The organism is Brucella tritici (assembly GCF_008932285.1).
Lineage (GTDB): Bacteria > Pseudomonadota > Alphaproteobacteria > Rhizobiales > Rhizobiaceae > Brucella > Brucella tritici.
In genome coordinates this window covers 910368-952031 of sequence record NZ_WBVY01000004.1, presented here as the reverse complement: position 1 = coordinate 952031, position 41664 = coordinate 910368, and the positions used below count along the sequence as shown (strand labels likewise).

The window sequence follows — 41664 nt, the reverse complement described above, 5'->3', positions numbered from 1 at the left end:
CCATAACGCGGGGTGGAGCAGCCCGGTAGCTCGTCAGGCTCATAACCTGAAGGCCGCAGGTTCAAATCCTGCCCCCGCAACCAAACATTCAAACCCCGTAGAAAAACTGCGGGGTTTTGGCGTTTAAAAGGGGATTCTGGCGTTCGAGGCAGCCTCGAATGGCCGCGCTGCAATTAACAAAGACTTCGTGCTGGGTTGATGCGTTGCCTAGGTGGATGGGCCAATGAGCTCATTCAGCTCCGTGTCCCACGCTGACGATGGAAATGCCTGCTGTTACTTCCCTTTCCAAACAGGATCACGCTTCTCAGCGAAAGCTTTGGCGCCTTCCAGATTATCTTCGGATTCATAGAGAATATCGACCGTAGCCAGTTTGCGTCGCATAATGAGATTCATCATGGTTTGGAAGTCTTCGCTTTCAGCGCGACGAACTGTCTCCTTGATCGCGGCATAAACCAAGGGCGGTCCGGAGGCGAGCAAGCGGGCAATTTCCCACACGCGTTCCTCAAGCTTTTCTTTAGACAGGACTTCATTGACGAAACCCCAGCGATGGGCTTCCTGGGCGTCGATCCAGCGACCTGTTAATAACAGTTCCATGGCGATGTGATATGGGATGCGTTTCGGGAGCCGGATGCTTGCGGCATCGGCAATGGTTCCCGAACGGATTTCTGGCAGGGAAAAAGACGAGTGGTCCGAGGCGTAGATCAGATCGCAAGACAGTGCCAGTTCAAAACCACCGCCAGCGGCCATGCCGCTGACACAGGCGATGACAGGTTTGTTCAGGTCCCGCAATTCCTGGATGCCACCAAAACCACCAATCCCGTAGTCGCCGTCGATGGGGGCACCGTCGGCCGCGGCTTTCAAATCCCAACCTGCGGAAAAGAACCGGTCGCCTGCTGTCTTGAGAATGGCTACGCGCAGTTCGGGATCGTCGCGAAAGGCTGCAAAGGTTTGTCCCATGATGCGCGAGGTTGGAAGATCGATGGCGTTGGCCTTGGGGCGATCCAGTGTAACTTCCAGAATAGCGCCTTCCCGGCGGGTTGTTATGGCGGCTTCGGCATGAGTGTTCACTTTATCGGCCTTTCCATACGGGATCGCGTTTTTCGACTGCTGCGCGCGGTCCTTCCAGCGCGTCTTCGCTTTCGATCAGCAATTTGAACAGTGGAAAAGTACCGGCTCGCATAGCGGCATAGCTCCCGGCCAGGCTCATATGCTCGGCCATGCGTGTCGTCTGCTTGGCTGCCGCAACCGAAAGCGGTGCAGAACGCAGGATACGTGCCGCGAGTGTTCTGGCCGTATTCAACAACTCGGCCTGTGGCACCACATCATTGACCAGACCCCAGCGGAGACAGTCCTGCGCGTTGAAACGACGCCCACCGTAAAGCACTTCGTTTGCGATGACCTTGGGTAGAAGTTTGGGGAGAACAAATGAGCCGATATCCGGCAGGACGCCGAGCGATGTCTCGGGTAACCAGAATTGGGCATGGTCGGCTGCAATAATGAAGTCGGCGGTCAGAAGTATTTCGAAGCCAGCGCCAATGGCGTAACCATTGACCGCACAGATGACCGGCTTTTCCAATCCGGGCAGTTCTGAAAAGCCATAGATGCCACCCTGGCCATAGTCGGCAATATAACCGTCTCCGCCGGTGGTCGCGGCTTCGTTTAAATCCCATCCAGCGGAAAAAAACTTTTCACCACCACCCGTGAAAATCGCAACGCGCAGGTCCGGGTCGTCGCGAAAGATGGCGAAGGCATCACCAAGCATTCGACTGGTCGGTTGATCTATCGCATTAGCCTTGGGTCGGTCGAGCGTGATCTCCAAAATCTGACCGTTGCGGACAACTTTGACCTCTTCACTCATCATGCTCTCCTGTTGTGTATTAGGGCGTCGACGGCGACGGCATTATCAGCTGTGACGATGAGCGGATTGATGTCGAGCTCTTCGAGGGTTCCTGCCTGCGTGAGTGCGTAATTGCTAATGCGCCACGCGGCTTCCACGGCAGATTCGATGTCTGCTTCCTGCCTGCCGCGAAAGCCGGTCAGGAGAGGTGCAGAGCGTAGCGAGAGAAACGCGGTTCGAATGTCATCACGGCTTGCGGGCAGAAGAAGCGCTCGCGTATCGTTCCATAGTTCGACCATCACACCGCCTGCGCCAACGGTTAGATACAGACCGAATTGCGGATCGCGAGCGATGCCTACAATCAGTTCAGCTACGCCGTCCTGAACCATCTTCTCGACAAGAAAATCGCATTCAAGGTGAGTAAGCGAATGCGCGGCACCGCGCACGGCTTCGGCATCGGCCAAGTTGAGGTGAACCGCGGCCATTTCTGTCTTGTGGAGCAGCTTATCTCCGACGCCCTTCAGGACGACAGGATAGCCCAGCTTTTCGGCAAGCGTGACGGCGTCGTCAACGCTGGATGCAATGCCGCCCTGTGGGGTAACAATACCGATTTCACGCAAGATCGACTTGGACGTCCATTCGTCCATTGCTGTGGCGGCAGATTCTAACACCTGCGCTTGTGCAGTCAGTGCTGAAGTTTGCGGACGCGACCACATCTCGCCAATCCATGCAGCGTTAGCAGCTGCGATCAATGCCGTAGCAAGACCCATCATTGGCGCTATGCCGGAAGCCAATAGACGCTCGGCATGGGGTTCAGTCATGTTTTCGGGCAGGCTGGCGACCAGTGCAAAACGCCCACCGCCTGCTTTGTGCGCTTCTATCGCTGCCTCAAGTGATATTTCGCAACCGTTATCGACACACCGATCGCTGCGAGGAAAGTCGAGCACCAATATGGTCAGTCCGAAATTCCCATCCAGCATGGCGCGATAGGTTGACGTAAGCGATGACCCGTTACCCCATGTAAAGGTGTGATAGTCGAGAGGGTTCGAGATGGTGACCATTTCCGGCAAGGTGGCACGGAGCTTTTCCATTTCGTCAGATGCAAGCGGCCGCAGGTCAAGACCGGCAGCGCTTGCAAGGTCGCCAACGAGCGATGCTTCGCCGCCGGAACAACTCATTGAACCGAGGCTTTTGTCAGGCGAAGGACCAAGCACATGAAGCAGCTTCAAGGTTTCGACGAATTCGTCGAGCGTCCGTGTGCGAACGACGCTGCATCGAGCGAAAAATGCGTCCGCGAGCGTGTCGGCTCCGGCCAGCGAGGCGGTGTGCGAAAGGGTCATCGCCTGTGCTGCAGCGGAGGTTCCGACCTTGATCGCGACGACGGGTTTTCTCATCTCGCGCGCCTTGGCGAATACACGTTCCAGCCGCGCGATGTTATCGAAGCCTTCAATGTGCAGGCCAAGAACGGTAACGCGTGGATCATCGAGGGCGGCTTCAGCCAATTCGGAGAGACCGGTTTGCGCCTGATTTCCAGCAGTCAGCACATAGGCGATGGGCAGGCCACGCCGCTGCATGGTGAGATTGATGGCGATATTGGAAGACTGCACGACAATGGCAGCCCCGCTTTCCACCCTCTTGCCGCCATGCTGGTCGGGCCAGAGCAGAGCGCCGTCGAGATAATTGATGAAGCCATAGCAATTGGGGCCAAGGATCGGCATATCACCAGCTGCCGCCAGCAAAGCCCGGTTGCGCTCGGCACCATCGGATACTTCATTGAAACCTGATGCGAAGCACACTGCACCGCCACTTCCACGGACTGACAGTTCGCGAACAATGTCGATCGTTCCGTCGCGGTTGACGCCGATGAAACTGACATCAGGCGCGCCAGGAAGGTCTGCGACGGATCGATAGCAAGGAATATCGTCAATGGTATCGCGGGTGGGGTGGACTGGCCAAAGCGCGCCTTCAAAGCCCATTTTACGGCATTGCCTGAGCACTGCCGTAGACCATCCTCCACCAAAGATCGCGATTGAACGAGGACGTAGAACACGAGACAGGTTCTTTTTGTTCACGGTCAAGCTCCAAGCGGACGGAGGAGATCGCGGGCAATGATGTGGCGCTGGATCTCGCTCGTGCCATCCCAAATTCGCTCGACACGCGCGTCGCGCCAGAATCGTTCCAACGGCAGATCGTCCATCAGCCCCATGCCGCCGTGAACCTGAATAGCGCGATCAGTGACGCGAGCCAGCATCTCTGACGCATAGACCTTAGCAGACGCAATTTCGCGGTTTGCAGGTAAGCCCTGATCGAGACGCCAGGCGGCTGCCAGCGTCAACCAGTCAGCGGCATCGATTTCGGTGACGGAATCGGCGAGCTGGAATCCGATACCCTGGAAGCGGCCAATGGGCTGACCAAATTGCTTACGCTGTGCGGCATAGTCCACCATCATGTCGAATACGCGGCGCGCACGGCCAACCGCCATCGTCGCTACCGTGATGCGGGTGGCGTATAGCCATTCATTCATAACAGCAAAGCCCCCGTCCACCTCTCCGAGGACCTGAGCATCCGGAATGCGACAATCATCGAATTCGAGGATCATATTCTTGTAACCGCGATGGCTGACGGATCGATATCCATCGCGGATCGTGAAGCCCGGCGTGCCGCGATCCACCAGAAAGGTCGTGATTTTCTTCTTTGTTCCGGCGGAAGATTGTTCTTCACCGGTCGCCATGAAGACAATGACGAAATCGGCGTGTTCCGCGCCAGAGATGAAATGCTTGGTGCCGTTCAGCACCCAGTCTCCACCGTCGCGGCGCGCATTGGCTTTCATTCCGCGAATATCTGAGCCAGCATCCGGCTCGGTCATGGCGAGCGCATCCATCCTTTCGCCGCGCACGGCTGGCAGGAGGTATCGCTCGATCTGTTCGCCCTGACAGGCCATGAGAATGTTTTGCGGACGACCGAAGAAATGCGTGAGCGCCATCGATCCGCGCCCGAGTTCTCGCTCTACCAGCGCGAATTCAAGATGGGACAGACCCGGGCCACCAGCGGATTCGGGAAAATTACTGGCGTAAAAGCCAAGTTCGATTGTCTTGCGCTTGATTTCCTCGCCGATCTCGTGTGGCACATGGCCGAGCCGTTCGACGGTCGTTTCATGCGGATAAATCTCGTTCTCGACAAAGCTTCGAACTGTCGCGACGATCATTTCCTGTTCTTCAGTCAGTCCGAAATGCATTGCGATCCTCCCATTCGCCATGCCAGGCTCTCTCTGCCTATGGCGTCGTTATTTCTATAAGTGCGGGTCCTTCAACCGTCCGAGCACGACGCAGCGCTTCGGCAAGCAGCACAAGATCGAGTGCTCCTGGATGAAGCGCATCCTGATTTTCACCATTTGTCAGCCGAATATGTTCGCCGGGTATGCCATAGGCCTGTGCGAGCTTGACGAAGTCGGGCGCAGTCGGACGCACGCCAACCGGTTCGATGCCCCGAGAAAGCATGTAATCTTCGATTTCCTGATAACCCTGATTATTCCAAACCACGAAAATCACCGGCGTTTTCTCATCCACGGCAGTGCCAAGGGTGCCGAGACAAAACTGGAAGCCGCCATCGCCCACCAGGCAGACGACCGGCGTGCCGCTTTGCGCAACGCTAGCGCCGACTGCGGCTGGAGGGCCAAATCCCAAGGCACCATAGCCGGTTGAAGCATTGAACCAGCTCCGCGCGACATCGGATTCGAAGAACAGATTGCCAGCATAAGCAAGCTGAGTGGAATCTCCGACAATCGTGCCGCCGGGGAGGGTGTCCCGAATGGTGTCCAGAACTTCGATCATCGCTTGCATTTTGGGCGAAAGGCAACGGTAGGCAGCATCAGTTGCGACAGATGCGCGTTCCTTCCCGTCGTCGCGCTCAACATGGGGCAGATGACGGAGGGACCAGGCCAACTCTGTCGTTATCTGATCCGCATCGCCTATCAGGGTGATCGTGGCTGGATAGCTGGTGGCAGCAGCATTGGGATCAATATCGATGCGGATCATTCTGGCGGGCGGCTCAAACCCACCATCCACATACATATCGTAGTCGGTCGGCCCGAACTGTGTGCCTATAGCGATGACGAGATCGGCCTGCGCGATCAGTTGGCGGATAGGTGGCAGGCTCGGACTTGCCTGAACTACAAGGACATGACGGCCAAGCAACCCACGGGCATTTGTTGTGGTGACCACTGGCGCGTCGAGCATTTCCGCAAGTGTTGAAACTGCATCACGCGCCCGGTTGGCCCCTCCGCCAGCGAGGATCAAAGGACGGCGGGCTTTCGCGCATAATGCTGCTGCGGCACTGATTTGACTGGCATCGAATGCGGCGGCGGTCTTTTTCAAAGATTTCAGTGGAACGCCTTCAAACGGCGCTTCCATGAGGTCGGTTGGAATTTCGATATGGACGGGACCCGGGCGTCCTGATTTCATCCGGGCGAAAGCGCGATCGAGCAGTTCCACAAGGTCGCCGGGCTGTTCCAGTCGCTCTGACGACAGGGCGATTGTTCGCATCGTTGCGGACTGATCGGGCAGTTCGTGCAGATGTCCACGATAATGTCCGAGCGTATGGCGCGCATTGACTCCTGAAATGACCAGCATCGGTATGGAATCTGCCCGTGCCTGTGCCATTGGCGTGATCGCGTTGGTCAGTCCCGGACCGGTAATCAGCAGGCAAACACCTGGCTTGCCGGAAACCCGCGCATAACCATCCGCCATGAAGCCTGCATCCTGCTCGTCCCGCGGAGTTACATGCCGGATATTCGATCCGGCCAAACCGCGATAAAGTTCGGCTGTATGTACGCCCGGAATGCCGAATACGGTATCGACGTCGTACACTTCCAGAAGATGGATCAGCGCTTGCCCGACCGTGGTTTTGTTCATGAAACCAGACTTTCTGCGCTGTGATTGAGGCTGCGGGCGAACCGTGCGATGCGGTCGCAAGCTTCGATAATCCTGTCTTCAGGAACAGTGACGCTCATGCGCACCAGATCCTTCGCAACCTGACCGAAAGACGTACCGGGCATCATCGAAACATAGTGCTCTTCGAGCAGGCGGCTGGCGAATTCTTCGCCATTCAGGCCGGTGCCACTGACATCAAGCAGCACGAACATACCTGCCTCCGGCATTAGCGGCTTGATCCCCGCTACGCCGCGCAACCGTTCGACGATCAGTTCAGACCGGGCCTTGTATTGCGCGCGCATGACGGATGAGGTCGACAGATCGTGTGTCAGTGCATAGGCCGCCATATCAGCGATGAAAGGCTGTCCGCCGAAGAGCATGGATTCTGAAAAGGGCAGCAGTCTTTGGCAAAACTCCTCCGACCCGACAGCCCAGCCCGAGCGAAATCCGGGCGCGGCATGAGATTTGGATATGGACGAGACCACGATGGCGCGATCGGCCATTTCAGGGATGTCGAGCGGTGAGGCAAATGCAGCGCCGAAAGTAAGCTCTTCATAGACCTCATCGCAGATGATCCAGAGATTGTGCTTACGGCAGACTTCGCTGATGGCAGCAATTTCGGGTTTTGTGAGTACCGCTCCGGTTGGATTATGCGGATTGTTGAGGAGCAATGCGCGGCAGTCGGGCGTAACAGCGGCTTCGAGTATTTCAGCGCGAAGATGAAAGCCATCCTCGGCTCGCAACGGTACCGGTACGATCTCGGCTCCCGGAGCACGCACGACGCCCTCATAGGTCGCATAATAGGGATCGGGAACGAGAACCTTGTCGCCACTCTCGACCAGTCCGGTCAGGACAGCATAGAGCGCAGTCTGTGTGCCCGGAAAATAGAGGACGTTATCGGTGGTGATGGTGCGGCCAGTGCGCTTTGAGTATTTGGCCGCCAGCGCCGCCAGCACCGCCGGTTCGCCGCGGCCGCTTGAATAGCGGGTGCGACCGGCGCGCATGGCATTGTTGCACACCTCCAGCAGCATGGGGTCTGGCGCGACGTCGGGTTCGCCAATCGTGAATTCGATAACCGGATGACCGAGCGCACGCAATTGCCTGCCACGCGCATGAACCCGCCATTTGTCCGACCCTAATCCTGATAGTCTTTCGGTGATGGAAGCGTAATGCATGTCAATTTCTCGGAAGTGGTGGCACAGCGGGAAGCTCGATGCCAAGAAGGGCGCCAATTGAGCTTAATCCGATGCCAATTTGCAAAGTGTCGTCTATTTCATCTGCGCTGAGACAGCCTTCAATCCAGAGACCATCGATCAGTGCATTGACCGCTATGGCAAGACGTCGGCATATCTCCGGCGCTGGCTCCCGGCCTTCCGCTGCCAAGACCTCCGCAATCAGGGTCTCTGTGGCCCGGCGGAAGGCGAGATAGCCTTCGCGATGTTCGTGCTCCAGATCGGGGTCGAGATGCACCTGGCTGACGAAAGTCGCCCAGAGCGAAAGCATGCGCGGGTCTGCCACCGATCCGCCAAGGCTGGCTGCGATAAACCGTGTCAGCCGATCGTGCGGCGTGCCACCATCCGATTCCAGAATGCTCAGCGCCGGAACGGTCATCATTTCGATCATGCGCCGGTAGGCAGCAGCGATGAGATTGGCCTTCGATGTGAAGTGATGCCGGATAAGGCCGTTGCTGACACCTGCACGCGCAGCAACGGCACGAACCGTCGTCGCCTGAAGCCCGAGATCGGCAATGCAATCGAGCGTAGCCTCTATCATGTCTGTGCGACGGTCGAAGTCTGGCGCACGTCGAAACGATGCGGTCATCCTCTCCTCCCTTGATGCGTGACTATGCACTTGCATAACACTTATTCAAGTGTATAGTCAGCGTCAAGGGAACCGTTGGCCACTGATTGAGAAGTCGAACAAGAACTTCGAAGTGGCTGATAATAAAGTAATATCCAGATGGTTTTCGGTGAACCGAAAGGTAGCCGGGCCAAGGGAGGTTCGTGCCGTATGAGCCAGGGCGAAGAGGCGATCTCTGTCGTCGACCTTCACAAGCGTTTCGGTGATCTCGAGGTGCTTAAAGGCGTTTCACTCAAAGCGCGCGAAGGCGACGTTATCGCAATTATCGGCGGCTCGGGCTCCGGAAAATCGACATTTCTTCGCTGCATCAACATGCTGGAACTGCCCACATCGGGAGCTGTCACTATCCACGGTGAAACCATTGCCATGAAGAACACCGGCAATGGTAGCCAGATTCCCACTGACCGAAAACAGATCGAACGCATTCGCACACGGCTTGGAATGGTCTTCCAGAGCTTCAATCTCTGGCAGCATATGACTGTTCTGGAGAACGTGATCGAAGCGCCCGTGCATGTGCTGGGTGTGCCGAAAAACGAGGCAATAGATCGTGCCGAGATACTTTTGAAGCGCGTCGGACTGTATGAGAAGCGCGATGTCTATCCCGCATTTATGTCCGGCGGCCAGCAGCAGCGTGCAGCGATTGCGCGTGCGCTCGCGATAGAACCTCTGGTCATGCTTTTCGACGAGCCGACATCGGCACTTGATCCCGAACTTGTCGGCGAGGTTCTCACTGTCATCGGCGATCTGGCCAAGGAAAAACGCACGATGATCCTCGTAACGCACGAGATGAAATTTGCGCGCAAGGTCGCCAATCACATCGTCTTTCTGCATGATGGCAGGATCGAGGAGGAGGGGTCTCCTGAAGAAGTTTTCGGAGCACCCAAGTCCGAGCGGTTAAAAAAATTCATCAGTTCAACGCACTGAAATGGGAATGGGAGGAGTACCAATGAAGTGTCTTTTTGCTAGTCTGTGCATCGGTGTAACATTCGCTGTCGCGGGTGTTGCCGGGGCAAATGCCGAGCAGGTGAAGGTCGGTATAGCAGCCGAACCTTATCCACCCTTTACATCGCCTGATGCGTCAGGGAAGTGGCAGGGGTGGGAAATCGATTTTGCCGATGCCGTCTGTAAAGAGGCCAAGCTCGATTGCGTGATAACGCCCGTCGCCTGGGATGGCATCATTCCCGCCCTGACCACCAGCAAGATAGACATGATTGTCGGCTCGATGTCGATGACGCCTGAACGTCTCAAGACGATCGATTTTTCGGACAAATATTATAATACGCCGACGATCGTGATCGGTACGAAGGATCTCAAATTCGATGCGACGCCGGAGGGGTTGAAGGACAAGACCATTGGCGTGCAGGTCTCGACCATCCACCAAGCTTACGCGATGAAGCACTTTGCGCCTGCTGGTGCAACGATCAAGGAATATCAGACGCAGGACGAAGCCAACAACGATCTCACCGCCGGGCGTGTTGACGCCGTGCAGGCGGATTCTCTGGCGCTGCGGGCGTTCCTTGCTACAGATAGCGGCAAGGCATGCTGTGAGGAAAAGGGTACAGTCGCGCAGGACGTTGAGGTTCTGGGACCGGGCGTAGGGATCGGATTGCGCAAGGGTGATACGGAACTCAAAGACAAGCTGAACGCTGCAATCAAGGCAATCCGTGCCAACGGGACCTACGACACCTTTACGAAAAAATATTTCGACTTCGACATTTACGGCCAGTGAACGTGATGGCCAGTCGGTATTCTGTCGGCTGGCCTGTTTGATTTAAGCATGAACGGAACCGGCCATGGATGCACCATTGATCAACTGGAGCCTGCTTGCTCTCAATCCGCCCGGATGGGGAGGCGTGCTTCTGCAGGGCTTCTGGCACACGCTGCAAATTGCGGTTGGCGGCTATTCGCTCGGTCTGTTGATCGGCATGTTCGGTGCATTGGGCAAGCTCTATGGCGGACCGATCATTCGCGACCTGCTGGAAGTCTATACAACAGTGGTGCGTGCCGTGCCGGAACTGGTGCTGATCCTCATCCTGTATTACGCAGGCACCGACCTGCTGAACCAGATGCTAGCGGTGTTCGGCTATGGCAAAGTGGATATTAGTGGGCTCGCTGCTGGTATTTTTGTTATCGGGGTGGTGCAGGGCGCTTACTCGACGGAAGTGCTGCGCGGTGCCATCAAAGCGATTGCGCCCGGCCAGATCGAGGCAGCGCGCGCTTTCGGGATGCCTCCATCCAAGATGCTTCGACGCATCACGATACCGGCTATGCTGCCCTTTGCCATACCGGGCCTGGCCAATCTGTGGCTTATCTCAACCAAAGACACTGCCCTTCTGGCGGTTGTCGGGTTCAGCGAACTGACGCTTGTAACAAGACAGGCAGCGGGGACAACCAAGCATTATCTGCTGTTTTTCATGACGGCGGGCGTGCTTTACCTTGCCCTCACGCTGATTTCGAATGTCTTTATCGGCATTATTGAGCGGCGTGCGCGCCGTGGTTTTGCACGGATTGACTGAGATGAGTACATCCTCCGCCATATATGAAAGCCGAACGTCTACCAGAATCTGGCTTGAACCGCACCGCATTGTGTTGATCGTCATCGCAATCGCGCTGTTTGCTTCGGCGGTGATATTGGGCCGCTGGGACTGGCTGCCGCAATACCTGCCTCGTCTGGGGTCCGGCATTCTGGTCACCTTGTTCATGCTGTTCGGGTCCGCCATTTTGGGGTTCATGCTGGCGCTCCCGCTTGGATTGCTGCAGGTGACGGGGCCTTGGTGGTTGAGCTGGCCAGCCAAGACTTTCTGCACCGTCATCCGGGGAACGCCGTTGCTGTTGCAGCTCTGGCTGCTCTATTACGGTCTTGGTTCTTTGTTCCCGTCCATTCCCGGCATTCGCAGTTCCTTTATCTGGCCTTATCTGCGCGAAGCATGGCCGTATGGCCTTGCCGCGCTGACGATTTCATTCGCCGCCTATGAAGGCGAGGTCATGCGCGGCGCTTTCGCTGGTGTACCGTCCGGCGAGTTGCAGGCCGGTCGCGCTTTCGGCATGTCGCCATGGAAAGTGTTTCGCCGCATCTGGCTGCCGCGTGCCATCCATCGCGCCTTGCCCACGCTGAACGGCGAAACGGTTCTGCAATTGAAGTCGACCCCTCTCGTAGCAACAATCACCGTGGTCGATGTTTACGGCGTCGTCTCTCGCGTGCGGCAGGACACCTACCTTACCTATGAGCCGCTTCTGCTGCTGGCGTTGATCTACATGATATTGACCGCAGGCTTGGTCTGGGTCTTCCGGCGTCTTGAGAACCGAATTCCGACAAGAGGTGCTTGAATGCGCGATTTTTCGACTGCTATTCGCAACAACCTGCCCGAGCTGACGGCACTGCGCCGTGACCTTCATGCCCATCCTGAACTCGGTCTTGAGGAGAAGCGGACCTCGGAGATTGTTGCGCGGGAGCTTGAGGCTTTGGGGTACAAAGTTACACGCGGGCTTGCAAAAACCGGTGTGATTGGCACGTTGACGAACGGGTCGAGCCGAAAATCGGTCGGCATTCGTGCTGATATCGATGCGCTACCCATTCATGAGCAGACAAATCTACCCTATTCCAGTAAATCGCCGGGGCTAATGCATGCCTGCGGGCATGACGGTCATACGACCATGTTGCTGGGTGCCGCCAAGGCTCTGGCCGAACGTCGCAATTTCGACGGCACCATTCATCTGATCTTTCAACCGGCTGAAGAGAATTTCGGCGGTGCGAAGATCATGATCGAAGAAGGCTTGTTCGATCGTTTTCCCTGTGATGCCGTGTTTGCTCTCCATAACGATCCGGGGATACCTCTTGGCAAGTTTGCCTTTCGCGATGGGCCGATCATGGCTGCGGTCGATGAGGCGTTTATCAGGGTGAACGGTTACGGCGGTCACGGATCGGAGCCGGAAAAGACCGCCGATCCCATAACGGCAGGCGCTTCAATTGTGATGGCGCTGCAGACCATCAAGTCGCGCAATGTGCCCGCGCTGGACCCGGCGGTTGTGACTGTCGCTGCCTTTCATGGCGGTTCGGCAAGCAATATTATCCCGTCGTCGGCGGAAATCGTTGTCGGTATTCGCACCTTTTCTCCCGTCATTCGCGACCAGATTGAAGAGCGGATCAAACGTATCGCGGCCCTTCAGGCAGAGAGCTTCGGACTGATTGCGGAAGTGGACTATCTGCGCAGTTATGACGCGACGATCAATCATACCGCTGAAACAGATTTTGCGCGCGCACTGGCGGTGAAGTCGTTTGGTGCAGCCAACGTGACAGAACTGGAGCGCCCGTTCATGGGCAGCGAAGACTTCGCCTACATGCTTGTCGAGCGGCCCGGCACCTATTTCTTTCTCGGTGGCGGCAAGGGAGAAAATGACTTCCAGCTCCACCATCCATCTTATGATTTCAATGATGATCTGATCCCCATCGGCGCGGCCTTCTGGACCGAGCTTGCTGAAGCCTATCTTAAACCCGAGTGAGCCCATGACCGCCGTTTATGAATTCAATTCCGCCATCGTCCGGACACCGGGACGATCCGTTATCAATGGTTTGCGCGCCGATGACAGGGGCAACCCGACCTATGAGGGCGTAAAGCAAGAACACGAAGCCTATGTTCAGGCCTTGCGACAGGCGGGCGTCGAGGTAACGGTGCTTCCGCCCATGGAGGAGTTTCCGGATTCGATATTCGTGGAAGACCCGGCACTGGTGTTTCACGAAGGCGCTGTTCTGTTGCGTCCCGGTGCTCCATCGCGCATGGGTGAGACGGCTGAAATCGAACCGGTTTTGCGTTCGCTCTTTGAGAAGGTCGTGCCGCTTCCTTCACCGGGCTTTGCCGATGGCGGTGACGTTCTGGTCACACCGACGGCGGTGATGATTGGACTGTCAGCGCGTACAGACAAAAGTGGCGCCGAGGGACTTTGTGCAGCGCTTGCCACGCTCGGTCATGCCGCAGAGATTGTCGAGACGCCGAAGGGTGTACTTCATTTCAAGACCGACTGTTCGCTTCTGGACGAGGAGACCGTGCTTGCCACGCACAGGCTGGCGGGTTCGGGCTTTTTCAGAGGCTTGCGTGAAATCGTGACGCCGGAAGGTGAGGAGGCCGCCGCCAATGCACTGAGGGTCAACGATGTTGTCTTTGTCGGGTCGGATTACCCCCGTACAATCGATCTGCTTGATAAGAAGGGCTACAAGGTGGTTGCCCTGAAGACCGGGGAAATCGGTCGGATCGACGCGGGCCTATCGTGCATGTCGCTGAGATGGCGGCGATAGTCAGGACGCACTCCAGACAATAGATCGGCGCTGGTATCCAGCGCCGATTTTTATTGAATAATATGCGGACGGGCCTCAGCGATCCGGGTCTATCGATAAACCTCCATATTTTCTTCGGCTGGTGCGCCAAAACTGCGCGCATAAGAATGGCCGCTATAGACTGCTGCCGCGATGATGGAAGGCGCGTGACAGTCACCAATTGAGGTGACTGATTTTATACCGGCGTCTTCCCATTCACTTCGGCGCGCTTCCAGTGCAGCCGACAGGCTTTTGTCGGGATGGCGGCTGGTTACCGGCACCAGTGTGCCACACGGAATTTCGGTTTCCCTGCCGGAATAGACACATGCGACGGACAGGCTGTCGGCGGTTTGTTTGGCGAGCTTGTGCAGCGGGATTATCCCGACGCCCAGTTCTATCAATCTCGTTTGAATCTTCGACTGTTCGAGTGTGTGTTCACTCCAGGGAGCCACAATCGGCGCTGGTGTTACCAATGTCGTATGAATGCCGCGGCTCACGGCCAACTCGGCCAGTACAGAGCCGAGGTAGTAACGATCATCATCAAATATCACCAGAGGTCCGCGACAATCATCGAGGGATATCTTGTCTTTCAGGATAGCGTTGACACTCAGTGTGTGCCCTTCAAGTGTTCCCAGCGGTTGCCTATGGGAGCGGCCGACCGCATCCGTGCGCCAGCGCGCACCGGTGGCCAGCACCACGTTCGCAATTCCGTAGGTTAGAATCTCATCGGCATCCAGATGGCTGTCGAGATACATCTCCACATTGGTCGCACGCTGCAATTGCGTCATGCGCCAATCGCGAACACGCGCCCAACTTGCCAGACCGGGTAGGGCTGCCTCCTCCGTCACACGCCCACCCCAATGGGTGCTCTTTTCAGCAATAATGACGTCTGCGCCGCGCTCAGCCATGGCGCGAGCCGCTTCCAGACCTGCTGGTCCTCCGCCGACGACCAGAATTTTCTCTGCTGTCCTTAGTTTGCCGATTTTCTCTGGGTGCCAGCCCTTGCGTGCTTCTTCGCCAATTGTCGGGTTTTGTGTGCATCGCAATGGCGCAACGATGTTGTCGCTGGCCGTGCATATATTGCAGCCAATGCATTCACGAATATCATCGGCGCGACCGCTCCGAATTTTCTCGGGCAGAAATGGGTCGGCAATCGATGGGCGCGCAGCGCCGATGAGGTCCAGAACGCCGGAGCGGATGGCCTGTACCATCGTGTCCGGCGAGGTATAACGACCGACGCCAACGACCGGTTTGCTGGTGAGCGATTTCACAAAGGAGATATAGGGCTCCTGAAAGCCCTCCTGCGAAAAGCGGGATGTCTGGCTGTCGTTGGACCAGCCAGACAGATTTACGTCCCATAGATCAGGTTCATCGGCGAGAGCCGCAATGACATCCCGTCCTTCACCATTGTGCTGGATGCCCTGGTCTCCCAGAAATTCCTCTACTGCAAAGCGTACTGCAATCGCACATTTGTCGCCGACGGCGTCGCGCGTATCCGCCAGCACTTCGCGAAACAAACGCAAGCGATTTTCGAACGATCCGCCATATTCATCCGTGCGGGTATTGTAGCGTTGCAGCAGAAAATGCTGCAGCAAGGTCATGTCGTGACCTGCATAGACATAGATAATATCGAAACCGGCCCGTTTGGCGCGAAGTGCGGCATCGCGATGCCATTTGCGGAACCGGGCGATGTCGGCCTTGTCCATGGCCCTTGCCTGAACCGGATCTTCCACATCGACAATCATGTCCATGGGGCCGAGAGGCGCCAGTCTGGTCAAACGGTTGGAGACGTGGATACCGTTATGCACGAGCTGGATTGCGGCGAGACTGCCATGCTGATGGACGGCGTCGGTCAGCTTCCGGAGGCGGTCGGCGTCCTTCTCGTCCCATATGCGTCCTTGATTGGATGGCGTGATATCGGACGTGGGATGGATTTCGGTCTCCTGTGTGGAAACGACACCCCAGCCACCCTCTGCCTTCATCTCACGCAGCCGCAGGTCGTGCTCGGGATAACGATGTCCCATGCCACTACAATGCGGAACCTGATAGAAGCGGTTCTTCGTCGTGACGGGGCCAATCTTGATCGGCTCGAACAGAATTTCGTGACGCTTGTCCATGGTCGCTCTGCTTGTCATTGTCCAGAATGTCATCCCTTGCGGGCGACTGCATGAAAAGTGGGTTTCCATTGCGCTTAACGCGCAATGGAACGCTTGAAGCGAGCTTCGAGTTTGGCCTGTCCATATTCCAGAACGATGGACAGTGCCCAATAGATCATCGAAGCGGTGATGAGCATTTCGATATGCCGGAACTCGGTCTGGCCCTGCGTACGGGCAAGATACATGAGTTCCCAAACGCCGATGACGGAGACCAGCGACGAGTCCTTGAGCATCGCGATGAACTGGTTGCCGGTTGGCGGAATGATGATGCGCATTGCTTGGGGAAGGGTGACCAGCCACATGGTCTGCGAAGGCCCAAGGCCCAACGCATATGCGCCTTCCTGTTGCCCACGCGGAATGCTCTCGATGCCCGCACGGAAGATCTCGGTCATATAGGCGCCGTAGCATAAGGACAGCGCCAGAATGCCGGCAGGGATAGGTCCGATGACATAGCCCACCTGCGGCAGTCCAAGGTAGATGATGTAGATCTGCATCAGCAATGGCAGGCCGCGGAAGAGCGAGGTGTAGAACGTCGCCAGACCGTAGACGAGGCCATTCTTTGAAAGTTTGGCCACCGCACCAATCAGCGCCAGAATGGTTGCGAAGAATATCGAGGCTGCGGAAATATAAAGCGTCGTGACGACACCCTGGCTGATCAGAAATCCGATCTTTCTTGCGATGAATTCAAATGAGAGATCGAAAGAATAGAAGAAGATCATCAGCAGCAGGAACAGTTCCAGCCATATTGCCGTGATCTGTGCCCAGCGTGGGAAAAGCCTCAGGAAACTCCAATTGGCGAAGATGATAGCGCTAAGCAGTATCGAGGAGATCAGCGTCGCTTTGGTGAAACCGGCTTTCGCGACTTTCGGGTCAATGCCAAGCCAGTTCGTTATGCCGGAAAACCGGATATTCATGAAACAGAAGAGCGCTGTCAGGATAACAAAAAACGCTATCTGGACAGTGCGCTTGGCGGCCTCGGGCCGCGTCAGAAAAAACCTCCCGAGCATGTTCTCTCCCCTGTCAGCTTGCTTTTCGCTCTGCAAGCCAATCCTGCATCTGCAATTTCCAATAGGTTAGCTGAGCAGCTGCAAGACCCGCAGCGCCTCCGGCCCAGACCAGCCCGAATTTTTCAAAGAGCTTGTAGCGGTCACTTTGTCCGCAAATGGCTTCGGCGACGACTTTACCGCCGATGGCAGTTGTGTTCAGCCCATGGCCCCCGAAGGCGGTGCAGTACCATGTGGCTCGGTCCAACTGACCGATCTGCGGCATTAGGTGTCTGGCGTAGGACATCAGGCCCGACCATGCCAACTCTGTTTTCAGTGAAGCAAGCTGAGGATAAGTTCCCACCATTTCGTTACGCAACTCGCGCACCACGCCGGGCGTGTCGGCTGCTCGTGTCGTGATGCGTCCACCCCACAAAAGCCTGCGACCACCGTCGATCACGCGGTAGTAGTCGCCAGCACGACGATTATCACCAATTGCTGACGTGGTGCGGATGGCCGATGCGATCAGTTCGGGAGCTTCTTCACTCACCATCACATAGGTGGCGATGGGCAGATAGGCTCGCCTGATCTGGCTGACCAGTCCATCGGTATAGCCACCGGTGGTAATCAGCACTGCACCTGCTTTAATTTGTCCGCGGGCTGTTTTTATAAGCTTGCCATCATTGTGGTCGAGCAACTGGACTACGCGGCTGTGCTCGAAAATCCGCCCGCCGAGCCGCTCGATCTCGCGTCCGAGCGCCCGTAAATAGTTCAGCGGATGGATATGAAACGCATTGGGATCGTAGACCGATTGGAAATAGCGCTTGGAATTCAGAATATTGCGCGTTTCAGCCGTTGGGTGAAAATCGATTCTGTAGCCATAATCGCGCTGAAGCGCCTCGGCATAATGTTTCAGACTCTCACCGTCGTCATACCGGCGTACGTTCAGAATGCCAGGAATGAGTTGTGCTTCTTCAATCTTCAGCGCGTCGATGTTCTGTCGAACGAACTCGACACCTTCAATCGACAATTCATGAAGTGATCGGGCGACGGTCTTGCCAGCGCGGGCGGCAATGTCATCCCCGCCGGATGCAAAGCCAGGACTGACAAATCCTCCATTGCGCCCGGATGCACCGAAACCGATGCTCTCAGCTTCTAGGACAACGACTTTCTTGCCCGCTCGCGACATCTGCAATGCGGCCGACAAGCCTGCAAGCCCGCCGCCAATCACTGCGACATCTGCTGTTGTTTCGCGTTCAAGCGTTGGACGCGCGAAATCGTCCGCCTTTGTTTGGCTGTAATAAGTGGCCGGATAAGTCATCGCAACACCAGGAAAAGCATATCGGATGAGCCATCGTCACGATGGCTCATTACAACATTGACGTAAGGGTAATATCAGTCGGCGCTGTAGTCTTTGCCGTACCACTTTGCAGTGAGCGTCGCCAAAGTGCCGTCAGACTTCATCTGCTGGATGATTTCGCCAATCTTGGCAGTCCATTCCGGGTCGTTCTTTTCGGCGATGACGACGAGCGGCTCGCGGAAGGCATATTCGCCCTCAAGAATCTTGACGGGATAGCCGTTCTTGATGGCGTTCTGTGCCGTCTGTTCCGGAGCGATGATCGCATCAATGCGAACGCCATCTCCAAGCCTCAGATCGTCAAATGGCAGCATGGAATCTGCAAAAGTGCGAATTTCACCGGGTTCCAGCTTGTACTCGATCGGGGGAAGGCCGGGCGCGTCGATTTCCAACTGCCGACGGGCGAAATCTTCTGAAGTCGTGGCCGTTTCAACGCCAATGACTTTGCCTTTGAGATCGGCGACCGATTTCGCCTCGCTATCCTTGTGCACGACATAGACATAGGGGCTGTAATAGTAGACCCCGGCAAAATCGATGACCTTGGCGCGCGCCTTGGTCGGGGTCACCGACCCAACGCCAACGTCGTAACGGCCCTGCCAGCGCCCACCGGTCAATGTCGCCCAGTCCGGCGTCTCGAAGGAAACGGTGACGCCAAGACGTTTGCCAATCTCGTTGGCCACATCCACGTCGAAGCCTACGAGCTTGTTGGAATCATCCAGAAAGCTTTGGGGTGGCCAGCCTGCATTGGTCGCGACGACCATGGCCTTTTTTTCCATGACGCGATCCAGCGTTTCGCCTGCAAAAGCAGAGAAACCAGTCGCCAGAATAGCGCCTGCGATACCCATTATCGTTATGATTTTTTTCATTTTATCGAACCCCTCCTCAGGTCTGATGCCATGAGCATTGCATAAACCCGGAAGTGGCGGCTAGGCAGTCCGAAGAAGTAGATTATGAAATTAGCGTATGATGATATGCAATTCTTGCAGGATATAAGGTCAGCCGAATGTAGGGCCGGGGCCGCCCGAATGAGAAGCCCCGCGATGGCGTACGCAATCGGCTGATCACTCGTGGCGTAAATTATTGATTTCGCACGGCCATTGCCGTTACTTCGACCCGCATCTCAGGGGTGGCAAGGCCTGCGACGCCAACTGCACAACGAACCGGAAACGGCTTTTTGAAAAAGCGCAGATAAACTTCGTTGAAGGCAGGACGTTCATTGATATCGGTCAGATAGATCGTCAGATGAATGACATTCGCCAGACTGCTGCCTGCCTTTTCGAGCGATGCTTTGAGGCTGTTCAGTGTGCATTCGCTTTGGGCAGTTATGTCGCCGGTTTCCATGGAGCCGTCCGCCCGGATAGGGATATGGGTCGTTACCAGAAAATTGCCGATGCCTGCGACATCGGAAGAGATTTCGCTTTCGTCCGTATCCTCCAGAAAATAGGGCGTTGCGTTGTTTGTCATGGTCATTCTCCAAGAGGTTAGGTGTTTGTGAAAAGCGTGAAACGGTTTTCCGATAAGTTGTGCGCTAAAACAAGCAGCCAGATCATTTCCGTCGATTGAGTGAGCCCGATGGTCTTGAGGTAGCAACAATGTGTACTCGCCGGGACGGGCAACCTATTGCGATGGTGGTCGAGCGGGTCTAAGAAACACGTCGGAGGCGAGGAGGCTTCCCTCAACGACGACCGGTTCCGGTCTGAAGGCAATCCATGACAGAAAAACATTCTCATCGCGGGCTTGTTGTTGCCGCGATTATGGCAAGCATGGCTATGATCGCCGTCGAGGCAACGATTGTGTCAACCGCAATGCCACAGATCGCGGCGCAGCTGGGTCAGCTCAATCTCTATTCCTGGGTTTTCTCGTCATTTCTTTTGACACAGACAGCAACGACCGTCGTGTTTGGCAAACTGGCCGACATTTACGGGCGCAAGCCGGTTCTTGTTTTTGGTATTGCGCTGTTCCTGACGGCTTCTGTGCTGGCCGGTTTCGCATGGTCGATGCCTTCGATGATTGTTTTCCGGCTATTGCAGGGCATTGGGGCAGGGGCGATCCAGCCTGCGGCCATGACCGTTGTGGCCGATCTTTTCCCTGGAGCGCAGCGCAGTAAGGTTCAGGGATATCTTGCCAGCGTCTGGGCACTGTCAGCCGTTGTCGGTCCGCTACTGGGCAGCCTAATCATTCACAATCTGAGCTGGGCCTGGGTATTCTGGATCAATGTGCCGGTCGGCATTCTGGCCGCGTCGGGCTTTCTTCTCTTCCTCCATGAGGAGAAGCGGACAAAGCCGGTATCGGTCGATGTGCTTGGTGCGGCACTTTTCGCCGTCTCCATTTCCTCTCTGATGATTGCGCTCACCCTGATGGAGAGTGCAGTTTCGCTCGAAGGAATTCTGGCGTTCATTCTCTTTGCTCTTTCACTGATTGCGTTCATCTGGCAGGAACGTCGCGCAAAGGAGCCCATGGTCGCACCAGACCTGTGGCTGAAACGTCCTATCGCGTTCTCCAATCTGGCGGTCTTTCTGGCCAGCATGTCGATCATGGGGCTGACGACATTCCTGCCGATGTATGTGCAGACAGTTCTCGACCGTTCTCCTGTGGTCGCGGGCTTCGCCTTGACCATGTTGCTGCTGGGCTGGCCGTGCGGGGCCACGATTGCATCGCGGCAATTTACGCGGTTCGGATTGCGCCCGATCATGATCGCCGGAAGCATCTGCATTCCGATTGGCACCTCTCTGCTTGTCATGCTGAGCCCGTCAAGTTCCGCCACACTGGCCGGAACCGGTTCTCTGATCATGGGTTTTGGCATGGGGCTGCTCAACATTGGGGCGCTCATCCTGACACAGGATAGCGTGAGTTGGTCGGAGCGCGGCAGCGCCACGGCATCGAACGTCTTCTCGCGCAATTTGGGCAGCACGCTTGGAGCAGCCATTCTCGGTGCGGTGCTGACCTATGGCCTTGCCAACGCCAATCATGGCGAAGCGATTACGTCAGACCAGCTTCGCGACTTGTTGAATGGCGCGGAGATGTTGATTGACCAGCAGGAGCTTCGGCTGGCGCTTCAACATGCGCTGCACGCAACATTTGTAGCAATGATGCTTATCGCGGTGCTGATCGTGCCGGCTTGCCTCTGTGTGCCCGGAGTGAAGAAGACCTACGAAGAAAACGTGGTGACTTGAATATCACCGAATATCTGAAAGCCATGGACTCAGCCGACCTGAAATCAACGGTCGGCTGAAATCGTGACCTTGCGGTAACCGATTTGGCGAGCAATAGCTCTTCGCAGATGGAAAGCGCCTGAAAAAGCAAAAATCCCGGACAACGCCGGGATTTTGTTGCGTCTACTTAACGGAAAACTGGAGCGGGCGAAGGGATTCGAACCCTCGACCCCAACCTTGGCAAGGTTGTGCTCTACCCCTGAGCTACACCCGCTCGCGCCAGTCGTTTCCATCAGGCAGGCGCTATATGAACTAACACCCCGGAGATTGCAACAGGGAAATTACAGGAAAATGCCGTTTCAGCGAAATTAGCCGCCGGTTAAATTATAACTATTTGTAAATATTGCATTTTTCCGATTATGTGCCGTATTCTCGGCTGTGGTTCTTCGTTAAAACAAGGAAAACGCGTTTCCACGGATAACGGAATCGGCTGTCGGAGGTGCGAGTCAGCGCAGTTGCGTTTCGTGCGAACATTCCAATTTGCTTTGCATGGTTTCTAAGCATGTATCCATGGTCTATAAGCGCTGTTGCAGGTCGCCGAAGCGTGAGGAGCGTGACGACATGCGCAATATTTTCAATGCCGAACAGAATGGGGTGGAATCATGCCTTTGTCGCCGAGCGAGCTTCACGACTATCTTCAGAAACTCGGTATCGAAGTAAAAACTGTCGAACATGCTCCCTTGTTCACGGTCTCGGATTCCCAAAGCCTGCGTGGTGAAATTCCGGGGGCGCATACGAAAAATCTCTTCCTGAAAGACAAGAAAGACAATTTCTTTCTCGTGACAGTCGAAGAGGATGCGGTGGTCGATCTGAAGTCGATCCATCAACTGCTAGGCGCTGCAAGCCGTGTTTCGTTCGGCAAGCCGGAAAAGCTGATGGAATATCTGGGTGTGATTCCGGGCGCAGTCACCGTGTTTGGCGCGGTCAACGATACTGCACATAATGTGCAGGTCATTCTTGATGCCGATTTGATGAAGTATGACGTCATCAACGGCCATCCATTGACCAACGAAGCCACGACTTCCATCAAGCGCGAAGACCTTGTCGCTTTCCTCAAGTCCACCGGCCATGAACCACGCGTTCTCGCCGTTTCCGAAGGTGCGAAAGCAGACACTTCGGTATAAACTGATTTTCAAAACGGGCGGCCTTCTTGCACATAGCAATTGGCGATTGAAGTGGAAGGCCGGAGCGCTAAGTTACAGCCCAACTTGCTGAAACGACCGTCTTGAAATTGGCTTTCGAAGATACGAACTGAAAGAACGACACCGGCTTGTATGCGGAGCGTCGCATCGGTCGGAAAATACGAAGGAATTTCCTATGAGTAGCCAGAACAATCCTTATGCCGGTGCAGGTGGCCAGATGACGGCAAATGTCTCTTTCGGTTCGACGCCGACCGCTACTGGAGGCGCGGAGCTCGTCAAGGATACGACGACGGCAAGTTTTCAGGCGGACGTCATTACCGAATCCCGCAATCAGCCGGTGCTGGTGGATTTCTGGGCGCCGTGGTGCGGACCTTGCAAGCAGCTCACACCGATCATTGAAAAGGCCGTGCGGGACGCTGGTGGCGCTGTCAAACTGGTCAAGATGAATATCGATGATCATCCTGCCATCGCTGGTCAGCTCGGGATTCAATCCATTCCGGCCGTCATTGCTTTCGTCAACGGTCAGCCGGTCGATGGTTTCATGGGGGCTGTGCCGGAATCGAAGGTGAAGGAATTCATCGCCAAGATCGGCGGACCGAGCGACGCGGAAGCGGCGCTTGCCGAAGCCATCACTGCCGCAAATGAACTGGTCGAAGCTGGTGATTTCGTTCAGGCATCGGAGATTTTCTCGTCTATCCTTCAAGCGGTCCCGGATAACGTCGACGCGATTGTCGGTCTTGCGACCTGCCTTCTGGAATCGGGCGATGCGGAAAAGGCGCGGGAAATTCTGGCCCAGCTTCCCGCTGACAAGCAGAATACGCCTGCTGTTCGAGCGCTTGAAGCGCGTCTTGCGCTCGCTGACCAGGTCAAGCTCATCGGTGATCCGATTGCGCTTGAAAAGCGAATTCAAGCGGATCCGAAGGATTATCAAGCCCGGTTTGACCTTGCTCAGGTGCGTAATGCACAGGGGCGGCGTGAAGATGCAGCCAATGAGCTGCTTTTCATCATGAAGTCCGACCGCGAGTGGAACGAAGACGGCGCACGCAAGCAGCTTCTTCAGTTTTTCGAAGCATGGGGCAATGCCGATCCGGCGACGCTCGGTGCGCGGCGCAAACTGTCGTCGCTTCTGTTTTCCTGATCGTGAGCGGTCGGGATTCCAACTGTTAGGGCGCATGTTTGGTGCGTCCTAATGCATATCTCCCAAAGGTGGGAACCGGTTTTGGGATAAAGACATGCATGAAAACAAAAGCTTAAAGCGTGTCGTAAGAGTACGATAAAATGCGATACGCTTTTGAGGAGGTTGCAATGCAGGTGGGCAATGCCCGTTACAGAACGGGCGCTGATATACCCGAGACCGTGCCGGTTTTCCCGTTGAAGGGGGCGCTGCTTCTGCCCGGTGGCCAGCTTCCGCTCAATATTTTCGAGCCGCGCTATCTGGCGATGGTCGAGAATGCCCTGGCGGGTAAACGCATCATCGGCATGATCCAGCCGAAAATCGACGGCGATGATGACGAAACAATCAATGAGCTGGATGAAAGCCTTCGCCCGCAATTGAGCAGTGTCGGCTGTCTTGGCCGTATCACAACCTTTGCCGAAACGGGCGATGGTCGCCTGCTGATTACCCTGCAGGGCATCTGTCGGTTTCGCGTGCGGGAAGAAGTCAATTGCCGTCAGCCTTATCGGCAATGCCGGATCATGCCGTTTCTGGCTGATCTGGAAGAGGCGCGGGATTCGTCGGAAATTGACCGGGACGCTTTGCTGGGGGCTTTCCGCGATTATCTGGAAGCGCACAATCTGGAAGCGGACTGGGATAGTATCACGCGGGCAAACAATGAAACCCTCGTCAATGCGCTTTCCATCATGTCGCCTTTCGGTCCGGCAGAAAAACAGGCCCTTCTGGAGGCCCCCGATTTGAAGACGCGTGCAGCAACTTTGATTGCCATTACCGAAATGGTATTGGCCAGAGTAAAGGACGATGATTTCGGATCGCGGCTGCAATAGATCTCAGGAATAAGCCAATGGACGACAAGACGGAAACCGGAAATATCGATATTCGACTGCTGGAACTCCTCGTATGCCCGCTTACAAAGGGGCCCTTGGAGTATGATGCGGAACATGTCGAACTGATCTCGCGCAAGGCGAAGCTTGCCTATCCCGTCCGGGGCGGAATACCTATCATGCTGCCGTCCGAAGCACGCAGTTTGACAGAGTAAATGCAGGTCGATTTGCAGGTGACGGGCGGCCTGAAGCGCTGAACAGCACCCGCTCTATCGGCTGTTATATAATTTCTGCACAAGCCCCTATCTTTTTCATAAGTTTCAGCCACGCGCATTATTGCTTGTCGGACAACAGGGCTCTATAACCCTCGCGGAACTTGATAAAGACGGTATCGGACGGCTTCATGCTCTTCGCTGCTGTCATGGATTTGAACGCAGTATTTCTGGCAAAACGGGTCATTGTTTTCCGGAATATGCGAAACAATACAGAGGCTTGGCATTATGGCATCCAGAAAACTCCTTCTCCTGCCCGGCGACGGCATCGGCCCAGAGGCGATGGCGGAAGTCCGCAAGATCATTGCTTTCCTCAACTCGGGCCTCAATCTCGGCTTTGAAACCGAAGAAGGTCTGGTTGGCGGCTGCGCTTACGACGCACACGGTCAGGCGATTTCGGATGCTGATATGGAGAAGGCGCTGGCTGCCGATGCCACGCTGTTCGGCGCTGTCGGCGGTCCGAAGTGGGATGATGTGCCTTATGAAGTGCGTCCGGAAGCCGGTCTTCTGCGTTTGCGCAAGGACATGCAGCTCTATGCAAATCTGCGCCCGGCCATCTGCTACCCGGCTCTGGCCCATTCTTCGTCGCTGAAGCCGGAAGTGATCGAGGGTCTCGACATCCTCATCCTGCGCGAGCTGACCGGCGGCGTTTACTTCGGCGAGCCGAAGGAAATCATCGACCTCGGCAATGGCCAGAAGCGCGGTATCGATACGCAGGTCTATGACACCTACGAAATCGAGCGCATCGCCGATGTTGCCTTCGAGCTGGCGCGCACGCGCCGCAATAAGGTCACATCGATGGAAAAGCGCAATGTGATGAAGTCGGGCGTCCTGTGGAATCAGGTCGTTACCGCTCGCCACAAGGACAAGCACGCCGATGTGGAACTGGAGCATATGCTGGCCGACGCTGGCGGCATGCAGCTCGTGCGCTGGCCGAAGCAGTTCGACGTTATCGTGACGGACAATCTGTTCGGCGACATGCTGTCGGACGTTGCTGCAATGCTGACCGGCTCGCTCGGCATGCTGCCGTCCGCTTCGCTCGGTGCAGTCGATTCCAAAACCGGAAAGCGCAAGGCGCTTTATGAGCCTGTTCACGGTTCCGCACCGGATATCGCTGGCAAGGGCATCGCCAATCCGATTGCAATGATTGCTTCGCTTGCCATGTGCCTGCGTTATTCGTTCAACCTCGTCGATGAAGCCGACCGTCTGGAAGCCGCGATTGCGCAGGTTCTCGATGATGGTCTGCGCACCGCCGACATCTGGTCTGAAGGCAAGACCAAGGTAGGCACCGTCGAAATGGGCGATGCCATCCTCGACAAGTTTTCGAAGCTTTCCGCTGAATAAGCGCGACGAGATCGCTTGATGAAAGCCCGCCAAGCACTTTGCATGGCGGGCTTTCTTTTTTGAATAAATGCCCGATTTGAGGCTGTAAATTCATGTTTCGCTGCATAAGAATAGCGGCATGTTGTTCACGCTCCCAGATCAAAACAAACTCTACGACGCACTTGTCGCCCGCGATGCCGCTTATGAGGGCAGGGCCTATGTCGGTGTTGTCTCAACCGGAATTTTCTGCCGCCTGACTTGTCCGGCGCGGAAACCGAAACAGGAAAACTGCCGCTTTTTCGCATCGGTTGCCGAATGCATGGCAGATGGTTTTCGGCCCTGCAAAAGATGTCATCCGTTACAACCCGCTGCCGAGGCGGAGCCTTCCGTCAAGAAGCTTCTCGATGCGCTTGAAGCCGATCCGGAACGACGCTGGAGCGAAGAGGATGTTGCCCGAATGGGGCTTGATCTCTCGACCGTCCGTCGCAGTTTTCGTCGTCATTTCGGAATAACATTTCTGGAAATGGCGCGGCAGGAGCGCTTGCGGCATGGGTTCCAGGCGCTTGCCGATGGGGGACGTGTCATCGACGCCCAGATTGATGCGGGTTTTGAATCCCCGGAAGCTTTTCGGAGTGCCTTCGCACGTATTCTCGGGCTTCCACCCGGCAAATTGCGGGGTGATGGTTTGCTGCGCGCTGACTGGATCAAGTCACCGCTTGGTACGATGATCGCGATCTGTGATGCGCGAAGCCTGCACCTTCTGGAGTTTGCTGATCGCAAGGCGCTGTCAGCGGAACTGAAGAAGCTCTATACCACCTGTCGCGGTGATCTGGGGATCGGTCGTTTCAGCACCCATGACCTCGTCGAACAGCAGTTGAATGCCTTCTTCGACGGTAATTCTCCGACATTCGATTTGCCGCTGGTGCTGCATGGCAGTGCTTTTACGCAAGGGGTCTGGCGGGAACTTCAGAACATTCGGGCCGGAGAGACGCGCAGTTACAGTGAACTGGCGCAGGCCATGGAAAAGCCGCTTGCCGTGCGTGCGGTCGCCCGGGCCAATGGGGCGAACCAGATTGCCATCGTCATTCCATGCCATCGTGTGATTGGTGCGGACGGATCGCTGACCGGTTATGGCGGCGGTCTCTGGCGGAAGCAGAAGCTGATCGAGATCGAAGCGCAATATCGCAGATAGATCATCAGACGAACATGAAAACGCCGCCCGATGGGCGGCGTTTTCTCGTTTGTAGGCGCGTTGGCTAGTCGAGCTTGTGCAGGTCGACGCCCTTGGTTTCCTTGACGAAGATCATGCCGATCACAAAGGTGATGGAGGCGATAATGATCGGATACCAGAGGCCGTAATAGATGTCGCCCTTGGCAGCGCTCAGTGCGAACACGCCAGCCGGAAGCAGGCCGCCGAACCAGCCGTTGCCGATGTGATATGGCAGCGACATGCCGGTGTAGCGGATACGGGTCGGGAACATCTCGACGAGGATCGCGGCAATCGGGCCGTATACCATCGTCACGTAGATGACGAGGATGGTCAGGATGGCGATTGTCAGGAACCAGTTCACCTGTGCAGGGTCGGCGACCATCTTGAACGCACCGGCATTCGGGATGGTGTAGACAGCCTGATCGGTGCTGACGCCAAGGCCATCAGCTTCGGTCTGGGTCAGAAGCTTCTGCTTCACCAGATCGGCAGCCGGAACCATGGTCTTGTCACCGCCGCGGATGGCTTCGGCATTCAGCTGAAGTTCCGGATTGGCGGCGACGAATGCATCAAGCTTGCTGTCCGTCACTTTCGCAGGGTCGCGAACGAGCGGGAAACCTGCCTTCTGCAGGGCAAGGTTCACGTCGTGAGACAGGGCGGACTGCTTGGCCGCAGCATCTGCTCCAGCCTGAACCGCGTCGTAAGACGTGATCGTGCTGTCGCCGATCATGACGGTTGCCGGGGTGCCGGCTGCTGCTGTCTGCACAATCTCATAAGGCACCGAGCTCTTGGCGAGGAAGCTTGTCGCAACATCGCAAGAGGTAGTGAATTTCGACGTGCCGGTGGCGTTGAACTGGAAGTTACAATCCCCGGGGGCAGCAGTAACGGTTGCCTTGATGGTCTGTTCAGCCTGTGCGAGAGCCGGGTTTGCAGCACCGGTGAGAGCCTTGAACAGCGGGAAGTAAGTTACGGCAGCAAGCAGAAGACCTGCCATGATGATCGGCTTGCGACCGATCTTGTCCGACAGCCAGCCGAAGAAGACGAAACCACCGGTGCCGATCAGGAGCGCGATGGCGACCATGATATTTGCCGACTGGTTTTCGACCTTCAGAACGTTCTGGAGGAAGAACAGGGCGTAGAACTGACCGCAATACCACACCACGGCCTGACCGGCGGTGAGGCCGAAAAGGGCGATGAGTGCGATCTTGGCGTTCTTCCATTGGCCGAATGCTTCGGAAAGCGGAGCCTTGGAGGTCTTGCCTTCTTCCTTCATGCGCTTGAATGCGGGCGACTCGCTCATCTGCATGCGGATCCAGACGGAAATGCCGAGCAGGAAGATGGAGACAAGGAACGGAATGCGCCAGCCCCAGGCAGCGAATGCTTCCTTGCTCAACACAGCCTGGATGCCGAGGATCACCAGCAGCGACAGGAACAGGCCGAGCGTTGCCGTGGTCTGGATCCATGACGTGAAAAAGCCGCGCCGGTTGTTAGGGGCATGTTCCGCAACGTAAGTTGCAGCACCGCCATATTCACCACCGAGGGCCAGACCCTGCAGCATGCGCAGGGCGATCAGGATGATCGGTGCGAAAATGCCGAGCGTGGCCGAGCCGGGCAGGATGCCCACGAGAAATGTGGATGCACCCATGATGACGATGGTGACAAGGAATGTGTATTTACGTCCGACGAGATCGCCGATGCGTCCGAAGACGAGAGCACCGAACGGACGGACGAGGAAGCCTGCCGCGAAAGCGAGCAGAACGAAGATGTTTCGGGTTGCTTCCGGATATTCGTTGAAGAAGGCCGCGCCGATGAAGGCAGCAAGCGTTCCGTAGAGATAGAAGTCGTACCATTCGAAGACGGTACCAAGCGATGACGCAAAGATCACCTTGCGTTCTTCGCTCGTCATTTTCTGCGTGCCGACATCGGCACTTGACGAGACTGCCATTAATCTGTCCTCCCAAACAGAGCCCCTGACGGGCAAATGTAAGACGATCCTTCTTCACCGGGTAAATGAAGTTCGCCTGTTGCGCCGGGAACAGTTCCTCTCAACTGTCCGGGCGCTCTCCTCACACTTGCATGATGAACCGAAAAAGGGGATTCGTGCAGTAGTCTTTAGTATGAGACAGAACTGACGGCTTGAAATACTAGGGAAAATTAATAAAGCCATCCCGAAAAGTGTGAAACGCCTACGCAGGGAAATCAGTCCACTGGACTGATTTCTGATCCTGTTTCGATAGGATAAGATGTGCGTGGACAGCCAAGGATTAGAGCGCTGATCTGATCCAATCAGATCGAAACACGCTCTTCAGCGCCAAAAAATGCGCCCCTTGAAGGGTTGGAGAATTGACTCCATCTATAAACCGCGTAAAAGCAGTGGCGAACGAAGGAGAACCCGCGTGGATCGCGTCAACGTAGCGTCAGTTTCGCTTGGAACTGCCGGCATTTTTGCCGGGGCAGCGCGCATGCCTTCGATTTCCAAAACACTCACGGCCATTACTAAAACGACCACGAAAACGGTCTGATTCCCTTGGCCTGCTCGCCCTCTCCCCGGGTCTGGCCCGGGGGCGGAAGTCCCGCGTGGCCTGCGGGGTTCCGAAGCTGGAAGCGGAGAGGGACAGGAGACGAAAAATGGGTTTCAAGGTTGCAGTTGTCGGCGCCACCGGAAATGTCGGGCGCGAAATGCTCAATATCCTCGAAGAACGCGGCTTTCCGGCTGACGAAGTTGTCGCGCTTGCATCGCGCCGCAGCCAGGGCACGGAAGTGTCCTATGGCGACCGGACGCTGAAGGTCAAGGCGCTCGACACATATGATTTCTCCGATACGGACATCTGCCTGATGTCTGCCGGCGGCGAGATTTCCAAGGAATGGTCGCCGAAGATCGGCAAGCAGGGCTGCGTCGTCATCGATAACTCCTCGGCCTGGCGTTATGACTCGGAAGTGCCGCTGATCGTGCCGGAAGTGAACCCGGATGCAGTCGAAGGCTTCCGCAAGAAGAACATCATTGCCAATCCGAACTGCTCGACGGCTCAGCTCGTCGTGGCTCTGAAGCCTTTGCACGATGTTGCCAAGATCAAGCGCGTCGTTGTGTCGACCTATCAGTCGGTTTCGGGTGCAGGCAAGGAAGGCATGGATGAGCTGTTCGAACAGTCTCGTGCTGTTTTTGTCGCCGATCCTGTCTCTGCGAAGAAGTTCACCAAGCGCATCGCATTCAATGTGATCCCGCATATCGATGTCTTCATGGAAGACGGCTACACCAAGGAAGAATGGAAGATGGTGGCCGAAACCAAGAAGATGCTCGATCCGAAGATCAAGCTGACGGCAACGGCTGTTCGCGTTCCGGTCTTCATCGGTCACTCCGAGGCGGTCAATATCGAGTTTGAAAACCCGATTACGCCGGAAGAAGCACGCGAGATTCTGCGCGAAGCTCCGGGCTGCCAGGTTGTCGACAAGCATGAGAACGGTGGCTACATCACGCCTTATGAATCCGCAGGCGAAGATGCGACCTATATCAGCCGTATCCGCGAGGACATCACCGTCGAGAATGGTCTGGCACTGTGGGTTGTTTCCGACAATCTGCGCAAGGGCGCTGCTCTCAACACCATCCAGATTGCAGAGCTGCTGGTTGCGCGCGGCCTCATCAAGCCAAAGGCGCTTGCTGCCTGATCTGCTGAACTCAGTACTGATATTAAAAAGCGCCGGGAAACCGGCGCTTTTTTGTTAGCGGGAAATGCTGTCTGAAAGATTGCCGCGTATATTGAGCAATCGCGTGCGTAAATCCTGCAACTCATCAATGGGCTGACCAAGTGCGCAGAACACCTGTTCGGGGATGCTCTCGGCTTCCATGCGCAGTGACTTGCCTTCGTCGGTCAATGTGATGCGGACCTGCCGCTCATCTTGCGGGTCACGCCGGCGCGCGATGCGTCCGGCGGCTTCAAGGCGCTTCAGCAGAGGGGTCAGGGTTCCTGAATCGAGATTGAGCTTTGCGCCAATCTCCGAAACGGTTCGGTCGTCCTGTTCCCAAAGAACGATCATCACGAGAAACTGCGGATAGGTCAGATCAAGCTTGCTGAGGATCGGTTGGTAGGCACGCGTCAGCGCATTCGCGGTCGAATAGATCGCAAAGCAGACCATGTTGGAAAGGCCGAGATTGGAATCCTGATCGTCGCGCTTCATCGTGATAACTCCTTGGCAAATATATACATCATGCGCAATTGGATTGCGCGTCACATAATTGTGATATTAAGTTTTGCAAAACTAGATTGTGCACAATTTAATTATCTGCAAATTTGACTGCGGAGACAAACCAAAGGAGAAGCCAAATGCCAATTCTGTACACAACCCAATCCACAGCAACCGGCGGCCGTACCGGCAGCGCCAAGACTGCCGACGGACGGCTCAGCGTCGTTCTCGATACGCCGAAGGAACTCGGCGGTTCGGGTGGCGAGGGCACCAATCCTGAGCAGCTTTTCGCTTCTGGCTATGCGGCCTGCTTCCTGGGTGCGTTGAAATTCGTTGCTGCCAAGGAGAAAGTAGCCATCTCCGCAGACAGCACAGTAACTGCGACAGTCGGCATTGGTCCGCGTGAAGATGGCACGGGCTTCGGGCTCGATGTGGCGCTGCAAGTAGCGCTTCCGGGCGTGGACAAGGCGAAGGCGGAAGAGCTTGTTCAGGCTGCGCATATCGTCTGCCCATACTCGCATGCAACACGCGGCAACATCGATGTTCGCCTGAGCGTGGCTTAACAAAGAAATGCAAAAGGCGCCCGATGAGGGCGCCTTTTATTTCGCAAGCTTATCGGGGCGTCACTTCGATCGCTAATACATCAAGTGCTTTTTCTATCTGCTCATACACCTCGGTTCCCAGTGGCAGGATCGGGCGTGGTGGCGCGATTTTCGCGAGGCCCAGAAGGTTGGCAATGACGTACATTACGCGGAAACTGCTGTAGGCCTTGAACAAATCCCAAAGCGGCGTGAAAGCTGCATTGATGCGTTCCGCCTCAGCCTTGTTTCCGCTTTGCGCAGCGCGCGTCAACGCCAGCGCAGGCTCGGGAAGAAGTCCTGCAATCACGCTGTACCAGGCATCCGCGCCAGCCAGAAGTGCATCCGCTGCACCCCAGTCGCCGCTAAAACCGATGACGAAGCTTGATGGAGTTTCCGAACGCAATTTGGAGATGGCACCCTCGTATTCACCATTTGCGGGCAGGGGCATCTTAATCGCGCTAATATTCTTTACATTAGCAAGCCGTGCGATCAGTTCATCGCTGAAGATGAACTTTGTCGTGCCGGGATTATTGTAGATGCAAAGGGGAAGGTCGGTCGTCTCGGCAACGGCTTTAAAGTGCTGGAACACTTCTTCCTGTGTCAGCGGCGTATAGGAAACAGGTGCCAGCAACAGCCCGTCTGCACCGGCATCTGCGGCGTCACGCGCCAGTGCCTGCGCCTCATCCGTCCGCAACGCACCAACGCCGACGATGATCGGTGTTCTGCCGCCGATGGACCTGACGGCGGTGTTGATCGTATGCAACCGCTGTTCCCGCGTGAGAAAGGCATAGCTGCCAGTGCTTCCCAGAAGGCCGATAGAATCCGCTCCCGCCTCGCGGATGCGCTCAAGAAAGACGCAGAGCGTATCCTCCATGAGTTTGCCCGCGGCGTCGCTTGGTGTGAGCGGAAAAGCGGAAAGACCTTTGAAGAGTTTCATGGTGTTCTTTTCTCAAACGGATTAGCGCGACAGAAGCAGGCGGATACCGGCGAGGCCGAAGACAGCCGCGAGCACGCCTTCGATCCAGCGGCGCGCGCGACGATAGAGACGCACCATGGGCATAGTGGAAAATACGATGGCATAGCCGCAGAAAATGGTGATGCTGAGCACGATGCAGCCACCCAGAAACGCTGCCAGATGTGGCCATGAAGAGTTGGTGCCGAGTCCCAGCGTAACCAATGCGATCCAGGACAGGATGGACTTCGGGTTTGACAGATGCATCAGAAGTCCACGGCGATAAAGCTCACCATGAGACAGAATTGCTTTGCTGCTGGAAGCTCGCGTAGCCAATGCTTCGTCTGATGTCATGGCCGCGCGTCCGGCCTTGAAGGCAAGATAAAGCAGATAAAGCCCGCCGAAGATTTTCAGGATGAACAGAGCTTCGGCAAATCGTGTGAGGATGGCCGAAACGCCAGTCGCGGCCATCACGCCCCAAAAAATGGAGCCTGTAACGACACCGGCGGCAAAGACAAGTCCTGATTTTCGGCCCTGGTCCATGGCTACGCCCATGATCCGCATCGTACTCGGACCGGGGCTGCCAGCTGCAATGATGTAAGTCACATATACGAGGAGGAGCTGGTAGATGGCGGGGGAAATGCTCATATCGCTACTCTAGTGGAATGAATTTGACGTTTGATACCCGTCCGATATAAATCTCGTTTCAAACGTCAAACTCGAAAAATCCGCTAGATTCATAAGGTTACTAGGGGGCGTTTTGATTTCGACATTTGCTCGGCGCTCATATCCCAAGGATGCAAATGTCGGAATCAGACCATTAGTTGCATCAAGAGAATCTATAGCATTCTCTCCATGCAATATCTGTATGCGATTGTGCCAGAATCCGAAGAAGAACTGCCAGAACTGCCGATGGTTTCGTCGAAAACGACAAATTCGGACAGTCATCTCGGCTGTGCGGCTTTACTCTGCCTGCGCCTCGATATTTTCCATATCGTCATCGGACAAGCCGAAATGATGGCCGATCTCGTGGATCAGAACATGGGTGATGATATCGCCCAGCGTTTCTTCATGTTCGGACCAATAGTCCAGGATCGCACGGCGGTAGAGCGTGATGCGGTTGGGACCTTCGCCGGTCTGCAAGCTGAAACGTTCGCCGATGCCACGACCTTCGAAAAGGCCGAGCAGATCAAAAGGCGTTTCCAGCCCCATATCCTCGATGATCTGATCGTCAGGAAAGTCGGCGATCTGGATGATGATGTCGCCGCACAACGCACGAAACTCCTGCGGCAGATGCGCAAGAGCTTCAATCGCGATGGATTCGATTTCGTCCAGCGAGGGCGAGAGACGTCCCGCCCAGTCGCCGCTTTGATCTTCTCGGGCCATTCCAGCCAATCGTGTCCTATTCACTTGTGCAGGCCACCAAACCTGCGACCGAGCATTCTGGCCGAGTATATATAGTGCATACCGACATCATGCCCAGGGACGCAATTCGGCGCGCTTGGCCTCGAATGTGTCGATGCTGCCAGCCTTTTCCATGGTCAGGCCGATATCGTCGAGACCGTTGAGCAGGCAGTGGCGCTTGAAATCATCGACATCAAAGGAAATCGAGCCGCCATCTGGACCGTGAATTTCCTTGGCTTCGAGATCGACGGTGAGCGTCGCATTGGCGCCGCGCGAGGCGTCGTCCATCAGCTTGTCCAGATCTTCCTGGCTGACCTTGATCGGCAGAATGCCGTTCTTGAAGCAGTTATTGTAGAAGATATCGGCAAACGAGGTCGAGATCACACAACGGATGCCGAAATCGAGCAGGGCCCATGGCGCATGTTCGCGCGAGGAGCCGCAGCCGAAATTGTCGCCTGCAACGAGAATCTGTGCGTTGCGATAGCCCGGCTTGTTCAGAACGAAATCCGGGTTCTCCGTGCCGTCTTCGTTGAAGCGCATTTCGGCGAAAAGACCCTTGCTCAGACCCGTGCGCTTGATCGTCTTCAGGTAATCCTTCGGAATGATCATGTCCGTATCGATATTGACGATCGGCAGGGGGGCGGCAACGCCCGTGAGCTTGGTGAACTTATCCATGTCCTGAACCTGTCGGTTGGGAATTTGCAATTTGCAAACTGGTTTACATCAGCTTGACCGAGAGTCAACGTTTGAGGCCGAAACTGCCCAATAGGTCGCAACTCCCGACCCGTTTCGCGAAATATCCGACGCGCGGACAAGCGCGCCGGATAGTCCGACTGTCGGGTTATGCGCATAATCCTGTCTGGAAACCGCGTCAAGTTTTCCGGATCATGCGTCATTGACGCAGTTCACGCAATTATCCGACGTTGAGGGCGACGCCACCGGTCTCACTGCCGGTCAGTCGGCGGGATTTGCCATCTGTGCCAACGACGATCGTATAACGCCTGCGCCGCATTGAGAGGTTCGGCGAAACCGCCACATCGATGGCCGGATCGAACTGAAGCGTGATGCGCCAGAGTTCGGGCTTGATCGTTTCCTCGACGGCGATGATGCGGGCATCGAACGGCGTGGTATGAAACATGCCGGTAATGCGCTGCCCGACGCGGTAAGGCGCGGTATCGTCCTCAACGGGTGCGGGCGCCACCTTGCCGCCGTTGGCGGCAAGCGTATTCCAGTCACGTGTGCCGGACTGGCGCGCCACAAGGTCGAGTGCCTTGCCATGGCTGATGGTGATGCCTTCCTCGCTCAAAGCCTGCCGCAGACGGCGGGCCTGATGCTTGAAGTCAGCGTTATTAGTCCCAGCGATAATAGCTGTGGTCATTGTTTTCGCTCCTGGTTGTGAGCGGCGTTTTCATGAACGGGTGCCCGCATTGCCGTTTCTGCCGTCACCGGAACAAAAACGAAATTTCAGAATGCTTTACCATGGCCGTAAGGCTGCGGGCGGCGGGTGCATTCCAACCGAAGGCTGGAAAATAGGCGCGTCGATACAGGATTTCAAGGACCTGCCTGCTCTCGCTCTCGGCGCTTGCGTAGCAGGATGGTTCCGTGCACAAATCGGGACATGAAAACTATTGTTCGTCCCCGCCGTTCTGTCCTCTTCGTTCCTGCCGCCAATGCTCGCGCTCTCGAGAAGTCGCTGACCCTTTCAGCGGATTGCGTGATCTATGATCTGGAGGATTCCGTCGCGCCGGAGGCGAAGGTCGCGGCGCGTGATGCGCTGGCGCTGCATTTCGCAAGCCATCCGAAGGTCAATTTCGAACGGATTGTACGGGTCAATACGGCGGAAACGCCGTGGGGCAGGGATGATGTCGCGGCGGCTGCGAAGATGGGGGCGGATGCGATCCTTCTCCCCAAGACTGAACGACCGCAGGATATAATCGACGCGGCCAACCGGCTTGACCGTCAGGATGCCGATCCGGCAGTTGGTGTCTGGGCGATGATCGAAACGGCGCGTGGTATTCTCAACGCCGACGAAATCGCCGTTCTCGGACATCGTTCGGCGGTGCGGCTTGCCTGTTTCGTCGTCGGGCCGAACGATATTGCGCTGGAAACCGGTGTGCGCCCGCAACCGGGGCGACCTTATCTCGTCCCATGGCTGATGCAGATCATTCTCGCAGCGCGCGCTGGCGGGATCACCGTTCTCGACGGTGTTTACAATGATTTTCGGGATAGCGTTGGCTTCGAGGCAGAATGCGCGCAAGGTGCTGCCATGGGGTTCGACGGCAAGACGCTGATTCATCCAGGCCAGATCGAAGCGGCTAACCGGGCCTTCTCACCAACCGAGGACGAGGTGGCCCATGCCCGCGCTGTCGTTGAAGTCTTTGCCCGGCCTGAAAATGCCGAGAAAGGCGTTGTCTCGCTCGACGGGCAGATGGTCGAACGTCTGCATCTCGAAATGGCCGAGCGCGTGCTCGCGAAGGCGGACGTAAAGTTATAACAGAGGAAGTAACAGCATGAAGTTATATCGTTTCATCACAGGTCCGGATGATTCCGCATTCTGTCATCGCGTCACGGCGGCGCTCAACAAGGGCTGGCAGCTCTATGGTTCGCCGACCTATGCTTTCAACGCCGCAACCGGCGTCATGCATTGCGGCCAGCCGGTGGTGAAGGAAGTGGACGGCGTCGATTACACGCCGGACATCAAGCTCGGCGAATACTGATGGCTATCCGCCGCATCGTTGCCAATATTGCAGCCGCCGATCCTGCGGCGGCAAAGCGCTTCTACGGCGACTTGCTGGGCCTTGATGTGGCGATGGATTTCGGCTGGATCGTCACCTATGCCACGGATGCGCAGGCACGGGTACAGGTGAGCCTCATGAGTGAGGGCGGGGCGGGCACACCGGTGCCCGATCTTTCTATCGAGGTCGATGATGTCGATGCGGTGCTGGAGCGCGCAATCGCGCTGGGATTTCCCGTTGAATATGGCCCGACGGATGAGGAATGGGGCGTGCGCCGCTTCTACACGCGTGACCCGTACGGTCGGCTCGTGAATATTCTGACCCACAAGAGTTGAAAAAGGCCGGTTTCCCGGCCTTTTGTTTTTGGTTTTAATTCAAGCCGCGCTTTTCAATCATCGCGTCCGGCGTCGGCATCTTGCCACGGAATGCCTTGTAAAGCTCTTCCGGGTCGCGGCTACCGCCAGCGGCATAGATATGCTGCTTCAACTTCGCCGCCAGTTCAGGATTGAAGGCGTCGCCGGTCTCCTCGAATGCCGAGAAGGCGTCCGCATCCAGCACTTCCGACCACATATAGGAGTAGTAGCCAGCGGAATAACCGTCGCCGGAGAAGACGTGAGTGAAATGCGGCGTGCGATGGCGCATGATGATTGCATCCGGCATGGAAAGCTTTTCCAGCGTCTTCACCTCGAAAGCGAGCGGATCAGCGATCTTTTCCTTGCCCGTATGGAACGCCATGTCCACCAGCGCGGATGAGGTGAACTCGACCGTGTTGAAGCCGGCATTGAAAGTGCGGGCCGCAAGCACCTTGTCGAGGAGCGCCTTTGGCATGGCTTCTCCGGTGCGATAGTGCACGGCGTATTTTTCGAGAACAGCCGGAACTGTAAGCCAGTGTTCGTAAAGTTGCGACGGCAGTTCCACAAAATCGCGGGAAACGGCAGTGCCGGAAACGGCGGGCCATGTCACATCCGAGAGAAGCCCATGCAGTGCATGACCGAATTCGTGGAACAACGTGCGCGCATCATCAAGCGAGAGCAGGGCAGGTTCACCAGCCTTTGGCTTCGCAAAATTCATCACGTTGTAGATGATCGGCTTCTGTCCGCCGTCAAGCTTGTGGCTCGATTGTAGGGAACTCATCCATGCGCCAGAACGCTTTGAGGTGCGCGCAAAATAGTCGCCAAGGAAGAGGCCGCGTTCGCTGCCATCCGCATTGAAGACCTGAAACACCCGCACGTCCGGCTGCCATGCGGCGATGCCCTTCTTTTCCTCGAAGCGGATGCCGAACAGACGGCCTGCCACGTCGAAAGCGGCTTCGATGATCTTTTCCAACTGAAGATAGGGCTTCAGTTCCGCTTCATCGAAGGCGAAGCGTTCGGCGCGCAGCTTTTCGGCATAGAAACGCCAGTCCCATGGAGCAACCTTGTGATTGCCGCCATCGGCTGCGATCAGGCGCTCCAGTTCGACCTCTTCTTCATGGGCCTTGGCGCGCGCCTTGTCCCAGACCGGCTCAAGCAGGTCCATGACTGCCTTTGGTGTCTTGGCCATGGTGTCATCGAGCTTGTAGGCGGCGAAGTTGGCGTAACCGAGCAGATGTGCCTTGCGCTCGCGCAGTTCCACCATTTCGCGCACGATTTCACGATTGTCGCTTTCGCCGCCATTCTCGCCGCGCTTCGCCCAGGCGTTGAACGCCTGTTCGCGCAGTTCACGATTTTCGGAGAAGGAAAGGAATGGCTCGACGATCGAGCGCGATAGCGTAACCGCCCAGGCATCCGGTTTGCCGCGTTCGGCGGAGGCACTCTGCATGGCGTTCTTCAGGAAATCCGGCAGGCCGGCGAGGTCGGCTTCATCGGTGATGAACAGGGCCCAGCTCGATTCATCCTTCAGCACGTTCTGACCAAATCGCGCGCCAAGTCCGGCAAGCTTTTCATTGATGCCTGCAAGCTCCGTCTTGCCCGCTTCATCGAGCTTCGCTCCGGAGCGGACAAAACCTTTCCACGTCTTTTCAAGAACGCGTTTGGTCTCGGCGTCGAGGTCCAGCATGTCGCGATTTTCATAGAGCGCGTCAATGCGGGCGAAAAGCGCCGGATCCATCATGATGCGCGAATAATGACGCGACATTTTCGGCGCTATCTCGCGTTCCAGAGTCTGGATCGTGTTGTTGGTATGCGCACCAGCACGCATCCAGAAAACTGCGGATACGCGGTCGAGCGCCTTGCCGGTCAGTTGCAGAGCTTTGAGTGTGTTGTCGATGGTCGCTTCGTCCGTCGCCTTGGCGATGGCTTCCACTTCTGCGAGGTCCGCAGCCAATGCGGCATCGAATGCAGATGCGAAATCGTCATCTTTGAAAGCGGTGAAATCCGGCAGGCCCAGCGGTCCGTTCCATTCAGTCAGCGCGTGATTGTAGGCAGTCTTGTCGGACATGATGAAACTCCGGTTCAGATGAATTCGAGGTGAACCAGACTTAGGATTTACTTGCCGGTGGAGCAAGGGTCTGAACAGCCAAATAAAGTGAGAATCCGCCTTTGCTTGACCCTGTTCCGCACTGCGAATAAGGATTGCTTGCGCGCGGATCGCTAATATCGCGGGCTATTTTTTCGCGGACCCTAGCCGGTCGTAATTCGAGCATCGCATTTCATGAACGTCCAGCCGCAGCATCGCCCGGAACAGGAAAACGAACGCCCGGTGATGAGCGAGCTGCGTGTCGGTATAGTGGGAGGATTGCTCGCTGCCATCGGCCCAATGTCGATGTCGCTTTATACGCCAGCCATGACCGAAATCGTTCATGCCTTCGGTACGACCGATGCGCTAGTCAAGCTCACGCTATCCATCTACTTCGCCGGTTTCTGCTTCGCCCAGCTCATCTGCGGGCCGCTGTCTGATGGTTTTGGGCGTAGACCCATCACCATTGCATTCATGGGCATCTATCTGGCCGCAAGCGTTCTGGCGTTGTTCTCCGGGTCGATAGAGGCCCTGCTGGCCGCACGCTTTCTGCAAGGAATCGGTTCTGCCGTTGGTGTAACGGTTTCCCGCGCCATCGTGCGCGATCTTTTCACCCATGAAGCCTCCGCGCGCGTGATGAATCTCATTGGTATCGTGATAGCGATTGGGCCTGCAATTTCGCCGACGCTCGGCGGTTTCACCATGGAGTTCTTCGGCTGGCACGCGATTTTCGTGGTGATGGTGATCCTTGGATTGCTGGTCGTGTTGATGGCGCTCTTCGTCATCAAGGAAACGGTGGCACGCGATCTCAGCCGCATCCGCCCGCGTGAGCTGGTTCGTTCTTACCGAACTCTGCTGACAAGCCGCCATTTCATCTATGCGAGCCTTGGTGTTGGCGGTACCACGGGAGCGCTCTATACGGCTGCAACCATTCTGCCCTTCATTCTGATGGGGCGGGTTGGTATGTCGGCCACCCATTTTGGAATAGGCCTTTTGCTGCAGACCGGGAGTTATCTCGCTGGCGGGTTGCTGTTTCGTCGTCTGATGACGTTCTACAATCCGCGACAGCTTGCCATGGCGGGTTATCTGGCAATTGTGATTGCCGGTAGCATCATCATTGTATTGCTGAGCTCCTTTGAACCATCCTATCTGCTGGTTATGGCGCCGATGGCGCTCTTTGCCTTCGGGATTGCTCTGGTCATGCCGGTGATGACATCGGCAGGCATGGCCCCGTTTCCGGGCATGGCTGGTGCCGCTTCGGCATTGATGGGATTTTTCCAGATGGGTGGCGGTCTTGTCGGCGGAGCCATCGCTGCCCTGATGGGCGATCCGCTGGTCGCTTTCGCGACGCTCATCCCCGCCATGGGCTTCATTGCCACCGGTTCCTTTCTGCTCTGGCGGCGTTTGCCGCATGCAGCTTGATGGCAGGACGAAAAAGCGTTCGACATTGTCTCGAAGGGCTTGACTTTGTTGGCGACCAAGCGCACATCACGCCCGCAGCCGAATTTCTGCGGCAGCATTTTCAACCGGAGTTTTATTCTCTTATGCCCAGCGACAGTCACAGTCGATTGTTTCAGCCGTCAAGGCAGTTCGTGATCTGATCGCTCGCGGTCGGCTTGCACGGTCTGCCTTCGACGGCGGATCGACAGAAAGGCAAGCCCATGACCGACAACAACTTCTTCCCGGAAGTACTCAATGTTGCCGACCTCCCTGCTGCTGCCATCGCAAGCCGCATTGCGGACATGCGTACCGGCGACGCAGTGGAACTCGTTAACGAACTTGATGCCGATGATG

40 protein-coding genes and 2 tRNA genes (1 of these 42 cut by a window edge) are annotated in these 41664 nt (G+C 56.2%); 21 read left to right on the top strand and 21 right to left on the bottom strand.

All coding sequences use genetic code 11. The annotated features are described in order from the left end of the window. Positions 1–6: 6 nt before the first annotated feature. A tRNA-Met gene (locus F9K94_RS18980) sits at positions 7–83 on the top strand. 190 nt (positions 84–273) lie between these two features. Here the strand turns inward: F9K94_RS18980 and F9K94_RS18975 are convergent. Genes F9K94_RS18975 through F9K94_RS18945 form a run of 7 tightly spaced genes read right to left on the bottom strand, consistent with a single transcriptional unit; the run spans position 274 to position 8586 of the window. After that, positions 274–1068 carry a carnitinyl-CoA dehydratase gene (locus F9K94_RS18975; RefSeq protein ID WP_192799531.1) on the bottom strand — a complete coding sequence of 265 codons (795 nt, stop codon included), beginning with the start codon at positions 1066–1068 and terminating at the stop codon, positions 274–276. A gap of 1 nt (position 1069) precedes the next feature. Then, positions 1070–1858 (bottom strand): enoyl-CoA hydratase-related protein, encoded by a 789-nt coding sequence (locus F9K94_RS18970; protein WP_151647666.1) that lies wholly within the window; start codon positions 1856–1858, stop codon positions 1070–1072. Next, complete coding sequence (locus F9K94_RS18965) at positions 1858–3909, bottom strand: acetate--CoA ligase family protein (RefSeq protein WP_192799530.1); 2052 nt, start codon at positions 3907–3909, stop codon at positions 1858–1860. The genes F9K94_RS18970 and F9K94_RS18965 overlap by 1 nt, the downstream gene beginning before the upstream one ends. Positions 3910–3911: 2 nt before the next feature. Further along, positions 3912–5072 (bottom strand): acyl-CoA dehydrogenase family protein, encoded by a 1161-nt coding sequence (locus tag F9K94_RS18960; protein ID WP_151647662.1) that lies wholly within the window; start codon positions 5070–5072, stop codon positions 3912–3914. A 37-nt stretch (positions 5073–5109) separates the two neighbouring features. Beyond that, a complete protein-coding gene (locus tag F9K94_RS18955; RefSeq protein ID WP_151647660.1) occupies positions 5110–6747 on the bottom strand; it encodes a 5-guanidino-2-oxopentanoate decarboxylase in 1638 nt (545 codons plus the stop codon). Then, the gene (locus F9K94_RS18950) at positions 6744–7940 is read right to left on the bottom strand and encodes a pyridoxal phosphate-dependent aminotransferase (protein WP_151647657.1); all 1197 of its coding nucleotides are present in this window, start codon (positions 7938–7940) and stop codon (positions 6744–6746) included. The genes F9K94_RS18955 and F9K94_RS18950 overlap by 4 nt, the downstream gene beginning before the upstream one ends. A 1-nt stretch (position 7941) precedes the next feature. Further along, complete coding sequence (locus F9K94_RS18945) at positions 7942–8586, bottom strand: TetR family transcriptional regulator C-terminal domain-containing protein (protein ID WP_151647655.1); 645 nt, start codon at positions 8584–8586, stop codon at positions 7942–7944. A gap of 189 nt (positions 8587–8775) precedes the next feature. On the opposite strand from F9K94_RS18945, the gene F9K94_RS18940 reads away from it, so the two are divergent. The 6 genes from F9K94_RS18940 (at position 8776) to F9K94_RS18915 (ending at position 13915) form a co-directional block, all read left to right on the top strand. After that, positions 8776–9549 carry an ABC transporter ATP-binding protein gene (locus tag F9K94_RS18940; RefSeq protein WP_061347714.1) on the top strand — a complete coding sequence of 258 codons (774 nt, stop codon included), beginning with the start codon at positions 8776–8778 and terminating at the stop codon, positions 9547–9549. A 22-nt stretch (positions 9550–9571) separates the two neighbouring features. Further along, positions 9572–10354, top strand: a complete 783-nt coding sequence (locus tag F9K94_RS18935) for a transporter substrate-binding domain-containing protein (RefSeq protein ID WP_061347715.1) — start codon at positions 9572–9574, stop codon at positions 10352–10354. Positions 10355–10418: 64 nt separating this feature from the next. After that, positions 10419–11141 carry an ABC transporter permease gene (locus F9K94_RS18930; protein WP_151647653.1) on the top strand — a complete coding sequence of 241 codons (723 nt, stop codon included), beginning with the start codon at positions 10419–10421 and terminating at the stop codon, positions 11139–11141. Between the two features lies 1 nt (position 11142). Beyond that, positions 11143–11952 (top strand): ABC transporter permease, encoded by an 810-nt coding sequence (locus F9K94_RS18925; RefSeq protein ID WP_151647651.1) that lies wholly within the window; start codon positions 11143–11145, stop codon positions 11950–11952. Continuing rightward, positions 11953–13125, top strand: coding sequence for a M20 aminoacylase family protein (locus F9K94_RS18920; RefSeq protein ID WP_151647649.1), 1173 nt, complete (start codon positions 11953–11955; stop codon positions 13123–13125). Positions 13126–13129: 4 nt separating this feature from the next. Continuing rightward, entirely contained in the window at positions 13130–13915 is a 786-nt protein-coding gene (locus tag F9K94_RS18915) for a dimethylarginine dimethylaminohydrolase family protein (protein ID WP_151647647.1), read from the top strand. 89 nt (positions 13916–14004) lie between these two features. Here F9K94_RS18915 and F9K94_RS18910 read toward each other — a convergent pair whose 3' ends face one another. The 5 genes from F9K94_RS18910 to F9K94_RS18890 form a co-directional block, all read right to left on the bottom strand. Continuing rightward, entirely contained in the window at positions 14005–16050 is a 2046-nt protein-coding gene (locus F9K94_RS18910) for an oxidoreductase (RefSeq protein ID WP_235920649.1), read from the bottom strand. A gap of 74 nt (positions 16051–16124) precedes the next feature. Then, on the bottom strand, positions 16125–17096 hold the full coding sequence (locus tag F9K94_RS18905) for an amino acid ABC transporter permease (protein ID WP_071634157.1): 972 nt from the start codon (positions 17094–17096) through the stop codon (positions 16125–16127). 13 nt (positions 17097–17109) lie between these two features. Beyond that, positions 17110–18393: an NAD(P)/FAD-dependent oxidoreductase gene (locus tag F9K94_RS18900; protein WP_151647643.1), complete on the bottom strand. Its 1284-nt coding sequence runs from the start codon at positions 18391–18393 to the stop codon at positions 17110–17112. Between the two features lie 74 nt (positions 18394–18467). Beyond that, the gene (locus tag F9K94_RS18895; protein WP_407922052.1) at positions 18468–19295 is read right to left on the bottom strand and encodes a transporter substrate-binding domain-containing protein; all 828 of its coding nucleotides are present in this window, start codon (positions 19293–19295) and stop codon (positions 18468–18470) included. A 211-nt stretch (positions 19296–19506) separates the two neighbouring features. Further along, the gene (locus F9K94_RS18890) at positions 19507–19893 is read right to left on the bottom strand and encodes a RidA family protein (protein ID WP_061347724.1); all 387 of its coding nucleotides are present in this window, start codon (positions 19891–19893) and stop codon (positions 19507–19509) included. A gap of 245 nt (positions 19894–20138) precedes the next feature. On the opposite strand from F9K94_RS18890, the gene F9K94_RS18885 reads away from it, so the two are divergent. Then, positions 20139–21602: an MDR family MFS transporter gene (locus F9K94_RS18885; protein ID WP_061347725.1), complete on the top strand. Its 1464-nt coding sequence runs from the start codon at positions 20139–20141 to the stop codon at positions 21600–21602. 178 nt (positions 21603–21780) lie between these two features. On the opposite strand, the gene F9K94_RS18880 is transcribed toward F9K94_RS18885, so the two are convergent. After that, positions 21781–21855: transfer RNA gene (locus F9K94_RS18880), tRNA-Gly, on the bottom strand. 388 nt (positions 21856–22243) lie between these two features. On the opposite strand from F9K94_RS18880, the gene F9K94_RS18875 reads away from it, so the two are divergent. The 6 genes from F9K94_RS18875 to F9K94_RS18845 all read left to right on the top strand — a co-directional run bounded on the left by F9K94_RS18875 (position 22244) and on the right by F9K94_RS18845 (position 27568). Next, the gene (locus tag F9K94_RS18875; RefSeq protein ID WP_151647641.1) at positions 22244–22765 is read left to right on the top strand and encodes a prolyl-tRNA synthetase associated domain-containing protein; all 522 of its coding nucleotides are present in this window, start codon (positions 22244–22246) and stop codon (positions 22763–22765) included. Positions 22766–22958: 193 nt separating this feature from the next. Then, positions 22959–23921 carry a thioredoxin gene (gene trxA, locus F9K94_RS18870; protein WP_151647638.1) on the top strand — a complete coding sequence of 321 codons (963 nt, stop codon included), beginning with the start codon at positions 22959–22961 and terminating at the stop codon, positions 23919–23921. Between the two features lie 167 nt (positions 23922–24088). Next, on the top strand, positions 24089–24784 hold the full coding sequence (locus F9K94_RS18865) for an LON peptidase substrate-binding domain-containing protein (protein ID WP_151558082.1): 696 nt from the start codon (positions 24089–24091) through the stop codon (positions 24782–24784). A gap of 17 nt (positions 24785–24801) precedes the next feature. Next, on the top strand, positions 24802–24996 hold the full coding sequence (locus tag F9K94_RS18860; RefSeq protein ID WP_151647636.1) for a Trm112 family protein: 195 nt from the start codon (positions 24802–24804) through the stop codon (positions 24994–24996). 285 nt (positions 24997–25281) lie between these two features. After that, positions 25282–26397 carry a 3-isopropylmalate dehydrogenase gene (gene leuB, locus F9K94_RS18850; RefSeq protein ID WP_061347730.1) on the top strand — a complete coding sequence of 372 codons (1116 nt, stop codon included), beginning with the start codon at positions 25282–25284 and terminating at the stop codon, positions 26395–26397. A gap of 118 nt (positions 26398–26515) precedes the next feature. Next, complete coding sequence (locus tag F9K94_RS18845; protein ID WP_151647632.1) at positions 26516–27568, top strand: bifunctional transcriptional activator/DNA repair enzyme AdaA; 1053 nt, start codon at positions 26516–26518, stop codon at positions 27566–27568. 64 nt (positions 27569–27632) lie between these two features. Here the strand turns inward: F9K94_RS18845 and F9K94_RS18840 are convergent, their stop codons facing one another. Then, positions 27633–29528 (bottom strand): MFS transporter, encoded by a 1896-nt coding sequence (locus tag F9K94_RS18840; RefSeq protein WP_151647630.1) that lies wholly within the window; start codon positions 29526–29528, stop codon positions 27633–27635. Between the two features lie 683 nt (positions 29529–30211). On the opposite strand from F9K94_RS18840, the gene F9K94_RS18835 reads away from it, so the two are divergent. Further along, positions 30212–31246, top strand: coding sequence for an aspartate-semialdehyde dehydrogenase (locus tag F9K94_RS18835; RefSeq protein ID WP_010658488.1), 1035 nt, complete (start codon positions 30212–30214; stop codon positions 31244–31246). A gap of 54 nt (positions 31247–31300) precedes the next feature. Here F9K94_RS18835 and F9K94_RS18830 read toward each other — a convergent pair whose 3' ends face one another. Further along, a complete protein-coding gene (locus tag F9K94_RS18830; protein WP_151647628.1) occupies positions 31301–31756 on the bottom strand; it encodes a MarR family winged helix-turn-helix transcriptional regulator in 456 nt (151 codons plus the stop codon). 146 nt (positions 31757–31902) lie between these two features. On the opposite strand from F9K94_RS18830, the gene F9K94_RS18825 reads away from it, so the two are divergent. Then, positions 31903–32325, top strand: coding sequence for an organic hydroperoxide resistance protein (locus F9K94_RS18825; RefSeq protein ID WP_010658490.1), 423 nt, complete (start codon positions 31903–31905; stop codon positions 32323–32325). A gap of 49 nt (positions 32326–32374) precedes the next feature. Here F9K94_RS18825 and F9K94_RS18820 read toward each other — a convergent pair whose 3' ends face one another. From F9K94_RS18820 to F9K94_RS18800, 5 genes are all read right to left on the bottom strand, one after another. Then, positions 32375–33280: a dihydrodipicolinate synthase family protein gene (locus tag F9K94_RS18820; protein ID WP_061347734.1), complete on the bottom strand. Its 906-nt coding sequence runs from the start codon at positions 33278–33280 to the stop codon at positions 32375–32377. A gap of 21 nt (positions 33281–33301) precedes the next feature. Then, positions 33302–33943: a LysE family translocator gene (locus F9K94_RS18815; protein WP_151647626.1), complete on the bottom strand. Its 642-nt coding sequence runs from the start codon at positions 33941–33943 to the stop codon at positions 33302–33304. 315 nt (positions 33944–34258) lie between these two features. Next, on the bottom strand, positions 34259–34681 hold the full coding sequence (locus F9K94_RS18810) for a metallopeptidase family protein (protein ID WP_012092734.1): 423 nt from the start codon (positions 34679–34681) through the stop codon (positions 34259–34261). An 87-nt stretch (positions 34682–34768) separates the two neighbouring features. Then, complete coding sequence (gene leuD / locus F9K94_RS18805; RefSeq protein WP_010658495.1) at positions 34769–35374, bottom strand: 3-isopropylmalate dehydratase small subunit; 606 nt, start codon at positions 35372–35374, stop codon at positions 34769–34771. Positions 35375–35612: 238 nt separating this feature from the next. Then, the gene (locus tag F9K94_RS18800; protein WP_151647624.1) at positions 35613–36077 is read right to left on the bottom strand and encodes a glyoxalase superfamily protein; all 465 of its coding nucleotides are present in this window, start codon (positions 36075–36077) and stop codon (positions 35613–35615) included. Positions 36078–36317: 240 nt separating this feature from the next. On the opposite strand from F9K94_RS18800, the gene F9K94_RS18795 reads away from it, so the two are divergent. Genes F9K94_RS18795 through F9K94_RS18785 form a run of 3 tightly spaced genes read left to right on the top strand, consistent with a single transcriptional unit; the run spans position 36318 to position 37769 of the window. Beyond that, positions 36318–37193 carry an HpcH/HpaI aldolase/citrate lyase family protein gene (locus F9K94_RS18795; protein ID WP_151647622.1) on the top strand — a complete coding sequence of 292 codons (876 nt, stop codon included), beginning with the start codon at positions 36318–36320 and terminating at the stop codon, positions 37191–37193. 16 nt (positions 37194–37209) lie between these two features. Next, positions 37210–37416: a DUF1737 domain-containing protein gene (locus tag F9K94_RS18790; RefSeq protein WP_002965766.1), complete on the top strand. Its 207-nt coding sequence runs from the start codon at positions 37210–37212 to the stop codon at positions 37414–37416. Continuing rightward, complete coding sequence (locus F9K94_RS18785; RefSeq protein ID WP_151647620.1) at positions 37416–37769, top strand: VOC family protein; 354 nt, start codon at positions 37416–37418, stop codon at positions 37767–37769. The genes F9K94_RS18790 and F9K94_RS18785 overlap by 1 nt, the downstream gene beginning before the upstream one ends. Before the next feature lie 34 nt (positions 37770–37803). On the opposite strand, the gene F9K94_RS18780 is transcribed toward F9K94_RS18785, so the two are convergent. Continuing rightward, positions 37804–39852 (bottom strand): M3 family metallopeptidase, encoded by a 2049-nt coding sequence (locus F9K94_RS18780; RefSeq protein WP_151647617.1) that lies wholly within the window; start codon positions 39850–39852, stop codon positions 37804–37806. Between the two features lie 213 nt (positions 39853–40065). On the opposite strand from F9K94_RS18780, the gene F9K94_RS18775 reads away from it, so the two are divergent. Next, complete coding sequence (locus F9K94_RS18775; protein WP_151647615.1) at positions 40066–41292, top strand: multidrug effflux MFS transporter; 1227 nt, start codon at positions 40066–40068, stop codon at positions 41290–41292. A gap of 239 nt (positions 41293–41531) precedes the next feature. Continuing rightward, positions 41532–41664, top strand: partial view of a magnesium transporter gene (gene mgtE / locus F9K94_RS18765; RefSeq protein WP_061347741.1) — the 5' portion only. Its footprint extends 1253 nt past the window's final position; 133 of the gene's 1386 nt are visible here — the first part of the coding sequence; the start codon lies at positions 41532–41534; its stop codon lies off the right edge, out of view.

Excerpts from the sequence above, each read along its gene's own strand:
- F9K94_RS18970 (WP_151647666.1), bottom strand. The coding sequence starts at position 1,858 with ATGAGTGAAGAGGTCAAAGTTGTCCGCAACGGTCAGATTTTGGAGATC.
- F9K94_RS18960 (WP_151647662.1), bottom strand. The coding sequence starts at position 5,072 with ATGCATTTCGGACTGACTGAAGAACAGGAAATGATCGTCGCGACAGTT.
- F9K94_RS18955 (WP_151647660.1), bottom strand. The coding sequence starts at position 6,747 with ATGAACAAAACCACGGTCGGGCAAGCGCTGATCCATCTTCTGGAAGTG.
- F9K94_RS18950 (WP_151647657.1), bottom strand. The coding sequence starts at position 7,940 with ATGCATTACGCTTCCATCACCGAAAGACTATCAGGATTAGGGTCGGAC.
- F9K94_RS18945 (WP_151647655.1), bottom strand. The coding sequence starts at position 8,586 with ATGACCGCATCGTTTCGACGTGCGCCAGACTTCGACCGTCGCACAGAC.
- F9K94_RS18940 (WP_061347714.1), top strand. The coding sequence starts at position 8,776 with ATGAGCCAGGGCGAAGAGGCGATCTCTGTCGTCGACCTTCACAAGCGT.
- F9K94_RS18935 (WP_061347715.1), top strand. The coding sequence starts at position 9,572 with ATGAAGTGTCTTTTTGCTAGTCTGTGCATCGGTGTAACATTCGCTGTC.
- F9K94_RS18930 (WP_151647653.1), top strand. The coding sequence starts at position 10,419 with ATGGATGCACCATTGATCAACTGGAGCCTGCTTGCTCTCAATCCGCCC.
- F9K94_RS18925 (WP_151647651.1), top strand. The coding sequence starts at position 11,143 with ATGAGTACATCCTCCGCCATATATGAAAGCCGAACGTCTACCAGAATC.
- F9K94_RS18920 (WP_151647649.1), top strand. The coding sequence starts at position 11,953 with ATGCGCGATTTTTCGACTGCTATTCGCAACAACCTGCCCGAGCTGACG.
- F9K94_RS18915 (WP_151647647.1), top strand. The coding sequence starts at position 13,130 with ATGACCGCCGTTTATGAATTCAATTCCGCCATCGTCCGGACACCGGGA.
- F9K94_RS18910 (WP_235920649.1), bottom strand. The coding sequence starts at position 16,050 with ATGGACAAGCGTCACGAAATTCTGTTCGAGCCGATCAAGATTGGCCCC.
- F9K94_RS18905 (WP_071634157.1), bottom strand. The coding sequence starts at position 17,096 with ATGCTCGGGAGGTTTTTTCTGACGCGGCCCGAGGCCGCCAAGCGCACT.
- F9K94_RS18900 (WP_151647643.1), bottom strand. The coding sequence starts at position 18,393 with ATGACTTATCCGGCCACTTATTACAGCCAAACAAAGGCGGACGATTTC.
- F9K94_RS18895 (WP_407922052.1), bottom strand. The coding sequence starts at position 19,295 with ATGAAAAAAATCATAACGATAATGGGTATCGCAGGCGCTATTCTGGCG.
- F9K94_RS18890 (WP_061347724.1), bottom strand. The coding sequence starts at position 19,893 with ATGACAAACAACGCAACGCCCTATTTTCTGGAGGATACGGACGAAAGC.
- F9K94_RS18885 (WP_061347725.1), top strand. The coding sequence starts at position 20,139 with ATGACAGAAAAACATTCTCATCGCGGGCTTGTTGTTGCCGCGATTATG.
- F9K94_RS18875 (WP_151647641.1), top strand. The coding sequence starts at position 22,244 with ATGCCTTTGTCGCCGAGCGAGCTTCACGACTATCTTCAGAAACTCGGT.
- trxA (WP_151647638.1), top strand. The coding sequence starts at position 22,959 with ATGAGTAGCCAGAACAATCCTTATGCCGGTGCAGGTGGCCAGATGACG.
- F9K94_RS18865 (WP_151558082.1), top strand. The coding sequence starts at position 24,089 with ATGCAGGTGGGCAATGCCCGTTACAGAACGGGCGCTGATATACCCGAG.
- F9K94_RS18860 (WP_151647636.1), top strand. The coding sequence starts at position 24,802 with ATGGACGACAAGACGGAAACCGGAAATATCGATATTCGACTGCTGGAA.
- leuB (WP_061347730.1), top strand. The coding sequence starts at position 25,282 with ATGGCATCCAGAAAACTCCTTCTCCTGCCCGGCGACGGCATCGGCCCA.
- F9K94_RS18845 (WP_151647632.1), top strand. The coding sequence starts at position 26,516 with ATGTTGTTCACGCTCCCAGATCAAAACAAACTCTACGACGCACTTGTC.
- F9K94_RS18840 (WP_151647630.1), bottom strand. The coding sequence starts at position 29,528 with ATGGCAGTCTCGTCAAGTGCCGATGTCGGCACGCAGAAAATGACGAGC.
- F9K94_RS18835 (WP_010658488.1), top strand. The coding sequence starts at position 30,212 with ATGGGTTTCAAGGTTGCAGTTGTCGGCGCCACCGGAAATGTCGGGCGC.
- F9K94_RS18830 (WP_151647628.1), bottom strand. The coding sequence starts at position 31,756 with ATGAAGCGCGACGATCAGGATTCCAATCTCGGCCTTTCCAACATGGTC.
- F9K94_RS18825 (WP_010658490.1), top strand. The coding sequence starts at position 31,903 with ATGCCAATTCTGTACACAACCCAATCCACAGCAACCGGCGGCCGTACC.
- F9K94_RS18820 (WP_061347734.1), bottom strand. The coding sequence starts at position 33,280 with ATGAAACTCTTCAAAGGTCTTTCCGCTTTTCCGCTCACACCAAGCGAC.
- F9K94_RS18815 (WP_151647626.1), bottom strand. The coding sequence starts at position 33,943 with ATGAGCATTTCCCCCGCCATCTACCAGCTCCTCCTCGTATATGTGACT.
- F9K94_RS18810 (WP_012092734.1), bottom strand. The coding sequence starts at position 34,681 with ATGGCCCGAGAAGATCAAAGCGGCGACTGGGCGGGACGTCTCTCGCCC.
- leuD (WP_010658495.1), bottom strand. The coding sequence starts at position 35,374 with ATGGATAAGTTCACCAAGCTCACGGGCGTTGCCGCCCCCCTGCCGATC.
- F9K94_RS18800 (WP_151647624.1), bottom strand. The coding sequence starts at position 36,077 with ATGACCACAGCTATTATCGCTGGGACTAATAACGCTGACTTCAAGCAT.
- F9K94_RS18795 (WP_151647622.1), top strand. The coding sequence starts at position 36,318 with ATGAAAACTATTGTTCGTCCCCGCCGTTCTGTCCTCTTCGTTCCTGCC.
- F9K94_RS18790 (WP_002965766.1), top strand. The coding sequence starts at position 37,210 with ATGAAGTTATATCGTTTCATCACAGGTCCGGATGATTCCGCATTCTGT.
- F9K94_RS18785 (WP_151647620.1), top strand. The coding sequence starts at position 37,416 with ATGGCTATCCGCCGCATCGTTGCCAATATTGCAGCCGCCGATCCTGCG.
- F9K94_RS18780 (WP_151647617.1), bottom strand. The coding sequence starts at position 39,852 with ATGTCCGACAAGACTGCCTACAATCACGCGCTGACTGAATGGAACGGA.
- F9K94_RS18775 (WP_151647615.1), top strand. The coding sequence starts at position 40,066 with ATGAACGTCCAGCCGCAGCATCGCCCGGAACAGGAAAACGAACGCCCG.